A 55753-nucleotide genomic window follows, 5' to 3' on the forward strand; every position below is an offset into this window, starting at 1 on the left:
CGCAGCCGATCGCAGCCACGTCGACCTTGCGGTGCGGCACGGCCTGCGAACCATCGACCACGGTGATGATGCCGCGCTTGCGCGCTTCACGGCAGATCTCGCGCACCGGGTTGACCGTGCCCAGCACGTTGGAGACGTGGGCCACGGCCAGCAGCTTGACCTCGGGGGTCATCGCGCGGCGCAGTGCATCCAGGTCCAGCGCGCCATCGGGGGTGATCTCGGCCACGCGGATGCTTGCACCGGTGCGCTGGGCGACCAGCTGCCACGGCACGATGTTGGCATGGTGTTCCATGCGCGAGACCAGGATGACATCACCGGCTTTCAGCCGCGGCAGCGCCCACGAATACGCCACCAGGTTGATGGCGAAGGTGGTGCCGCTGCACAGCACCAGTTCGCTGCTGCGCACGTTGAGGAAGCGGGCCAGCTTGTTGCGCGCGCCCTCGTAGGCGTCGGTGGCCTCGGTGCCCAGCGCGTGCACGGCACGGCTGACGTTGGCGTTGTAGCGGCGGTAGAACTCGTCCACCGCGCCGATCACCTGCACCGGCTTCTGGCCGGTGTTGGCGTTGTCGAAATACACCAGCGGCTTGCCGTGCACTTCGCGCATCAGCAGCGGGAAGTCGAGGCGGACGCGGTCCCAGTCGGGGGTGCCGGCGGGGGATTCGATCGGGCGCGGCGTGGACAGGTTCATGCCACGCCTGCCTCGGCCAGGGCCTTGTCCAGGCGGCGCGCCAGCTGTTCGCGCAGCGCTTCGGGCAGCACCTTCAGCGGCTCGTGGCAGAACGCGGCGCTCAGCAGCGCCTGTGCCTGCGGCTGCGGCAGGCCGCGCGAGCGCAGGTAGAACAGCGCATTGGCATCGAGCTGGCCGACGGTGGCACCGTGGGCGGCCTTCACTTCGTCGGCGTCGATCACCAGCACCGGCTGGGTGTCGATCTCGGCGTCGGCCGACAGCAGCAGGTTCTTGTTGGACAGGTTCGCATCGGTACCGTCGGCGCCTTCGCGGATCTGGATGCCGCCATGGAACACCACGCGGCTGCGGTTGGCCGCCACGCCGCGCCACAGCAGCTCGCTGCTGGTATCACGGGCGATGTGATCGATGCCCAGGCGGGTATCGACATGGCGGCGGCCATTGCCGAGCAGCACGCCATTGGCGGTCAGCTGGGCGTTGTCGCCTTCCAGGCGCACGTTCAGTTCGTGGCGGCTGAGCGCGGCGCCCAGTTCCAGGTCGACGCGGTGGTACTGCGCATCACGTGCCAGCACCGCATCGGTGCGCAGGAAGCTGGTCTGGCGTGCGCTGCCGGCCTGCACGCGGGCGTGCTTGAGCACAGCGTCGCGGGCCACGTGGGCATGCAGCACGGTGTTGTCCAGGTGCGCCGAATCGCCCACGCTGAAGCGGTGCTCCACCACGCCAAGGCTGGCGCCGGCACGCAGTTCGATCAGGTGGCGGTGGTGCCAGGCCAGGTCGGTATCGCCGGCCACGCTGGCGAACACCAGCTGCAGCGGCACCTCGACCTGCACGCCTTCGTCCACGCGCAGCACCACGCCCTCATCAGCCAGCGCAGCATTGAGGCGGGCGAACACGTCGTCGCTGCGCTCGTAGCGGCGGCCGAGGAAACGCGCGGCATCCTCACCGGCGGCCAGCGCCGAGGACAGCGGCTCCAGCTGCACGCCGGCCGGCAGGCCGTGGGTGTCGCTGAGCGCATCGCTGAGGCGGCCGTTGACGAACACCAGGCGCGGTGCCGGTATGTCTTCCAGCACGGCCACGTCCAGCGCCGGCGGCGACAGCGGCGCGACGGCGAAAGCGCGGCGCTCCAGCTGGCGCAGCGAGGTGTACTTCCAGGCTTCGCTGCGGGCAGCCGGCAGGCCATCGCGCAGCACCGTGTCGAGCACTTCGCGGCGCGCATCGCTGCCGCAGAAGGCCTGGGCCATCGAGTCGAGCAGGGCGCTCATCAGACCGCCGCCTCGCGCACCACGCGATCCTTGAGGAAATCGTAGCCATGCGCTTCCAGTTCCAGGGCCAGTTCCGGGCCACCGGTCTTGACGATGCGGCCATCGGCCAGCACGTGCACCACGTCCGGCTTGATGTAGTCCAGCAGGCGCTGGTAGTGGGTGATGACCAGGAACGAACGGTCGGCCGCGCGCAGCGCGTTGACGCCGTCGGCCACGCTCTTCAGCGCGTCGATGTCCAGGCCCGAATCGGTTTCGTCGAGGATCGCCAGCTTCGGCTCGAGCACGGCCAGCTGGAAGATCTCGTTGCGCTTCTTCTCGCCACCGGAGAAGCCTTCGTTGACGCCACGGTGCAGCAGTTCGTCCTTCAGGTGCAGCACGGCCAGCTTCTGCCGCACCAGCTTGAGGAACTGCATGGAATCGAGTTCTTCCTCGCCACGTGCCTTGCGCTGGGCATTCAGTGCCGCGCGCAGGAAGTAGGTGTTGTTCACGCCCGGGATCTCCACCGGGTACTGGAAGGCGAGGAACAGGCCGGCGGCGGCGCGCGCTTCCGGGTCCTGGTCGAGCAGGTCGCTGCCTTCGAACTGCACGCTGCCTTCGGTCACTTCATAGCCGTCACGGCCGGCCAGGACATTGCCCAGGGTGGACTTGCCGGCGCCGTTGGGGCCCATGATGGCGTGCACCTGGCCGGGCTTCACTTCCAGGGACAGGCCCTTGAGGATTTCCTTGTCGCCGATGCGGGCGTGGAGGTTGTCGATCTTCAGCATGATACGGATCCAGTAGAGCCACGCCATGCGTGGCTGAATAATCAGAACGAGGGCAGCAGGCGGGTCAGCCGACCGAACCTTCCAGCGAGACTTCCAGCAGCTTCTTGGCTTCCACTGCGAATTCCATCGGCAGTTCGCGGAACACCTGCTTGCAGAAGCCGTCGACGATCATCGACACCGCGTCTTCCTGGCTGATGCCACGGGCGCGGCAGTAGAACAGCTGGTCGTCGGAGATCTTGGAGGTGGTGGCCTCGTGCTCGACGGTCGCGCCCGGGTTCTTCACCTCGATGTAGGGGAAGGTGTGGGCACCGCACTGCTTGCCGATCAGCAGCGAATCGCACTGGGTGTAGTTGCGCGCGCCATCGGCGTTGCGGTCGACCTTGACCAGGCCGCGGTAGGTGTTCTGGCCGCGGCCGGCGCTGATGCCCTTGCTGACGATCTTGCTCTTGGTGCGCTTGCCGACGTGGATCATCTTGGTGCCGGTGTCGGCCTGCTGGCGGTGGTGGGTCAGCGCGACCGAGTGGAACTCGCCCACCGAATCGTCGCCCAGCAGCACGCAGGAGGGGTACTTCCAGGTGATGGCCGAACCGGTCTCGACCTGGGTCCAGGTGACCTTGCTGCGCGCACCACGGCATTCGGCACGCTTGGTGACGAAGTTGTAGATGCCGCCGACGCCGTTCTCGTCGCCCGGGTACCAGTTCTGCACGGTGGAGTACTTGATCTCGGCATCTTCCAGCGCGACCAGCTCGACCACCGCGGCGTGCAGCTGGTTCTCATCGCGCATCGGCGCGGTGCAGCCTTCCAGGTAGGACACGTAGGCCTTGTCCTCGCACACGATGAGGGTGCGCTCGAACTGGCCGGTGTGGCCGGCGTTGATGCGGAAGTAGGTGCTCAGTTCCATCGGGCAGCGCACGCCCTTGGGAATGAACACGAAGCTGCCATCGGAGAACACCGCCGAGTTGAGCGCGGCGAAGTAGTTGTCGCCCACCGGCACCACGGTGCCCAGGTACTGGCGCACCAGCTCCGGGTGTTCCTTGATGGCCTCGGACATCGAGCAGAAGATGATGCCCTTCTCGGCCAGCTCCTTGCGGAAGGTGGTACCGACGGACACCGAGTCGAACACCGCGTCCACCGCCACGCCGGCCAGCTTGGCGCGCTCGTGCAGCGGCACGCCCAGCTTGTCGTAGGTATCGAGCAGTTCCTTGGGCACGTCATCCAGCGAGGCGTACTTCGGGCCCTTCGGCGCGGAGTAGTAGCTGAGCGCCTGCAGGTCGATCGGGGCGATCTGCAGCTTGGCCCAGTTCGGCATCGGCATGGTCAGGAAGTGGCGGTAGGCGTCCAGGCGCCACTGCGTCATCCACTCCGGCTCTTCCTTCTTGGCCGACAGGGCGCGGATGGTGTCCTCGTCCAGGCCCGGCGGCAGGGAATCCGATTCGATCTCCGTGATGAAGCCGGCCGAATACTTGCGGCCGAGCTGCTCATGGATCTCGCGGTTGGGGGTGTCGTCGTGGGCGACGGTTTCGATGGTTTCGGTGGCCATGGGGGGCTGCCTACGGATCAGGAGACGACGTCGACAGCGATGGTGCGGCGCTGTTCGTCATCGACAAGGGGAAGGGGGGGCAGGATCTGGGCGAGGGTGACATCGCGCAGGGCCTCGGAGACCACATCGTTGATCAGCCGCCAGCTGCTGCGCGCGCCGCACTTGGGCGCCATGCCGCACTGGTGGTGGTCGTGGCTGCATTCGGTCAGGGCCAGCGGCCCTTCCATCGCTTCGACCACTTCGAACAGCGAGATCTCGATGGACGGGCGGGTCAGCCGGTAGCCGCCGCGGACGCCGCGCAGGCCCTCGACCAGGCCGGCCTGGGCCAGCGGCTTGAGCACCTTGCTGACGGTGGGCGGTTCCAGACCGGTGAATTCGGCCAGCTCGGTCGCGCTCAGCACTTCACCCGGGCGGGCGGCAAGCACGGTCAGCACGACGGTGGCGTAATCGGTAAGTTTGGTGACGCGCAACATGGGGGATGCGAGTGGTTCTTAAAGCGGACTGAAATTGTACGCTTTTCTTCGCCAGCATCCAACCCGGGCATTCAGCCAGCGCTGGGGGCGGTCCTGGGCGGGCCGGGAACAAAACACCGGGCGCCACCGGGGCGTAATGCTGCGGCATGCAGGTTGTTTTCGCAATCACCCGGAATGGGTGAGAATCGGGGTTCCTTTCGCTGCAGACCTCCCTTGCCGATGCCCAAGAAGATCCAAGCCCGCAAGTCCGCCATCCATGGCAACGGCGTGTTCGCCGTGGCCCCGATCAAGCAGGGCGAGCGCGTGATCCAGTACAAGGGCCTGCTGCGCAGCCACGGTGATGTCGATGCCGATGACAGCGGCGACGTCGAAAGCGGCCATACCTTCCTGTTCACCCTCAACGACGACTGGGTGATCGACGCCAACTACAAGGGCAACGACGCACGCTGGATCAACCACAGCTGCGACCCGAACTGCGAAGCGGTGATCGAGGAAGACGAGGACGGCGACAGCCGCGGCGACAAGGTCTTCATCGAGGCCCTGCGCGATATCAAGGCCGGCGAGGAGCTGACCTACAACTACGGCATCACCCTGGCCGAGCGCCACACGGCAAAGCTGAAGAAGATCTGGGAGTGCCGTTGCGGCTCGCCCAAGTGCACCGGCACGATGCTGCAGCCCAAGCGCTGACCGGAATGGGGTAGTGCCGGCCGCTGGCCGGCATGGGCCTGATCGCGATGCCGGCCAGCGGCCGGCACTACCAAGAGCGTCTGCACCTGCCGTGCACGGCCAGGTCACCGCGGTCCAATGGCCATTGGCCGACCCTGTGTGCTCCCTTTCCCGGAGCACACACCATGGCACAGCGTATCGCCGGCAAGCAGGTCGCCATCCTCGCCACCCACGGCTTCGAGCAGTCCGAACTGATCGAACCCAAGCGCCTGCTGGAAGCGGAGGGCGCCATCGTCACCGTGGTGTCGCCGGCAAAAGAGGCCAGCATCAAGGGTTGGAAGGACAAGGACTGGGGCGGCGTGGTGGCGGTGGATCTGCCGCTGTCCGACGCCGATGCCGGCCGCTTCGATGCGCTGGTCCTGCCCGGCGGGGTCATCAACCCGGACACCCTGCGCACCGATGAGGCCGCACTGGGCTTCATCCGCAGCGTGGCGGGGGCGGGCAAGCCGGTGGCGGCCATCTGCCATGGCCCGTGGCTGCTGATCAACAGCGGGCTGGCCGAGGGGCGCGAGGTGACTTCGTGGCCCTCGCTGCAGCAGGACCTGGTCAATGCCGGTGCGCGCTGGCGCGACGCCGAGGTGGTCGTGGACGGCAACCTCATCACCAGCCGCAAGCCGGACGACATCCCGGCCTTCAGCGAGGCCGTGGTGAAGGCACTGGCCGCGTGATGCATTGCTGGTAGTGCCGGCCGCTGGCCGGCAGATAGGGTAACCGGGCTGCCGGCCAGCGGCCGGCACTACCCTTATTTGCCGAGAAGGCCGGCCGGCACCAGGTTGCCCAGGTTCTGGTTGAAGGTGACCACCAGCTTGCCGTTCTTCACCTGCGCCGACTGCACCTGCAGCGCGCCCAGCAGGCCGGCCACGGCCGGATCCAGCTTGTAGATCGGTTCGCGGCGGGCGTAATCGCTCAGCGCGGCATTGAGCAGTGCACGGGTACGCGAATCCAGGCGGCCGCCCTGGCTGGCCGGGCTGAAGTCATCCACGGTCGGGTCCTGCAGGTGGAAACCCTGGGTCTGTGCGTCGTAGCGCAGGCCGCTGCTGAGCTTGACCTTGCCCAGGTTGGTCGGGGTGCCACCGGCGGTGGCCAGGGCCAGGTCCATGCCCAGGTCGAGGCGCTCGCCCGCCGGCAGGCTCAGCTGCGGGTGGCTCATGGTCAGCGCGATCAGGCCGCCCAGTGCATCCTGGGTGCGCGGGAAGCTGCCATCCAGATACTGCTGCACGTCGCTGGCGCCAACCGCCAGTTCACGCCCGGAAATCGAGGGGGCCGCCTGCGCACCGATCGCGGCGGCGATCAGCACGGTGGACGCGGCAAGGCGGGTCATCAGGGAACGCAGGCGCATGGCGGTGGCCGGGGGGATGAATGAGGGCTACAGAGTAGCTTTGCACGCTGAATCGTGCGTGCATGCCGCTGCAACGGTTCAGTCCAGCGTTGGCTGCAGATGCGCCGACTGGATCTGCCAGCCCTGGCCATCGGTGCGCGGCTGCACGCGGTACCAGCCGTGGTAGCGGAACAGGCCCTCGCCGGTCGTGGCGCGGATGCGTACCGGCACCTCCAGCAGGCGTGACGGCTGCTGTTCGTCCCGTGGCACGGGCGGGTCGCTGTCCAGGCGCAGGTTGCGCACGTCCGGCAGCAGGCGCAGCGCAGCATCATCGGCACGGCGTGCATCGGGCGGGGCGATGGCCCACGCCGCTTCGATACCGGCCTTGTTGTGGTTGAGCAGGTCCAGCACGTAGCGGTTGAGCAGTCGCGCCGGCGTTTCGCCACCGGGCGCGACGGCCGCATACAGCGGATCGATGCCGAGCGTCGCCACGGCGGGTGCTTCGCCTGTCGAAGCGGGGTGGCCCGGGCCTGCCGTCGCCGCATCGGCGGAAGGGGCTGCGGCGGCATCACCAGGCGGGGTCGGGCTGGAACAGCCCAGCATGGACAACGACGCGATCAACAACAGGACACTGCGCATGTCTGCCTCCTCCCCGAGGCGACTTGGAGAACGGCAGTGTATCGGCAGCGCCGGGCTCAGCGCGATGCGGGCAGCTGTTCCAGCGCGTCCAGGGCCGGCAGCACCTGGGCTGCGATCGCCGCCAGCGCATGGCCGTCGGTGTCGGCATGGCGCTGCACGATGTCGCGCAGCAGCTGGGTCGCGACCACCAGGGTGGCGCGCTCGTCGCCGCTCAGCCCGGCCGTGCGCGGCGCGGTTTCCAGCAGGCGCATCAGGTCGCGGCTGGCGCGGTGTTCCAGTTCGATGGTGCAGCGCCCGGTGCACTGGTGCCCGTCCTTTTCGATCGGGGTCACCGAGATCCGGTAGCGGGTGGAGGGGCTGGCCATGAGGGTGTGCTCGCCTGGGTGTGGAGGGATGTGCCCACCATAGGCAAGGCGGCGACCGGCGGCGACGGCCGGGGCTGCACGCAGTGTTCCACCCGGTCCGTTCCCGACAGTGAAAAACGAGGTCCCGGCCAATGCTGGTGCGGCTGTCGGCGGGAATGCTGCGGGGCGGAAACGCTGTGTTGCGGTTTGCATGGGGGATGGCGCGGCCCCAAACAAAAACGGGACGGCCTGCGCCGTCCCGTCGGAAGATGCCGTTGGGCGCGCGCTTAGAGCGCGGCGTCCTTCAGCTTCTTCAGCGGGCGCACCTTCAGCTTGGTGGTGGCCGGCTTGGCAGCGAACCACTGCTCTTCCTTGGTGAACGGGTTGATGCCCTTGCGCTTCGGCTTGGCCGGCACGCTGACGGTCGAGATCTTCAGCAGGCCCGGCAGGGTGAAGGAGCCAGCGCCCTTCTTGTGCACCGAGGAAGCAACGGCGGTTTCAAGCGAGGCCAGCACCGCGCGTACGTCCTTGGCAACAACGCCGGACGCTTCCACGATGTGTGCAACCAGGCCCGACTTGGTCAGCACTTCCTTGATCGGCTTCGGAGCGGCCGGCTTGGCGGCAGCCTTCGTCGCGACTTTCTTCACTGCCTTTTTCGGGGCAGCCTTCTTAGCGGTCTTTGCCATGGTTTCCTGTTCCGTGAACGGTTGGTTGTGTGTCGGCGCCGAACCCCGTCGGCAAGCGCAATGTAGGGCAACTCTCGAGCGCCGCCAATAGCCCGGAGCGCTGAAAGTGCATGTTTTTTCATATCCAGGCCGATTCAGTACATGTCCGGAAGCGGGCAAACAGGCGGTGCGCTGCAGTGCGCAATAGGGGGTGCCGCTGCTGCGGAATGCGCGAAACCGCTGAAAACAAGGGAAAAATTCATTTCGCGCTGGCGAGGAAGTGTCCACCGGGCTGGCCCGGGACTGCGGCGTGCCCTGCGGCGGGGCGACGCAGGGCTAACGCGTGCCGTGCGAGGGTAGCCGTTCATCACCGCCACGCAGGAGCAACACATGGGAATCTCGCGACACGCCACCGCGCACTGGGAAGGGGACCTCAAGTCGGGCAAGGGCCAGTTGAACACGCCGCAGAGCGGGCTGCTGGACAAGACCCGCTACGGCTTCAACAGCCGCTTCGGCGATGAGAAAGGCACCAACCCGGAGGAGCTGATCGCCGCCGCGCACGCCGGCTGCTTCACCATGGCGCTGTCGGCCAAGCTGGGTGATGCCGGGTTTACACCGACCTCGCTGGATACCGAAGCCAAGGTCGACCTGTCGATGGAAGGTGGCCCGCAGCTGTCGCAGATCCGGCTGAAGGTGAAGGCGGTGGTGCCGGGCATCGATGCCGCGCAGTTCCGCGCGATCGCCGACGACGCCAAGCAGAACTGCCCGGTGTCCAAGGCGCTGAGCGCGGTGCCGATCAGCCTGGAAGCCGAGTTGGGCTGAGAAATCGCGGGCCGGGATAGCCACGGTAGTGCCGGCCGCTGGCCGGCAACCGCATGATGTCGAGGTCCAGGTAACAGCCGGCCAGCGGCCGGCTCTACCACCCCAGCGCAATCACCAGTCAATCGTTCCGGCAATCACCGTCTGCACCTGGCCGCCGGACCACACCTCGCCGGCCTCGTCCACGCGCAGCGTCAGCCGCGCATCGTGGCCAACCTCGCGACCCTGGCTGACTTCATACGCTTGGCGGCCGCGCGGCAGCACGCCACGCAGGTCCAGCCACGCGGCCAGCACGGCATTCGCCGCACCCGAGGCGGCATCCTCGAAGCGCCGCCCGTTGCCGACAAACGCGCGCACGGCCAGGTCGAAACCTTCGCTGCCCTCGCTGAAGGCGTAGGCGAACACGCCCATGCTGTCGGTGGATTCGGCCAGCGTGGCGATGGCATCCCAGTCCGGCTGCAGCGCACGCAGCGCGGCCTCGCTGGCCACCTGCACCACCCACCAGCTGCGGCCGCCCTGCATGCGTGCCGGCGGCAGTTCGCCCAGCGGCCAGCCCTTCAGCGCTGGCTGCAGGCGCGGATCCCCGGCCTGTGCGGTTTCGGCCAGCTGCGCGCGCGGGGTACGGATGGCGATGCGCTGCTGCGCGCCTTCACCGCTGACCTGCAGGGGCAGCATCCCTGCGATGCCGTCCTGCACCAGGACGCCCTCGACCGGCGCAGCCAGGCCGGCCTGCAGTACGGCATGGGCAGTGCCGACGCTGGGGTGGCCGGCGAACGGAACCTCCTTCTGCGGGCTGAACATGCGCAGCCGGTAGCTGCTGCCGGCGGCCTGAGGGGCGAACACGAAGGTGGTTTCCGGCAGCCGGGTCCAGCGAGCGATGGCCTGCATGGCCGCGTCGTCCAGGCCCTCGGCATCCAGCACCACGGCCAGCGGATTACCGGCGCCGGCGCGCGGCGAGAACACATCGAGCTGCAGGAAACGGCGGGTGGTCATAGGGGGGAACTCCAGAATCAGGCAGCGCGCAGCTTAGCGCGCCGTTGTAGAGCCGAGCCCATGCTCGGCTGTATCGGGGCGTGGGAAGAAGCAGCCGAGCGTGGGCTCGGCTCTACATCCAGCTGACCTGCCCGTCGATCACTGGCTGTACCTGGCCGCCGATCCACACCGTGCCTTCGGCATCGACGCGGACGTGGACGCGGCCGTCGCGGCCGACTTCGCGGCCCTGGCTGGCCACGTACGCACCGCCGCCGCCGGGCAGGGCGCCACGCGCGCGCAGCCAGGCGCCGATGAGCGCGTTGGCGCTGCCGGTCACCGGGTCCTCGGGCACGTTCACCGCATCCCCGGGGCAGAACGCGCGCACCACGCGGCTGTGCCCGGTGGCGGCTTCATCGGCGAACACCGCCACCCCGGTCGCGCCGGTGGCATTGGTCCAGTCGCGCAGGGCGGCCATGTCCGGGGCCAGGCTGCGCAAGGCGGCGGCATCGCGCAACGGCAGCAGCCACCAGCGCGGGCCGTTGTCCCACAGTTCGGGCGCGTGGCCGCTGGCGGCCAGGGCCTGCAGCGGTTCCGGCACCTGCCCGGGCGCTGTGGGCAGGTGGCGTGCCGGCGGGCTGGCCAGTTCGATGCTGGGCGCGTCGGCCGGGCCACTCACCCGCACCGGCAGCAGGCCGGCGGCGCATTGCTGGACCAGGGCGCCGCCGTCGCGCGGCGTGGCCAGGCCGCAGGTCACTGCCGCCCAGGCCGCGCCGACGCTGGGGTGGCCCGCAAACGGCAGCTCGCTGCCGGGGGTGAAGATGCGGATGTGGTAGTCGGCGCCGGGGGCGCTGGGGCGCAGGAAGAACACCGTCTCGGACAGGTTCAGCCAGGCCGCCAGCGCCTGCATGCGCCCGGCGGACAGCCCGTCGGCGCCCAGCACCACGCCCAGCGGGTTGCCGCTGCCGGGCTGGTGGGCGAAGACATCAAGCTGCAGGTAGCGGAAGGCGGCCATCGGCGGGTCCATTGGGCTTAGAATCGAAGGTTCCGCCCCCTCGGGCGGCTCCCCCACATTACACATAGCCTATCCATGTCAGCTTCCCCCCTTGTCGATCGTTGGATCGTACTGAAGTTCGGCGGCACCTCGGTGTCGCGTCGCCACCGCTGGGACACGATCGGGAAGCTGGCGAAAAAACGTGCGGAAGAGACCGGCTCGCGCGTGCTGGTGGTGGTCTCGGCACTGTCCGGGGTCACCAACGAACTGACTGCGATTGCCGATGGCGCGCCGGACAGCCGCGATCGCGTGGCCGCCCTGGTCGAACGCCATGAGGGCTTCCTGGCCGAGCTCGGCCTGGGCCGCGAGGTGCTGGGCGAACGCCTGGCCGCCCTGCAGGGGCTGCTGGATGACCCGCGCGCGGCCACCCGCCCGCTGGAATGGCAGGCTGAAGTGCTGGGTCAGGGCGAACTGCTGTCCTCGACCCTGGGCGCGGCCTACCTGCACGCCTCGGGCCTGGACATGGGCTGGATGGACGCCCGCCAGTGGCTGGACGCGATGCCGCCGCAGCCGAACCAGAGCGACTGGTCGCAGCGCCTGTCGGTGAACTGCCAGTGGCGCGCCGACGCGGAGTGGATGCAGCGCTTCCGCGCGCAGCCGACCCGCCTGCTGATCACCCAGGGCTTCATTTCCCGCCACGCCGACGGTGGCACCGCCATCCTCGGCCGCGGCGGTTCGGATACCTCGGCGGCGTACTTTGGTGCGCTGCTGGGCGCCAGCCGCGTGGAAATCTGGACCGACGTGCCGGGCATGTTCAGCGCCAACCCCAAGGACGTGCCGGACGCGCGCCTGCTGACCCGCCTGGACTATTACGAAGCGCAGGAAATCGCCACCACCGGCGCCAAGGTGCTGCACCCGCGCTCGATCAAGCCGTGCCGCGATGCCGGCGTGCCGATGGCCATCCTCGATACCGAGCGCCCGGAACTGCCGGGCACCAGCATCGACGGCAGCGCCGCACCGGTACCGGGCGTGAAGGCGATCAGCCGCCGCAACGGCATCGTGCTGGTGTCGATGGAAGGCATCGGCATGTGGCAGCAGGTGGGCTTCCTGGCCGATGTGTTCGGCCTGTTCAAGAAGCATGGCCTGTCGGTGGACCTGATCGGTTCGGCCGAGACCAACGTCACCGTGTCGCTGGACCCGTCCGAGAACCTGGTCAACACCGATGTGCTGGCCGCGCTGTCGGCCGACCTGTCGCAGATCTGCAAGGTGAAGGTGATCGTGCCCTGCGCGGCCATCACCCTGGTCGGCCGTGGCATGCGTTCGCTGCTGCACAAGCTGTCGGACGTGTGGGCCACCTTCGGCCGCGAGCGCGTGCACATGATCTCGCAGTCGTCCAACGACCTGAACCTGACCTTCGTCATCGACGAAGCCGATGCCGATGGCCTGCTGCCGATCCTGCATGCCGAGCTGATCGACAGCGGCGCGATGCCGGTGGAAGAGACCGAAGTGTTCGGCCCGCGCTGGCGCGAGATCGCCGGCACCGTGCGCCCGCGCGGCACGCCGTGGTGGCGTGGCCAGCGTGCGCACCTGCTGCAGCTGGCCGACGCCGGTACGCCGCGCTACGTCTACCACCTGCCGACCGTACGAGCCCGCGCCCGCGCGCTGGCCGCGATCAAGCCGATCGACCAGCGCTACTACGCGATCAAGGCCAACAGCCACCCGGCCATCCTTGAGCTGCTGGAAGCCGAAGGCTTCGGCCTGGAATGCGTTTCGCACGGCGAGCTGAAGCACGTGTTCCAACACCTGCCCGAGCTGTCGCCCAAGCGCGTGCTGTTCACCCCCAGCTTCTGCCCGCGCGAAGAGTACGAAGCCGGTTTCGCGCTCGGTGTCACCGTCACCGTGGACAACCTGGAAGCGCTGCAGCGCTGGCCGGACCTGTTCCGCAACCGCGAAATCTGGCTGCGCGTCGACCTGGGCCGTGGCGAAGGCCACCACGCCAAGGTCCGCACCGGCGGCAAGGATTCCAAATTCGGCCTGCCGATGGCGCGCGTGGATGAGTTCGTGCGCACCGCCACGGACCTGGGTACCCGCGTGGTCGGCCTGCACGCGCACCTGGGCAGCGGCGTGGAAACCGCGCAGCACTGGCGCCTGATGTGCGATGAGCTGGCCGGTTTCGCCCGCCGCATCGGCAGCGTGCAGACCATCGACATCGGTGGCGGCCTGCCGATTCCGTATAGCGACGAAGACGAGCCGTTCGACCTGGATGCCTGGGCCGAGGGCCTGGCCGAAGTGAAGGCGCTGCACCCGGCGTTCCGCCTGGCGATCGAGCCGGGCCGCTACCTGGTGGCCGAATCGGGCGTGCTGCTGACCCATGCCACCCAGGTGGTGGAAAAGGACGGCGTGCGCCGCGTCGGCCTGGATGCCGGCATGAACACCCTGATGCGCCCGGCGCTGTATGACGCCTGGCATGACATCGAGAACCTCAGCCGCCAGGGCGGCTATGCCGAGGCGGCGTTCGATGTGGTCGGCCCGATCTGCGAATCCAGCGATGTGTTCGGCAAGCGCCGCAAGCTGCCGGTGTCCACTGCGCCGGACGATGTGATGCTGATCGCCGACGCCGGTGCCTACGGCTATGTGATGTCCAACACCTACAACCAGCGGGCGATGCCGCGCGAAGACGTGATCGAGTGATCACCACCCGCGCCCTGCACCCGCCCACCGACACGCCCCGCGCCCGCGCGCGGGCCCGTGCCTGACCGGAAACACCATGACTGCTTTCGACAAACACCAGGTTTCCCGCTTCCGCTTCGTCCGCTGCGAATTCGCTGCGGATACCGGCGTGGCCAAGCTGGTCTACGCCTTCGATGACGGCCCGGAGATGGTGGAAACCATTACCGTGCCCGGCGCCCCGTTCGTACTGGACGACGCGCGTGCCGCCGCGGTGCAGCGCGCACTGCAGCTGCTGCACCTGATTGCCGGTGTCAGCTACTACAAGGCGGGCGTGCCGGAAACGGTCAGCATCGACAGCTATGCCATCGATGCCGATACCGCAGCGCTGGTGGAGACGGTCTACCTCAACGGCCTGGGCGAGTTCGCCTACCGCAACGGCCTGAACCTGCGCGGGCGCTTCCGCCTGCCGGTACAGGGCGAAGCGGTGCAGGCGCCGGTGCTCGGCCTGCAGCCGCATGCGCTGGTGGCCATCGGCGGCGGCAAGGATTCGCTGGTGAGCATCGAAGCGCTGCGCCGTGCCGGCGTGGACGAGACGGTGACCTGGATCGGTGGTTCGCAGCTGATCCGCGCCTGCGCCGAGCGCACCGGCCTGCCGACCCTCAACCTGGGCCGCGCGCTGGCGCCGGAACTGTTCGAGCTCAACCGCCAGGGCGCCTGGAACGGCCATATCCCGGTCACCGCGGTGAACTCGGCGATCATGGTGCTGGCCGCGCTGCTGCAGGGCGTGGACCAGGTGGTGTTCTCCAACGAGCGTTCGGCCAGCTACGGCAGCCAGATTCCGGGCACCGGCGAAGTGAACCACCAGTGGTCCAAGGGCTGGGCATTCGAGCAGGCGTTCGGCAACCACGTGCAGAAGCAGGTGGCCGCCGATCTGCAGTACTACTCGCTGCTGCGCCCGATGTCCGAGCTGGCGGTGGCCCGCCAGTTCGCCAAGAGCGATTTCTACGACGCGCATTTCTCCAGCTGCAACCGCAATTTCCACATCCTGGGCGAGCGTCCGGTGAACCGCTGGTGCGGTGTCTGCCCGAAGTGCCATTTCGTGTTCCTGGCGCTGGCCCCGTTCATGCCCAAGACCCGCCTGGTGCGCATCTTCGGCCGCAACCTGCTGGACGATGCCGCGCAGGCCGGTGGTTTCGATGCACTGCTGGAGTTCCAGGACCACAAGCCGTTCGAATGCGTGGGCGAAGGCCGTGAATCGCGTGCGGCGATGGCGACCCTGGCGCAGCGCCCGGAATGGAAGGAAGACGTGCTGGTAAAGCGCTTCTGCAACGAGATCCAGCCGCAGCTGGACGCCGCTGAACTGGAACTGGCACCGCTGCTGCAGCTGCAGGGCGAGCACCGCATTCCGGCTGCGCTGTGGGAACGTGTGCGTGAAGATTTCGCAGCTTGAAGGCAAGCGCGTTGCGCTGTGGGGCTGGGGGCGTGAGGGCCGCGCGGCGTTCGCCGTGTTGCGCGCGCGCCTGCCTGCGCTGGCCCTGAGCCTGTTCTGCCCGGCCGCCGAGGCCGAGGCAGCACGTGCGGAAACGCAGGGGCTGCTGGACGTGCGTGGCGAGCCCACTGCCGAGGCGCTGGCCGCCTTCGATGTGGTGATCAAGTCGCCCGGCATCAGTCCTTACCAGCCGATCGCACTGGCGGCGGCGGGGCAGGGCACGGCCTTCATCGGCGGCACCGCGCTGTGGTTTGCCGAACACGCCGGTGCCGATGGCATCGTGCACGACACCGTGTGCGTGACCGGCACCAAGGGCAAGAGCACCACCACCGCACTGGTGGCGCATCTGCTGCGCGCGGCCGGCCACCGCACCGGCCTGGTCGGCAATATCGGCCTGCCGCTGCTGGAGGTGCTGGACCCGCAGCCCGCGCCCGCGTTCTGGGCGGTGGAACTGTCCAGCTACCAGACCGGTGAAGTGGCGCGCAGTGGCGCCCGCCCGCAGGTAGCGGTGGTGCTCAACCTGTTCCCCGAACACCTGGACTGGCACGGCAGCGAACAGCGCTACATCGAAGACAAGCTGCGGCTGGTGACCGAGGCCGCGCCGCGGATTGCCGTGCTCAATGCCGCCGATCCGCATCTGGCCGCGCTCTCGTTGCCGGACAGCGAGGTGATCTGGTTCAACCAGCCGCAGGGCTGGCACATGCGCGGTGACATCGTGCATCGCGGCGAACAGGCCGTGTTCGATACCCGCAACACGCCGCTGCCGGGCCGCCACAACCGTGGCAACCTGTGCGCGGTGCTGGCCGCGCTGGAAGCGCTGGGCCTGGACGCGGTGGCGCTGGCACCGGCGGTGCAGGATTTCCGGCCCCTGCCGAACCGCCTGCAGCGCATCGGCGTGGCCGAAGGCCTGACCTACGTCAACGATTCGATCAGCACCACGCCGCACGCCAGCCTGGCCGCGCTGGAATGCTTTGCCGGCCAGCGCATCGCGCTGCTGGTGGGCGGCCACGACCGTGGCCTGGACTGGACCGGTTTCATGCAGCACATGGCGCACGACGAGCCGCCGGTGGAGATCGTCACGATGAGCAGCAACGGCCCGCGCATCCACGCGATGCTGCAGCCGCTGGCCGATGCCGGACGTTTCGGCCTGCACGCGGCGGGCGATCTGCCCGAGGCGATGGCGCTGGCGTGTACGGCGCTGGGTGCTCAGGGCGGGGTGGTGCTGTTGTCGCCGGGCGCGCCGAGTTTTGGTGCCTACCGCGATTACGTGGCCCGCGGCCGTCACTTTGCCGAACTGGCCGGGTTCGATCCGGACAGCATCAGCGCGATTCCGGGCCTGGGCATCGGGTAGTGCTGGCCGCTGGCCGGCAATCCGCGGCGCCGCATCCACGCATGGCGTGGATCTACTGCAGAAATCAGGGCATCGGGTAGTGCCGGCCGCTGGCCGGCAATCCGCGGCGCCGCATCCACGCATGGCGTGGATCTACTGCAGAAATCAGGGCATCGGGTAGTGCCGGCCGCTGGCCGGCAATCCGCGGCACCGCATCCACGCATGGCGTGGCTCTGCTGAAGGGGCGAGTTACCATCGGCGCATTCCCGGACGGATTCGAGAAGCCTGCATGTGCACCTTCATCACCCTGTTCCTGCCCACCTCGTTTGCGCACGTTGAAGCCGCCGCGATCATGAAGCGCAGCGGCCGGAGCTTGTTCGCCCAGGCATCGCCCAGCCTGCAGGCGGCGGTTGGGCCCGGCTGGCAGCCGTGGCTGAGCGCCGCGCACTGCGATTGCGGCACGGCCCTGGCGTCGGCACGCACGGAGCCGGAATGGAAGGGCGATGCCGAGCGCTGGCGGAAAAAAGGCTGGAGCGAGGCGAAGATCGCCCGCGCCTTGGCCGAGCAGTTGGCGCATTTCGAGCAGGAGCGGCAGGCACGCCAGAGCGAAGGCCTGGGTGATGCCGGCCAGTGGCTGCAGCGCATCGACGCGCTGCTGCAGGCCGGTGCGGCGCGCATCGGCCTGCTGGTGCGTGACTACGACGGTGCGGTGAGTGCCCAGCAGCCGAACCCGCCGGAACATCATTGGTCGCGGGATCAGCTGGCCGCCGCGGATCTGCTGGCGCTCGCGCCGGGCACGTTGCATTGGATCGAGCGCGGGTGAGAGCGCCCTCCACGCATGGCGTGGATCTACTCCTGATCGATGAACGCGTAATCGCCGTCAATGAGCTGCTGCAGGTAGGCATCGAAGCTGGGCGCGATGACCGCATAGCTGTCCGGATCATGCAGGTAGCGCACCACCTGGCCGACGGTACCACCCGGTGCCGGGTCGAAATCCAGGTACAGCATCGAGGTGCCGCCGTTGTTCATGCAGTGCGAGAAACACAGGCGACGGTTCATCGGCAGGTCGCCATCGATGCCATCGCCCAGGATCTCCGGCTCGTCATCCAGCCACTCCTCGTAGATGGAGCGGATGCTGTCGTCCCACTGCTGCTGGTCTTCGAAAATCTGCGCGACCGAGCGCAGGTAGTACGGGTAGCCGCCGTCCTCGACATCCGAACCCAGCACGTAGACCACCACTTCGCCACCGGGATACTCACGGAAGTGCGTGCCATCCACCCGCGACAGCAGGGCCAGCAGGCTGTCGGGCACCTGCGGCCACTGCGTGCGCAGGCGCTGCAGGTCTTCGGCGCTGGCGCCCTGGACATGTGCCCACTGCGCAGCGTCCTCGGCAGGCAGGCGCGGGACAAGGCCGGAAAGAAAGCGATCAACAAGGTTCATGTAAAAGAGGGGCGGAGGGGATCAGGTCGTATCCAACCACACCTGCGTCACGTCGCCAATGCAGAATGCGACGCGGGAGGGTGTTCTGCGACGTGATCCCCTCCATTCCCTTTTCAGTGGAGCAGTCACATGAACCGATGGCGTTGTGGCGTGGCGATGGTGCTGGGGCTGGCGGCGATGCCGGCCTGGGCGGCGATGAAGACCCAGCCGGTGGAATGGAAGCACCAGGGCACGACCTTCAGTGGCGTGCTGGTCTATGACGACGGCGACAACGACAAGCGCCCGGGCCTGGTGATGGTGCCCAACTGGAAGGGCGTGAACGAATCGGCCATCGAGAAGGCCAAGCAGCTGGCCGGCGATGACTACGTGGTGCTGGTGGCCGATGTGTACGGCAAGGGCGTGCGGCCGAAGACCGATGCCGAGGCTGGCCCGGTGGCGACCAAGCTGCGCAATGACCGGCCGCTGCTGCGGGCGCGCGCGCTGGAGGCGGTGAACGTGCTCAAGGCCCAGGCCGGCAAGGCGCCGCTGGATGCCAGCCGGATCGGTGCGGTGGGCTTCTGCTTCGGCGGCACCACGGTGCTGGAACTGGCCCGTGCCGGTGCGCCGCTGGCGGGCGTGGTCAGCCTGCACGGTGGGCTGGGTTCGCCGCTGCCGGCACAGGCCGGTGGCAGCCATCCCTCGGTGCTGGTGCTCAACGGCGCCGACGACAAGAGCGTGACCGCCGAAGACATCGGCAGCTTCCAGAAGGAAATGGACGCGGCCAAGGTCGACTGGGAGTTCACCAACTACAGCGGCGCAGTGCACTGCTTTGCTGAGCGCGATGCCAACAATCCGCCGGGCTGCCAGTACAACGAACGGGCGGCCAAGCGCGCATGGAAGGCGCTGGATGAGTTCTTCGAGGAGCGCTTCCGGTAATCAAAGGCGTGCCGACCAACGGTCGGCACCCACCAATGCTTCTGTGCCGACCAACGGTCGGCACCCACCAATGCTTCTGTGCCGACCAACGGTCGGCACCCACAGGAAGAGGTAGGTGCCGACCGTTGGTCGGCACCCACAGGAAGAGGTAAGTGCCGACCGTTGGTCGGCACACCTTCACCCATCAATGCGAGCGCTGCACCGCGTAACGGGCCAGGCCGCGCAGGGCCGCCACGGCATCGTTGTCGCCCAGGCCGTCAAGCGCGCGCTCGGCGGCTTCGGCGTATTCCTCGGCACGGCGGCGGCTGTAGTCCAGGCCGCCGGTGGCGCGGATGGCGGCCAGCACTTCCGGCATGGCCGAGGCGTCGCCGTCCTGCACGATGCTGCGCAGGCGCTCGCGGGTGGCGTCGTCCGAATGGGCCATGGCGTGGATCAGCGGCAGGGTCGCTTTGCCTTCGGCCAGGTCGTCGCCCAGGTTCTTGCCCAGTTCCTCGGCGTTGGCCGAGTAATCCAGCACGTCGTCGGCAATCTGGAAGGCATAGCCCAGGTGCATGCCGTAGTCGTACAGGGCCTGCTGGGTGGCTTCGTCCACGCCGCTGGCCAGCGCGCCCAGGCGGGTGCCGGCGGCGAACAGCACCGCGGTCTTGCGCTCGATCACGCGCAGGTAGGCGGCTTCGTCGGTGTCCGGGTTGTGCACGTGCAGCAGCTGCAGCACTTCGCCTTCGGCGATGCGGTTGGTGGTATCGGCCAGGATCTGCATGACCGGCATGCGGTCCAGTTCCACCATCAGCTGGAAGCTGCGCGAATACAGGAAGTCACCCACCAGCACGCTCGGCGCGTTGCCCCACAGGGCATTGGCGGTGCTGCGGCCGCGCCGCAGGCTCGATTCGTCCACCACGTCGTCGTGCAGCAGGGTGGAGGTGTGGATGAACTCGATGATCGCCGCCAGCTGGTGGTGCTCCGGGCCGGCCGTGCCGACCGCGTGGCCGGCCAGCATCACCAGCATCGGCCGCAGGCGCTTGCCGCCGGCGGAAATGATGTGGTCGGCGATCTGGTTGATCAGTACGACATCCGAGGACAGCCGGTGCCGGATCAGGGCATCGACGGCGGCCATGTCGGCCGCAGCAAGCGACTGGATCTGGGGCAGGCCCAGGGCGGGACGGGTGTCTTCGGTGATGGTCATGCGATCAGGCTTTCAGGCTCACCGCCAATTATAGGGGCTGGCCGTGAAATCGGGCGGAAACCGGCCCATCCGGCCTTTTCGCAGGGCGTTGGCCGGCCTGGCGGCGTGAATACGTATGCAGGCAGCGCCATGCCCGGGAAGCCGCCGCTAAGCTTGCCGGAGTTGGTTTTCGGCCCGCTTCCGGTGGGTCCCGCATGCCCGGAGGGGGGCTGTCGATGTCGCACAATCCATGGTGGCGCGGAGCCGTCATCTACCAGATCTACCCGCGCAGCTACCTCGACGCCAGCGGCGACGGGGTGGGCGACCTGCCGGGCATCATCGAGCGGCTGGACCACATCGCGGCGCTGGGCGCCGATGCGATCTGGATCTCGCCGTTCTTCAAATCGCCGATGGCCGATTTCGGCTATGACATCGCCGACTACCGCGATGTCGACCCGCTGTTTGGCAGCCTGGAGGACTTCGACCGCCTGCTGGCCAAGGCGCATGGCCTGGGCCTGAAAGTGATGATCGACCAGGTGCTCAGCCACACCTCGCTCGAGCATGCCTGGTTCCGCGAGAGCCGCCAGGACCGGACCAACCCCAAGGCCGGCTGGTACGTGTGGGCCGACCCGCGCGAGGACGGCACCCCGCCCAACAACTGGCTGTCGCTGTTCGGCGGCGGCGCCTGGCAGTGGGAGCCGCGCCGCGAGCAGTACTACCTGCACAACTTCCTGGTCGACCAGCCGGACCTGAACTTCCACAACCCGGACGTGCAGCAGGCCACGCTGGACAACGTGCGGTTCTGGCTCGACCGCGGCGTGGACGGCTTCCGCCTGGACGCCATCAACTTCTGCTTCCACGACGCGCAGCTGCGCGACAACCCGCCCAAGCCGGCGGACAAGCGCGTGGGCCGCGGCTTCAGCCCGGACAATCCGTACGCGTACCAGTACCACTACTACAACAACACCCAGCCGGAGAACCTGCCGTTCCTGGAGCAGCTGCGTGCGCTGCTGGACGAGTACCCGGGCGCGGTGAGCCTGGGCGAGATCTCCTCGGAGGACTCGCTGGCCACCACCGCCGAGTACACCCAGGACGGCCGCCTGCACATGGGCTACAGCTTCGAGCTGCTGGTGGACGACTACAGCGCGGCCTACATCCGCGACACGGTCTCCCGCCTGGAAGCGGTGATGACCGAAGGCTGGCCGTGCTGGGCGGTGTCCAACCATGACGTCGAACGGGCGGTGAGCCGCTGGGGTGGCCGTCCGTCCGACCCGCGCCTGGCCCGCATGCTGGTGGCGATGCTGTGCTCGCTGCGCGGTTCGGTCTGCCTGTACCAGGGGGAAGAGCTGGGCCTGGCCGAGGCGGAAGTCGCCTTCGAGGACCTGCAGGACCCCTACGGCATCACCTTCTGGCCGAACTTCAAGGGCCGTGATGGCTGCCGCACGCCGATGCCGTGGACCGACGCCCCGCTGGCCGGCTTCACCACCGGCAAGCCCTGGCTGCCGATCCCGGCCGAGCACCGGGCGGCGGCGGTGGCCGTGCAGGCGGCCGACCCGGGTTCGGTCCTGGCGGCCTTCCGCGGCTTCCTCGCCTGGCGGCGGACCCAGCCGGCCCTGCAGCACGGCGACATCCGTTTCCTGGACAGTGCCGAGCCAGTGCTGCTGTTCGAGCGTATGCTTGCAGATGAAACCCTCCTGCTGGCCTTCAACCTGTCGGCCGAGGCGGTGAGCCATCCGCTGCCGCCGGGCAACTGGCAGCAGGTGGCGGTGCCGGGCCCGGATGCGGGCACGGTGCAGGGCAATGAACTCCAGCTGCCGCCGCGTGCGGTGTATTGCGCACGACGCAGCTGACCGATTTCTCCGGTGGCGGTACTTGCGGGGACGGGGCCGAAGCGCCCCGTCCCTTTTTTGTGGGTCGCTGTTGGCCGTCACTTTCCAACTATTGGAATGGAAACGGCCGGGGTGGGCGTGGACACTGGTGGCCCCTCTCCGTGGTGGACCTTCGATGCATGGCTTCTCTTCGCTGCTGCGCCTGTTGGCATTGGCGGTGGCGCTGTCCATTGCCCACCCCGCCTGCGCCACTCCCATCGTGATCGTGGGCCCCGCGCTGGAGGATGCCTTTGAGGGTTCTGACGTGGTGCTTGGCCTGAAACAGTTGCTCGGCTCGGAGTACGCGGCGTTCCGGCGCAACTTCGATGAGTCGGCGGTGCCGGTGCCGCTCAAGAGTGGTGGCTTGATGCTGGTCGGGTGGCGGCTGGGCTTTCCTGATTCCTACGGTGCGGTGGTGGTGCTGCATCCAGACGGAAGCCTGGACGCGGCCTACTACAACGCGGGTCAGTGCGCCCCGCGCCGCTTCTCGAACGCAGACCAGCCCCACCATCCGGCGCTGCGGGCCTGGGCGAGGCAATACGTTGGCTGCATCGCACAGACCGCCGGGCTGCTGATCGATTTCTCCGGTGGCAGTACTTGCGGGGACGGGGCCGGCGCGCCCCGTCCCTTTTTTTCCGGTACTGTCGCCTGAACGCGATGCTGGACGCTTCTGCTTCGGCACATGCCGCCTGTTACAGCGGCCGCGTAGCGGCAGAAGGATGGGCGGCAGCGAGGGTCTGCAGCATCGCGAACTTGGCAGGATGCGCCTGCGCGAAGTACTGCGTGGCGGCGGGGTCAAGCTTGCCTTCTTCGTAGGCCCAGCCAAGCAGGTACTCCCGGGCATGCGGGCCAAGCCTGAGTTCTTCCGGCACCAGGAGCTGCACCGATAGGGAGTTCGGCAGCGCATGCCTCAGCAGATACTGGGCACTGAGCCGGGCAAGCCACTCTGTATCCTCTGCAGACAGGTGTTCAAGCGTCCATACGTCCTGCGACCGGGCCAATGCGGAGACTTCAGCCAATGCGATGAGTTCGTTGGACAGCCACTGGTTTGCGAGGGTGGCGCGTAGATCGGCCCGGGGCAGTGACCTGAGCAGTGCACCAAGACCTTCTGCCGTGCCTGCAAAGAAAACCAGTACGTAATTGAGCAGATACGCCGCGCTCTGGCCAAGCGCGGTGCGGCCCGGCTGCCCGGCCTGGATGGCCAGTGCGCATTCCAGCAGCGGTAGCAACCGGGCCTTGTCATGCCACAGCCGGTGTACTTCGCTGGCATCACGATGAAGTGCCATCAGGGTCTTCTGCAGAATCTGGTTCGGGGCATTCATCGGGCTTCTTGTTGTTCTGGACGACACGCTTGAAGATGGTAATGCACGGTGGCCGGCGGTCTTCAAGCCACTGATCCTGATGGCCCTCCCTGCATGGTGGATTTCCGATGCGTTCCTTTGATTCCTGGTTGCGTGTATTGGCACTGGCGGTGGCGCTGTCCATTGCCCACCCCGCCTGCGCCATGCCCATCATGATCGTGGGCCCCGCGCTTGAGGATGCCTTCGAGGGCTCTGACGTGGTGCCTGGCCTGAAGCAGTTGCTCGGACCGGAGTACGCGGCGTTCCGGCGCAACTTCGATGAGTCGGCGGTGCCGGTGCCGCTCAAGGATGGAGGGCTGCTGCTGGACGGGTGGCGCTTGGGTTTCCCTGTACACCATGCCGCGGCGGTCCTGGTCCATCCCGATGGCGCCCTGCATGCGGCGTATTACAACGCGGAAGACCGAGCGGTGCGTTACTTCTCCACGACAGGTGAACTGCAGCACCGCGTCCTGCTGGTCTGGGCCAGGCGATTCGACCTGCCGCGTGTCCATTTGAGTTCCACCAGTGGTTCCCCGGAAGAGGGCGCCTGAGTCCTGACGAGAGAGAGGTTGTGCCATGTGGGAACTGCTGGGGCAGATCATTACCGTGGCCCTGAACAATGTTGGCCATGCCCTTGGCCGATACAGCGGGCGCATCCTGCTGGTGATGATGCTGGTCATCGCGATCAGCTGCGCTGTGCTGATCTCATGATGTTCTGCCGGGTGCATCCACGCATGGCGTGGATCTACTGATCTGGTAGATCCACGCCATGCGTGGATGCATTCAGTAGATCCACGCCATGCGTGGATGCATTCAGTAGTTCCACGCCATGTGTGGATGCATTCAGTAGATCCACGCCATGCGTGGATGCATTCAGTAGATCCACGCCATGCGTGGATGCATTCAGTAGATCCACGCCATGCGTGGACGCATTCAGTAGATCCACGCCATGCGTGGATGCATTCAGTAGATCCACGCCATGCGTGGATGCGATACCGGGCGCGGTGTCCACGCGCAAAAAGAAAACCCGCTGCGTGTGCAGCGGGTTTCCGGTCCTGCTCCCCTTGTGTGTCGCCGGGCATGGCCCGGCGCTACCGGTGGGTTGCCGGCCAGCGGCCGGCACTACCGATCGTGGTCAGAACTTGTAGTTCACGCCCAGCACGTAGGTGCGGCCCCACTCGATGTATTCCAGCGGGCGGTCCGTGGTGCCGGCGTAGGTGCGGTACGGCTCGTTGGTCAGGTTGCTTCCCTGCAGCAGCAGGGTCAGGCCACGCATGGCGCTGCTGTCGCTGAAGGTGTAGCTGATCTGCGCATCGGTCACGTTCTCGCCCACCACGTAACGCAGCGTGCGGTTGCCGTTGAAGTTGCCGATCTCACCGATGAAGTCCGAACGACGGCGCTGGCTCACGCGCGCTTCGAAGCCGTTGCGCTCGAAGTAGGCGGTGAAGTTGTACACGCGCTCGGACAGGCCGGGCAGGCTGATCGGATCCGAACCCACGCTGGAGGCGCTTTCCGGGTCGAGGATCTTGATGTCGCTCTTGTTGAAGGTGGCACTGGCCTGCACGCCGAAGCCACGCAGGCTGTCGGTCAGCATGTCCAGCGGGAACGATGCAGTCAGTTCCAGGCCCTTCAGCGTGCCGCCCTTGCCGTTTTCCGGGGTGGAGAACGTGCCGGTGGTCAGCACCGGTGCGGTCATGCCCGGCGGCGGCACGTAGCTGCCCAGCAGGTCGGTGAAGTCGTAGTCGTCCACCGACTGGGTGTAGACGTAGCTCTTCAGGTCCTTGTAGAAGATCGCGGCGGCCACGTAGGCCTTTTCACCGAAGTACTTCTCGTAGGACAGGTCCAGCGCGGTGGCACGCCACGGATCCAGCAGCGGGTTGCCGCCGCTGCCGCCGGGCTTGCCGGTGGCGGTATCCACGCCGAACTCCAGGCCGGCACGCATCTGGTCCACGCGCGGGCGCGCGACCTGCTTGGCCGCGGCGAAGCGCAGCGTCTGCTGGTGCGGGAACATGAAAGCCAGGTTCAAGCTCGGCAGCCAGTCGTTGTAGGTCTTGCCGTTGGAGTACGGCTGGATGTTGCTGCCGGCCGGCTGCGAGCTGTCCCAGTAGCGCGAATCCGAGCTCTGGTCGGTGTGCTGCATCTGCACGCCGATGTTGCCGCGCACACCCACCTCACCGATGTCGGTGTTGATGTTCAGGCGCGCCCAGGCGGTGGTGATCTTTTCCTGCACCACCCACGACTTCGGGATCAGGTAGTCGAGGTTGTCGACCGGGTTGAAGGTCATGTAGCGGCCCACGGCCGCCGGCACGTTCCAGGCCGGGATGTAGCCGATGCCGGCAAAGCCCAGGTTGACCGGCGAATACTGCAGGTCCGGGGCGATGTTGGCATCGCCCTGCGCACCCAGCAGGATGTTGCCTTCGGACTGGGTCTTGGTCTTGCGGCGGTCGGCGTAGTTCACGCCGATGTCCACGTCCGGTGCCCACGAAGCGATGGCCTCGGGCAGGGCGATGGTCGCGGCCAGCTTGGCACCCTTCAGGCGGTCTTCCACCTGCGGCACCTTGCCGTAGCCGGAGCCATAGATGGTGTTGGTCAGGAACAGCGCATTGGGATCGGAGTAATCCAGGCCCGGGCTGATCTGCGAGAACCCGTTCGGGCGGATCTGCAGGCCGATGGTGTCCAGCTGCGGCATCGGGGTCAGCTGCAGGTTGTTTTCCAGGTTCAGCTCATCGCGCGTGGCCTTGGAGTAGTTCACGTCGGCGACCAGCTTGACGCTGCCGAAGGTGAACTCGTTGTTCCAGCCGAACGCATCGATCTTGTCCTTGCGCTTGTTGTACATGCCGCGCACCAGCGGGTAAACGCCGCTGGCGGTGCCACCGGTGAAGGTGCCATCGGCATTGACCTGCGGGTTGCTGATCAGCAGGCCCGGGGTATAGCCACCATTGAAGTTGCTCAGGTTGAGCTCGAACTGGTTGGCGGTGTCGATCTGCTCGGCTTCGGTGTGGAACGCATCGAAGGTGCTGGTCCAGGCGTTGTTCGGCCGGAACTGGATGGTGGCCATCACGCCGTCGCGCTTGTTGTTGCCGGTACGGCGCAGCGCCTTGATGCCATCGGAGAAGTACGTGCCTGCGGCCACGCCCGGGCGGTTGCCGTTGGTGGTCTGCTCGGTGGTCCACGGCTCGTACAGGCCGACCTGGTTTTCCTGGATCGGGTTGTCGCTGTGCGCGTAGCCGATCGAGATGCCCAGGGTCTTGTCGAAGAACTGGTCGATGTAGCTGGCGCTGAAGCGGTTGCCGAATTCATCGACATTGGCGGCTTCGCCGAGCGAACTCTTCTGCAGGCGGCCGCTGACGGCGATCACGCGGTCGGGGAAGCTGAGCGGGCGCACGGTCTGCATGTCGATGGTGCCCGACAGGCCCTGGCCGACCAGGGCGGCGTCCGGGGTCTTGTAGACGGTCACGCCGTTCACCAGTTCCGAGGGGTACTGGTCGAACTCGACGCTGCGGTTGTCGCCGGTGCTGACCACTTCACGCCCGTTGAGCAGGGTGGTGGCGAAGTCGGGCGACAGGCCGCGCACGCTGATGACCTGGGCACGGCCGGCCACGCGCTGGGCGGCCAGGCCGGGCAGGCGGCCCAGCGATTCGGCGATGCTGACATCCGGCAGCTTGCCGATGTCTTCGGCCGAGATCGCTTCGACCACCGAGGTGGCGTCCTGCTTGATCGCAATGGCGTTTTCGATGCCGCGGCGGATGCCGGTGACCTGTACGGTGTCCAGGTTGGTGGCGGACGTACCGGTGGCGGTTTCGGTGGACTGCGTGGATTGCGCCGACGCCAGCGACGGCACCAGTGCAACGGCCAGCGCCAGACTCAGCGCGGTGCGCGTGTGGTTCAACATTTTCCCCTCCCAGGCAATGTTGTAGAGCATCTTGTGGTCGTCCCGGCGGTGCCGTGGACGTGCGACGCGGTGGCCGCTGTCGTCGCCGCTATGGTAGGCAGCGGCTTCTCCGCGGGAATCACCCTGCATACGTATTCAATGGCTTTCGCAGCGTTGTAATCGATTCCAGTGTCCGTATCCCGGCGCTCCGCGCCGCCGCCCGAGCGTGGGCTCGGGCGCTACCGTGTAGAGCCGAGCCCATGCTTGGCTGCATTTCCATCGGCCCGTCATTCAGAGCGGGGTGAACCGGATCGCCTGGCCACCGCCCGGTGCCAGCACCAGGGTCAGGGCATCGGCGCTGGTCACCTCGCGGGTCTCGCGCTTGAACGCGAACGGATTGCTGCGGAAATCCGCACCGTTGCCGTCGCGGTAGATCTCGGCGCGGTAGCGCACGCCCGGTTCCAGAAAGCCCAGCGACACCGGCAGCACGCGGCCGTGTTCATCGGTGATGCTGCCCAGGAACCAGTCACGGCTGTTGCGGTCGCGGCGCACGATCGTCACGTAGTCGCCCACTTCGCCGTCCAGCACGCGGCTCTGCTCCCAGTCCACCGCCACGTCCTCGATGAAGCGGAACGCTTCGCGGTGCTGCAGGTAGTGCTCGGGCAGGTCGGCGGCCATCTGGATCGGGCTGTACAGCACCACGTACAGCGCCAGCTGGCGGGCCAGCGTGCTGGGAATGGCCTGGCCGTGGCGGCCCTTCAGGCTGAGGATGCCGGGCGTGTAGTCGAACGGGCCGGCCAGCATGCGGGTGAACACCAGGTTGACCTCGTGCTCGGGCGGGTTCGGCGGCTGGCCCCAGGCGTTGTACTCCATGCCGCGCGCGCCTTCGCGCGAGATCCAGTTGGGGTAGGTGCGGCGCAGGCCGGTGTCCTTGATCGGCTCGTGCGGATTCACCGACAGGTGCCGGCGCGCGGCTTCCTGCACCACCTTCAGGTGGTGGCGGGCCATGAACTGGCCGTCATGCCACTCGCGCCAGAGCGGGCCGCCGGCCGGATTGCGGCGGTCGACCTGGCCGTCATCGCAGACGTAGCCGGTCTTGAACTGGTCCACGCCCAGCCGCGCATACAGGTCCAGCGCGGCGCCCAGCTGGTCTTCGTAGTGCTCGATGGCGCAGCCGGTTTCGTGGTGGCCGATCAGGTGCACGCCCTTCTTCAGGCCGTACGCGGACAGCGCCTCGATATCGAAGTCCGGCGTGGCGCGGGTGAAATCGAAGTCGTAACCGTTGCCCACCCACATGCCGTCCCAGCCGGGGTTCCAGCCTTCCACCAGCACGCCGCGGAAGCCATGTGCGGCGGCAAAGTCGATCACCTTCTTCGTCTTCGTGGTGGTGGCGGCGTGCTTCGGGCCGGTCGCCCAGCTTTCGTTGTCCAGGTGCATCGACCACCAGACGCCCAGGTACTTGGCCGGTTTCACCCAGCTCACATCGCCCAGTGCATTGGGTTCGTTGAGGTTGAGGATCAGGTCCGATTCGACCAGGCCACCGGCGCGGTCAGCGATCTGCAGCGTGCGCCACGGCGTGGCGAACGGCAGGGCACGGCGCACCTTCCAGCCTTCGGCCGAGGGCGAAAGCTGCGCGCGCAGGCGCTGGCCCTCGGTGCGGCGCAGCCACATGCCGGCGTAGTCCACCAGCGCGGCCTCGTGGATGGCCACGTGCAGGCCGTCGTGGCTGCGCAGGGTCATCGGCGTGTGCACCAGCGGCACTTCGCGCAGCGGCGTGCGCTGGTACAGGTACTCGTAGTGGATCGGTTCGCCGGCCGGAATCCACCAGGCGGTTGAATCGGGGGCGATGGCGAACTCGGTCAGCTCGTCATCGATGATCGCCTCACGCAGGTTGGGCTGCTCGGGGAACACATAACGGAAGCCAAGGCCGTCGTCGTACACGCGGAACACCACGTCCAGGCGGCGCTTGCTGCCGGTGGTTTCGGCCAGCTGCACGGTCAGTTCGTTGAAGTGGTTGCGGGTGACCCGGCGCTCGCCCCAGGGCTGTTCCCAGGTGTCATCGACGCTGCGCTGCTGCTGGCCGAGCAGGGCGAAATCGCGGTCCAGGCGGCCATCGCGCAGTTCAAAGCCCAGCTTCGAATCGGCCACCACGGGCTCGCCGAAGCGCTCGACGCGGTAGCGCGCGGTGCCACCGTCCAGCACCAGGCTGACCTTGAGCACCTTGCCCGGCGATTCCACGCTGGCCACCTGTGGCGCGGCCTGGGCCAGGGCAGCCAGGCCCAGCAGGGCCAGGCCGAACACGTGCGCGAACATCGCGCGGATTGCAGCAGATGAAGCCGGCATTTCCCCTCCCAAGGCGCCGTTGGCAGACCCGGACCATAAGCCAGCGTGGGCGCCGCTCTTCACGCAACTGCGATGAATACGTATGCAACTGGCCGCAGGTTGCGGCGCCGCGTCTACCATGGGGCCAAGGCACCTTGAGGGAGGCGCCGCGCCCGCGCACCGTCCAAGGTGGCGCGGACCCACAACGGTGCAGAGAGGGAGGGAGGTCGACGGGCGCAAGCCGGTCTGCCGCTTCGATGCTGAAGATCATTTGCCTGACGGCTGCCCTTGGGGCAGCGCTGGGAACGACCGCGCACGCGGCCGACCTGGAATTCAACGGCCGCCATGCGCGTGCCGAAGCCGCTGCCAAGGGCAGCTTTGTCCTGCATGCGCCCACGCTGGAAGGGCACGGCGCCGTGCAGATCGCCGCCGCGCCCATGCGCAGCCAGACCGGCAGCGTGATGTTCGACGCGCTGTTCGCGCTGGCGCAGCAGGAAATGGACCAGGACCGCGTGGACGCGATCCGCGATCCGTCCTTCGACGAAGGACGGCCGGTGCCGTGCGACTGCTTCCAGACCGGCGCGCGCTGGCCCTATGTGTGGACCCGCGATCTCAGCTTCGCCGCCGATCTGGCACTGGCCAAGCTGGACCCGCAGCGTACCCGGCAGTCGCTGCAGTTCAAGCTGTCGGCCGCGCGCGATGGCCGCACTCCCGGTCTGTTCGTTGCCCAGGACACCGGTTCCGGTGGCAGCTGGCCGATCAGCAGCGACCGCGTGGTGTGGTTCCTCGCCGCGCGCCACCTGCTGGATGATCCGGCGTTCGCTGACCAGGTGTGGCAGGCGCTGCAGGGCACCCTCGCGCAGGACCGGGCGATGGTGTTCGACGCGCAGATGGGCCTGTACCGCGGCGAGACATCTTTCCTGGACTGGCGCGAGCAGACCTACCCGGACTGGACGCGCGAGAACGTGCGCTTCATCGGTGATTCCTACGCGCTGTCCACCAACGTGCTGCACTACCAGGCGCTGCGCCTGGGCCAGCAGATGGCCGCGCAGCTGGGCGACGAGCGCAGCGAACAGTACAAGGCCTGGGCCGACGCGCTGGCGCTGCAGATCGATGCACGCTTCTGGCGCGAGGACATGGGCCAGTACATGAGCTACATCGGCGAAGCCGCGCACCCGGTGCCGTACGCCAAGGTCGATCTGCTGGGCCTGTCGCTGGGCATCCTCGCCGACGTGCTGCCCGCCGGGCGTGCGCAGCGTGCGCTGGCCGCCTACCCGATGGGGCCGGCCGGCAGCCCGGTGGTGTGGCCGCAGGAAGCGCAGCAGCCGATCTACCACAACCGCGCCATCTGGCCGTTCGTCAGCGCCTACTCGCTGCGTGCCGCGCGCAAGCTCGATGATGCCCCGCGCATCGCCGCCGAAATCCGTTCGCTGATGCAGGGCGCGGCACTGGCCGGTTCCAACATGGAGAACTACGAGCTGGTCACCCAGGCCGTGCACGTGGACGAAGGCGCGCTCAGTGGCCCGGTGGTCAACTCCGAGCGCCAGCTGTGGTCGGTGGCCGGTTATCTGGCCATGGTCAGCGAAGGCGTGTTCGGCCTGCAGGACGATGGCAGCGTGCAGCCCAAGCTGCCGGCCAGCCTGGTGCCGGACCTGTTCGGAAAGCAGCGCCGCATCAGCCTGGAGGCGAACGGCAAGCGCTATGTGCTGGAGCGGCCGAAGCAGCTGGGCGACGGCCTGCTGGTGGCCGGCAAGGTGAAGACGCGGGGTGCGACCACCACCGTACAGCTGGTGCCGGCCGCTGCCGCGCCGCGTGCCGCCGTGGCCAGTGCCGATGCCAATGCGCGTGCACCGGCCACGCCGGCCGCACCGCAGGCCAGGCGCAGTGGCAAGGGCTGGACCGTGGCCGTGGACGCTGACCAGGTGCTGTGGCAGGACGGCCAGGCACTGCAGCCGGCCAAGGGCGTGGCCCGCGTGGGCGACGATGGGCTGCAGCATTGCCTCAGCCTGACCCGCCGAGACGGTGCGCTGGAATCGCTGCACAGCCCGATGCTGTGTGTGGGCCCGCAGCAGGTGCTGCGCGGTGACCGCCAGTGGCGCTTCAGCAATGCCAAGGCCAGCCATGTGCGCCTGCGCCTGCAGTACAACAACCCGAACGGGCCGATCAACACCGGCGTGACTGCGGCGGTGAAGCAGTTGAACCTGCAGTGCGCAGGCCAGCCGGCGCAGCGGCAGACCGTCACCCTGCCACACAGCGTTGCCGCGCAGGAATCGACCGCGGCCAGCTTCGCCGTGCCGAAGGGCCGCTGCACGGTCACTCTGGAAGAAGGCTTCAACATGAGCGCGCTGGAGCACTTCGCGCACTACACCGGCGGCAAGGGCGGGCGCGAAGGCGTGCTCAACCAGGCCCAGGTGCAGGCGCTGAAGGTGGCGCCCGTCGCTGCGGTCGAGGGTGCACGATGAGTCGTCCCGCCAAGCCGCAGCTGTCGTTCTGGCAGATCTGGAACATGTGTTTCGGCTTCCTCGGCATCCAGTTCGGGTTTGCACTGCAGAACGCCAACGCCAGCCGCATCTTCGAAACGCTGGGGGCATCGCAGGACGCGGTGCCGGGGCTGTGGATCGCCGCACCGCTGACCGGCCTGCTGGTGCAGCCGGTAGTGGGCTATCTGTCCGACCGTACCTGGACGCGCTGGGGGCGACGCCGCCCGTTCTTCATGATCGGCGCGGTGCTGACCACGCTGGCCCTGCTGGTGATGCCCAACTCGCCCACGCTGTGGATCGCGGCCGGCACGCTGTGGGTGCTGGATGCCTCCATCAACGTGTCGATGGAACCGTTCCGCGCGTTCGTCGGCGACCAGCTGGCGCCGCGCCAGCGGCCGACCGGCTATGCGATGCAGAGCTTCTTCATCGGCGTCGGCGCCATCGTCGCCAGCTTCCTGCCCTTCATCCTCACTCACTTCGGCGTCAGCAACACGGCCGTGCCGGGTGAAGTGCCCGACTCGGTGCGCTACGCGTTCTACTTCGGCGCGGTGGTGCTGCTGGCGGCAATCAGCTGGACGGTATTCAGCACGCGCGAGTATTCGCCCACCGAGCTTGCGTCCTTCGACGATGCCGAGCCGCCCGCGCACCACGCCGGCGCCGCCGTCAGCGGGCCCGCACCGTGGGGCCAGGTGGCGCTGTGGCTGGGCCTGGGCGTGCTGCTGGCAGCGCTGATCGCCTGGCGCCAGGGCGACAGGATGCTGTACGTGCTGGCCGGCCTGTGCGCGGGTTACGGCCTGCTGCTGGCGCTGGCCCGCCTGTTGCCCGGCCCGCACATGCTGGCGGCCATCGTCGGCGACCTGCGGGCGATGCCGGTGACCATGCGGCGCCTGGCCTGGGTGCAGTTCTTCTCGTGGTTCGCGCTGTTTGCGATGTGGATCTTCACCACCGCCGCCGTGGCCGGTACCCACTTTGGTTCCACCGATCCGCAGTCGGCGGCCTACAACGAAGGCGCCAACTGGGTGGGCGTGCTGTTTGGTGCCTACAACGGCTTCGCTGCACTGGCCGCGCTGCTGATCCCGCCGATGGTGCGCGCGCTCGGCCTGCGCTGGAGCCACCTGGTCAACCTGTGGCTGGGCGGGGCAGGGCTGATCTCGATGATGTTCATCGATGATCCGCGCTGGCTGCTGCTGTCGATGGTCGGCGTGGGCTTTGCCTGGGCCTCGATCCTGTCCCTGCCGTATGCCCTGCTGTCGGACAGCGTTCCGGCGGCAAAGATGGGCGTGTACATGGGCATCTTCAATTTCTTCATCGTGATCCCGCAGCTGGTCGCGGCCAGTGCGCTCGGCTTTGCCCTGCGCGCGTGGCTGGGTGACCAGCCGATCCACGTGCTGGTGCTGGGTGGCTGCAGCCTGCTCGTGGCCGGTGTGTGCGTACTGCGGGTTCCGTCCCGTCCGGAGGTGGTGTGATGCGTGCTTTGCTGGCTGTTGCTGTTTCCCTTGCCCTGTTCGCCGGCCCGGCCGTGGCTGCGCCGCGCCCGGACTATGTGGGCACCACCGAGCCGTTCGCCAGCGATGCGGTGTACTTCGTGGTCACCGACCGTTTCGTCAACGGCGATCCGTCCAACGACCACCGCGACCAGGGCGGCAAGCGCCGCACGTTCGACATCCCGGTGCCGTGCCCGGACAAGGTCGATGGCAACATCGGCTACCTCGGCGGTGATTTCCGCGGTGTGCTGGACAATGCGCAGTACATCCGCAACCTCGGTTTCGGTGCGGTGTGGATCACGCCCATCGTCGACAACCCGGACGAGGCGTTCACCGGCAGCAAGCCGATCAGCTGCACCAGCACGCTGACCGACCGCGGCAAGACCGGTTACCACGGCTACTGGGGCATCAACTTCTACAAGCTCGACGAACACCTGCCCAGCAGGGACCTGGATTTTGCCGGCCTCAACAAGGGCCTGCACGATGCCGGCCTGAAGGTGGTGCTGGACATCGTCGGCAACCACGGTTCGCCTGCCTGGACCATGCCCAGGCGGCAGCCGCAGTTCGGCCAGATCTTCGACAAGGACGGCACGCTGATTGCCGACCACCAGAACCTGCCGCCGCAGAAGCTGGACCCGAAGCACAACCCGCTGCACGCGTTCTACAACAACATCGGTCCGGTCGACGGCAAGGACGGTTCCATCTTCGACGGCAACCTGGCCGAGCTGTCCGATTTCAACCAGGACAACCCGGCGGTGATGGATTACCTGGTGGGTGCTTACCTGCAGTGGACCGCACAGGGCGTGGATGCGCTGCGCATCGACACCATCGGCTGGCTGCCGCACCCGTGGTGGCATGAGTTCGTCAACCGCATCCGCGCCGAGCACCCGGGCATGTTCATGTTCGGCGAAGCCTTCGACTACAACGCGGCCAGCATCGCCGAGCACACCTGGCCGGCCAATGCGAACGTGAGCGTGCTCGATTTCCCGCTGCGCGGCGCGCTGGAGCAGACTTTCGGCACCACCGGCAAGGGGTTTGAAACGCTGGCCGAGCCGCTGCACCTGACCGGTGGCCCGTACGCCAACCCGTACGAGCTGATGAGCTTCTACGACAACCACGACATGCCGCGGCTGCAGGCCAGCGACACCGGCTTCATCGACGCGCACAACTGGCTGTTCACCGCGCGCGGCATCCCGGTGGTCTATTACGGATCGGAGACCGGCTTCATGCGTGGCCGCGCCGAACACGCCGGCAACCGCGCGTACTTCGGCCAGCAGCGCGTGGACGATGCACCCCAGAGCCCGATCTTCGCGCCGCTGCAGCGTATCGCCAAGCTGCGCGAAGCCACCCCGGCCCTGCAGCGCGGCCTGCAGGTGAACGAGCGCCTGCAGGGCGACGAGGCGGTGTTCTTCCGCGTACTGCAGCACGGTGACGTGGCGCAGACCGCGCTGGTGGTGCTGAACAAGGGTGATACAGTGCGCAGCATCGAGGTGGCGCGGTACCTGCAGGCGGGCACCTGGCGTGATGCGCTGGGTGGCACCGAACTGAAGGTGAAGCGCTCGCTGAAGGTGGAGGTTCCTGCGCACGGCGTGAAGGTGTACGTACTGGATGCACCGGTGCAGCAGCCGGCCCTGCAGGCCGAGCTGGACAAGGCAGTGGCTGACCAGCAGGCGCGGGACCAGCGGTTGAAGCGGTAGGGCCGGCCACTGGCCGGCAGCTCCAGATCATTGGCAGATGCAACTGCCGGCCAGCGGCCGGTACTTCGGCAAGGATGGGCTGAATGATGCGACGTTTACTGATTCCACTCTGTGCTGGCGCGGCCACCGGTGGCCTGATCGCCGCCGTGACCTTTCCGTGGCTGGCGCGGACCGCCGCCATCGCGATGCCGCGCAGCTTCAATGTGTACCTGTGGGACGCGCTTGTGGTGTTCGGCCTCGGCGCCAGCCTGGTGGCGTTCCCGCTGATGCTGCTGGCCCTGCGCCTGGCCAGCGCACGCGGCACGGGTGTGGCAGTAATGCTGGTGGCGGCCATGCTGGCGCTGGTTGCGGGACTGGCCGCGGTGGATGCGCTGCAGGGCGGCGGCAGCGTGCTGATGGCGTGGGCCGCGGGCATGCTGCTGGCTGCACTGGTTCACCGGTACTGGCGGTCGTCGCCCGCGCTGAACGCCCAGCCCCAGTAGAGCCAGGCCATGCCTGGCTGGAATCCGGTAGAGCCGAGCCTATGCTCGGCTGCTTCGGGGGGCAGAGGCAGCCGAGTGTGGGCTCGGCTCTACAATAGGCGTCCCTACCTCCCCGCCGTACCGCCATGACCGACCTCGCCCCGCAGACCCCGATCGAAACCCTGCTGAAGGCCGCCATGGACGGGGCCGTGCCGATCCGCGCCTTCATGGAAGCCTTCGTGGCGTCGGAGGTGGTGCTGTTGACCGGCAGCCTGGTCACCCCTGACGGCAGCGGTTTCGACCCGCTGCTGTTCGACAAGCAGGGCACCCTGCACGTGGCCGTTTTCACCGATCCGGCGCGGGTCGGCCTCCATTCCCAGCAGGCCCCGCACCAGATCCGCTGGCTGATGCTGGACGTGCTGCGCCGTGTGCCGGGTGGCTACGGCGTGGTGGTCAACCCTGGTACGACGCTCGGCTTCGAGATTTCCGCCAGCGGCGTGGGCGAGATCCTGAAGGACTTCGCGCAGGGATGAGCAGGATCTCCGGCATGGACTCGATGGCACGCGCTGCCGCCCACCACGAACGGCGGGCTGCCATCTGGCTGGTGACCGGCGTGGCGCTGTCGATGGTGATCGGGCTGACGCTTGCATTCGGCTTCGATATCGACGACAGCCCCGCACCGCTGCTGGCATGGGTGGGCAGCTGGGGCGCAGCTTGGCATCTGTACCAGCGTGCGCGATTGCAGGGGCGCCGGGCGTGGTTGCTGGGCGGCTTCGCCACGCTGGGGCCAGTGCCAGCATTCCTGGTCCATCTCTGGTTGCGCGGGTCCTAGTGCTGCGCCTCGCCCCGCACCAGGGGGGCGTTTGCCGAGCATGGTGCGGCGTTCCACAATGGTGACATCAGGCCCACAGGGAAGACTGTCCATGGAACTGGAAACTGCACCCGCGCCCCGCCATTCCCGCTCCGCCCTGATCTTCCTGGTCGCGGCCATCGTTGCCGCACTGCTGGCCTTGCCGCTGCTGCGCGCCGTCGGCATGGCGCAGTGGCCGGTGTTCGCCCTTGCGTGGGTGATCAACCTGGGTGCGGCCTGGCATCTTGGACAGTGGGCGCGGCAGCAGGGCCGGGCGGCCTGGGCCTTCGGTGGGCCTGCGCTGCTGGGTACGGTCGCTTCGATCGTGGTCTATGTGCTGCTGGCGTTGCTCGGGCCGCAGCGCGGGACATCGCCGCGAGGGTGATGTGGGGAAGCCCTGCCAGGCATGGCCTGGCACTACTGGAATCAGTTCGGGTAGTAGAGCAGGGCGGAGCCCTTGCTCAGAGCCTCTTCGTAGAACCCGGCGAAGCCACGGTAGGCATCGGTGTCCAGCACATCCACCTGCAAGCGGCCGCAGCGCAGGTCGGTGATCTCATCAAAGCCGAATCGTGCGCATTCGGCCTGGGCCAGGTCGAAGGCATCGCGCTCTTCGTCCTGCCGCAGGAACAGCATGGCTCTATGCAACGCACCTGCTTCCGGCGCATTCCATTCGAGTTCGGACGCGCCTGCATAGCGGCCCGTAAAGCCATAGACCATCACGATCACGTTTCATCTCCAGGCAGGATGGCGGTGGTGCCGGGCATGCGGCCCGGCACCACCGCCAGCATCACATCGAAACCTTCTTGCGGTTGTCGTCGCTGACGCGGTCGATCAGCTTGTTGTATGGATCAAACCCGGCCTCGTCCGGCTTGCTGTCCACCGTCACCGTAATGGTGGGCTCGGCCGTGGTCACGTGGTGGCGTTGCAGGTACAGCACCTTCTGGTCGCGTTCCTTGCCCGACGGCCCGTTGGCGAACACGCCGATCTCGATCCAGTCATCCATGCTGCCGTCGCTCTCCTGGCCCTTGCCGTCGGCGTACTGCTTGGCCGCGTGCAGGACCAGTGTCACGTCGTAGCGACCATCCTCGCGCTTGCGCGCGCTCGCGGACATCACCCGGTTGTCGTAGAAGCTGATCTTCTCGAACAGGTCGGTGACCAGCGCCTGGCGATCTGCCGGCGTTTCGGCGCGGATGTAGTCGAGCAGTTCGCGCGAGGTCGTGTACGGCGGCTGCTGGTAACCCTTGTCCTGCAGGAAGCGCTTCAATGCACGGTTCAGGGCCTGCTCGCCGATCTCCTCGCGCAGCCGGTAGAACACCAGCGATCCCTTCTGGTAGTGGATGTACTGCTGGTTCTCCACGCGCTCCAGCGGCTGTTCCTCGATGGCCTCGCCGCCGCGCCCGGACAGGTAGCCATCCAGCTCGCGCTTGAGGAACTGGCGCATGTGCTGGCGGCCGTATTCCTGCTCCATCACCATCAATGCCGAGTACTGCGACAGCGACTCGGACAGTACCGTGGCGCCCTGCACGTTGGCACCGATCACCTGGTGCGCCCACCACTGGTGGGCAACCTCATGGGCGGTCACGTAGAACACGTAGTCCACCTTGTCCGGATCACGCAGGTCGGCGATGAAGCCGATGGCCTCGGAATAGGGAATGGTGTTGGCGAAGGACTGCGCGAAGCGGGCATAGCCGGGGAATTCGATGATGCGCACCTGGCGATGCTGGTACGGCGTGAAGTTCGCTTCGTAGTAGGCCAGCGACTTCTGCACGGCTTCAATCATCCGGTCCACGTTGTAGCCGTGCGCCGGGTCGAAGTAGACCTCGATCGGGATGTCCCTGTACTTCGCCCTGCGCACTTCCCAGCGTGCCGACAGGTAGGCATAGAAGTTCAGCATCGGCCGGTCCATGGCATAGCTGAAGCAGCGGCGGCCATTGACCGTGGTTTCGTGCTGCAGGTAGCCCGGGGCCAGCGCCACCTGGTCCGGCGCGGTGCAGACCGTGGTGCGGAAGTCGAGCCAGTCGGCATCGTTGGACACATAGTTGTTGGCGCGCGCGGCCTCGTCTTCCAGCTTGGGCATGCGCCGTGGTTCACCCAGACCGCGCTTGCGCCGCTCATTGCGGTCGCTGATCTCGGCACCTTCGTTGTAGCCGAAGGAGGGCAGCACGCGGCTGTTGAAGAACGTGCCGTTGTCCACGATGTTGCTCGGCGCCTGGCCGGCGGTGATGCCGTCGGGCTTCTGCATCACCCGGAAGTGCACGTCGCGGGTTTCACCCGGTTGCAGCGGCGCCTGCAGGCGGTAGATGCGGTAGCCAAGATCGGCGTCATGCATCGCCAGGGTCTGCCCACCCAGATCGACGGCGAGCAGTTGCTTGTCATCCCCCATCGAGACGTGCACGTCCTGGATCGGGACGGCATGGGTGTTGCGCACTTTCCAGTGGGCGTCGATCACCATGGACTGCGATTCGGGGAACAGGTCCACGCGGTTGTCCACCGCCACGATGCGTGGCTGCGGCAGCGTGCGGTACCTGGACAGCTCGCGCTCGTAGCGGGCCTGCAGGTCCAGCTGCTGGTCGGGGGAAATGAACTCGTTGCGGATGTTGGTGCTCCAGTACAACCAGCCACCCACGACGACGAACGCCAGCGCAGCGACCGCGGCGAAGGCACCGGTCGGACCGCGCAGGCGACGGCCGGCCAGGGCCAGGCGCTGGCGCAGGCCCTGGCTGACACCGCGTACCCAGAAGGCCGAGGCCAGGCACATCAACGCAAGCAGGAACAGCGCCCAGTAGCCCTGGAACGCCAGCTGCCCGGCCAGGAAGTGGCCATAGCCGTTCATGTCCGAATAGGGGGCATTGGGCCAGCTGCCGAAGTTGTAGATGTTCTGCGTGTAGTCCAGCATGCCCAGCACGCCCTGGCCGATCATCACGATGATCAGCAGTGCATAGCCGACGAACTTGTTGTTGGTGAGCACCTGCAGCACCAGCGCCAGGCCACCCATGAGGATGTAGACCACCGAATCCAGTGCCAGGCTGCGCAGGTACAGCAGTGGCTCCAGGTGGGTGTAGCCCTTGGCCAGCTGCACGCCCATCGCCGCCAGCGCGCCAGCAGCCTGGAAACAGGCGATCACTGCCAGCAGCGCGGTGAACTTGGCCAGCAGCGGTACCCAGTTCGGCACGGGCATGGCGTCGGTCACTTCATTGATGCGTGCGCCGCGTTCCTTCCAGACCAGCTCGCCGGCGAAGAACAGCACGATGATCACCAGCAGCCAGCTGAAGGCGCCCTGCAGGGCCATGACCATCTGCGAGGTGACCGGCCAGATCGAAGTGCCGTACAGCGTCTGCCGGAACAATGCGCTGGGCAGGAAGTTGGCCAGGCCCAGCACCAGCAGCACGATGAACGGCACGCTGCGCAGCACGCCGCGCGTGTCGAAGCGGACCTGGCGCAGGAACTGCTGCCACGCCGTGCCCGCGGTGAACACCGGTACCACCCGCGGCAGGGGCGCGCGGGTGGGGCGGACGGCACCCGCATCGGCGGCCGGCAGCGCCTGCCTGCGGCCCCAGCGGCGGCGGCCGCTGCCACTGCGTTCGGTACGGAACAGGGCAAACGTGGCGGCGAACAGTGCTGCCGCTACGCCCAGCCACAGGGCGCGGTTGGCCAGCAGGTAGCCGGCCAGTTCGGGGATGCCGCTGTTGCGTTCGGCGGTGGACCAGTAGCGGATGGTACGGCCCAGCGCACGCATGCCCAGCGGCTCGCTCAGCACCGCGATCCAGGTGTTGTCGATGTCGCGCAGCAGGGCCGCGCTGGCGCCGTACAGCACCAGGTAGGCCACCAGGCCGATGTACACCCAGAGGATCGAGCGGGTCAGCGCCGCCAGCAGCGACAGCAGCGCGGTGGTGAACAGCAGGTTCGGAATGACGATGACCGCGAACGCCCAGGCATAGCCCTGCCAGCTGATCGGGCCCATGCGCTCGGGATCGACCCATGGCATGAACGGTGCCAGCCACACGCCGAACGCAATGATGATGTAGACCAGCAGCCCGGCCGCGAGGGCCGCGGCGATGCGACCGGCCAGGTAGTCGCGACGCTTCACCGGGCTGGCGAAGATCAGTTCGGCAGTACCCAGTTCGAAGTCACGCAGCAACGCATTGCTGACGAACAGCGCGTTCACCAGCATCCCCAGCAGGGTGAAGATGCCGAGCATCTGCGCGATCACCGTCGGCGCATTGCTGTGCACGTTGCCGCTGCCACCACCGATCTGCACCGCATCGCTGGAGGCGGCGGCGAAGGCGAGCAGGGCGAACAGCCCGGCCAGCAGCCACAGCAGGGGAGAACGCAGCTGCTCGCGCAGCTCGAAGCGGAAGAAATTGAGGATCATGGCGTGCTCCGCTCAGGCTGCCGCGCGGGCACGCGCCTGCAGGCGCAGGCGCTGGAAGTAGACGTCCTCGAGATCGGGGGCCACGGCACGGAAGCCATCGCCGGGATCGCTGGCACTGTGGATATGGATGACCGGGCGGCCACCGACCAGGCGCGTGGACAGCACCACGTAGCGCGCTTCATGGTCGGCCAGTTCGGACGGGTCCACCTGCTTGCGCCAGACCTGCTGCTGCAGGGCCTCGATGGCATCGGTGGGGCGGCCGGTCAGCAGCACCTGGCCCTTGTTCATGATGGCCATGCTCGGGCACAGGTCGGTCACGTCCTCCACGATGTGGGTGGACAGGATCACCGCGACGTTCTCGCCGATGGCTGCCAGCAGGTTGAGGAAGCGGTTGCGTTCCTCCGGGTCGAGGCCGGCGGTGGGCTCATCGACGATGACCAGGCGCGGATCGCCAAGCAGGGCCTGGGCGATGCCGAAGCGCTGGCGCATGCCGCCGGAATAGGTGCCCAGCTTGCGCTTGCGCGCGTCCCACAGGTTCACCTGCTGCAGCAGGCCGTCCACCACTTCGCGGCGCTGCGCGCGCTGGGTCAGGCCCTTGAGCACGGCGAAGTGCTCCAGCAGGTCGAGCGCGCTGACCTTGGGGTAGACCCCAAAATCCTGCGGCAGGTAGCCCAGGCGGCGGCGCACGGCATCCTTGTCGCGCAGCACGTCGATCGGCGATTCGCCGGGAATGGTCAGCACTGCCGTGCCGCTGTCGGCTTCCTGCAGCGTGGCCAGGGTGCGCATCAGCGACGATTTGCCGGCGCCGTTGGGGCCGAGCAGGCCGAACATGCCGCGCGGGATGTCCAGGGTGACCCCGTTCAACGCGTGCACGCCGTTGGCGTAGGTCTTGGACAGCGAGTCGATCTGCAGCATGCGCGTACACCCCTTCCCTGTATGAATGGCCGTTTATCGCGCTGAATACGGCGGCGGTCAATGCCAATGGTCATGCTTTCCGACGGAAGTGCCGCTGGAGGGAGTGAAATCCACCTTGATGGGGGGCCGGGCCGCCCGCTCGATCACACAATGCCTCTACAGCGGCCTCGCTAGGCTTTGACCATATTCAAAGCCATGCAGGCGCACATGCAGATCGCAACCGGGGTACAGGGGCTGGACACGATTCTGGGCGGTGGCCTGCCGCAGGCCCGCCTGTATCTGCTGGAAGGCCCGCCGGGCTCGGGCAAGACCACCCTGTCGCTGCAGTTCCTGCTGGAGGGCCTCAGCAAGGGCGAGCAATGCCTCTACATCACCCTGTCCGAGACGGCCGAGGAACTGCGCGAGGTCGCCAGCGCGCACGGCTGGTCGCTGGAGGGCCTGCACCTGTTCGAACTCGGCTCGGCCGAAAGCGCGATGGGCAACGGCCGCCTGCAGTCGGTGCTGCACTCCTGGGAAATGGAGCTGGACGAAACGGTCAACATGATCATGTCCAAGGTGGACAGCATCGGGCCGACCCGGGTGGTGTTCGATTCGCTGTCCGAGCTGCGCCTGCTGGCCCAGGATTCGCTGCGCTACCGCCGGCAGATCCTCGCGCTCAAGCAGTTCTTCGGCCCCAAGAGCGCCACCGTCATCCTGGTCGACGACCTGACCTCCACCGGCGAGGAGCGCGACGGCCAGCTGCACAGCCTGTGCCACGGCGTGATCTCGCTGGAGCGGCTGACCCTGGATTTCGGCCCCGCGCGCCGCCGCATGCAGGTGCAGAAGCTTCGTGGCGTCGAGTTCATCGCCGGCTACCACGACATGGTCATCCGCCACGGTGGCCTGGACATCTTCCCGCGCCTGATCGCCTCCGATCACCATGGGCACTTCGTCGGCACGCCGGTCAGCAGTGGCGTGGAGGAGATCGACCGGCTGCTCGGCGGTGGACCGCTGCGTGGCACGTCCACCCTGCTGACCGGCCCGGCCGGCAGCGGCAAGACCAACGTGGCCCTGCAGTACGTGTGGGCGGCCTGCGAGCGCGGTGAGCGCAGCTGCGTCTTCGAGTTTGACGAGCGTGTGGGCACCCTGCTGGCCCGCTCGGCCGAGCTGGGCATCGACCTGCGCAAGCACCTGGACTCGGGCCTGCTGGAGATCATGCAGATGGACCCGGCCGAGATATCGCCCGGCGAATTTGCCTGGAACCTGCGCAAGGCCGTGGAGGAGCGCGACTGCAGCGTGCTGGTGATCGACAGCCTCAACGGCTACGTGGCCGCCATGCCGCAGGAGAAGCAGCTGATGCTGCAGCTCCACGAAATGCTGTCCTACCTCAACCAGGTTGGCGTGGTGACCTTCCTCATCAACCCGCAGCATGGCCTGGTCGGCACCATGTCCGCCGGCAACCTGGATGTGTCCTACATTGCCGATGCCGTGGTGCTGTTCCGGTTCTTCGAAGCCAAGGGCCGCATCCGCAAGGCCATCTCGGTCATCAAGAACCGCGGTGGCGCGCACGAGGACACCATCCGTGAACTGAAGATCGACCGACGCGGCGTCACCGTCAGCGCACCGCTGGCCGACTTCCAGGGCATCCTCACCGGGACCCCGGAATTCGTTGGCGATGATGGGGCGCTGCTCGGCCAGACTGATGGCCGATAAGGGCGAAGGCCGGCAGGTGGTACGCATCGTCGCGCCGTTCGGGCGCGACGCCGAAAGCATCGCGGGCGTGCTGGCTGCTGCAGGCCTGGTCACGCTGATCTGCCCGCACCTGGACGCGCTGGCCGAGGCGCTGGACGATGACACCGGCCTGGTGGTGGTGACCCAGGAAGCGGTGGCGCGCGGTGGCGACGTGCTGCTGCCTGCCCTGCAGCGCCAGCCGGCATGGTCGGACCTTCCCTTCATCCTGCTGCGCTCGGCGCGCTCCTACCGCCACTCCACCCGAGAGCCGCTGCTGCCGGCATCGATCAACGTGGTGGAAATGGATCGGCCGCTGGGCAGTGTCTCCCTGCTCAGCGCGGTGCAGGGCGCACTGCGCGCACGCGGCAAGCAGTTCCTGGTGCGCGACCAGCTGCAGGCGCTGGCGGATGGCCGGGCTGCACTGGCACGCAGCGAATCGGAGCTGCGCGTGATCGCCGACACGATGCCGGTGCTGATCGCTTTCGTCGATACGACGATGTGCTTCCGCTTTGCCAACACCGCCTATGAAGACTGGTTCGGCCTGGCCACCGGCGAAGTGATCGGCCGCCACGTGCGCGAGGTCATCAGTGAATCCGTCTGGCAGCAGCGCCGCCCGGTGATTGAGGCGGCCCTGCAGGGGCAGGGCGCGGTGTTCGAGATCGAATGGCCGCACCGCCTGCGCGGTCGCCGCGACTGCGAAGTGCGTTACGCGCCTCGCCGCGATGCGCAGGGTCATGTCGATGGCTTCCATGTGTTCGTCACCGATATCACCACCGCCAAGCTGGCCCTGGCCAGCAGCCAGCAGCACGCCCAGGCTCTGGAAGCGAAGGTGGCCGAGCGTACCCGCGAGCTGGAAATGCAGATGGCCGCGCGCGAGGCCAGCGAGGCGGCACTGCGCCAGGCGCAGAAGATGGAGGCGATCGGCCAGCTGACCGGTGGCATCGCCCACGACTTCAACAACATGCTGACCGGCATCCTGTCGGCACTGGATATCGTGCGGATGCGCCTGGAAATGGGCCGGGTGGATGACCTGGATCGCTTCCTCGACACGGCGACCGCATCGGGCCAGCGCGCGGCAGCACTGACCCAGCGGCTGCTGGCGTTCTCCCGCCGGCAATCGCTGGACGCACGACCGGTGGAGATCAACGCACTGCTGGAATCGGTGCAGCATCTGCTGCGCAGCACCCTGGGCGAATCGGTGCGGATCGTCGCCGAACCCAGTGCCGGTGAACTGCACGCCACCCTGGACGCCAACCAGTTCGAGAGTGCGATCCTCAACCTGGCCATCAACGCCCGTGATGCGATGCCCCATGGCGGCCAGCTGACCCTGCGCACCGCCTCCGCCAGCGTGCGCGAGGGGCAGTACCCGGCCGTGCCGGCCGGGCGCTACGTGCAGGTGGTGGTGGCCGACACCGGGGCGGGCATGGCGCCGGCGGTGGTCGAACGCGTATTCGAGCCCTTCTTCACCACCAAGCCCATCGGCAAGGGCACCGGCCTGGGCATGTCGATGGTCTACGGCTTCATGCAGCAGTCCGGTGGCCATATCGCCATCGAATCGCAGGTGGGCGAGGGCACGGTGGTGTCGCTGTTCATTCCGATGGACGAGGCGCCCGGGGCCAGCGCGCCGGCAGCGGCCACGCAGGCGATCCGCCGCGGTGCCGGCCAGTCGATCCTGGTAGTGGAGGACGATGCCCAGGTACGCATGCTGGTGACCGTGGTGCTGGAGGACCTCGGCTACCACACCCAGGTGGTGGGCGATGCCGATGCCGCGATTCCGATCCTGGCCTCGGCGCAGGCCATCGACCTGCTGGTGACCGACGTCGGCCTGCCCGGCATGAACGGCCGGCAGCTGGCCGAGATCGCCCGGCAGTCACGCCCGTCGCTGCCGGTGCTGTTCATGACCGGCTACGCGGAAAAAGCCCAGGAGCGCGCATCGTTCCTCGACGAAGGCATGGCGATGATCGCCAAGCCGTTCCTGCTGGATGAATTCAGCGCCGCAGTGCGCACCGCCATGCCGGGAGCGCGGTAGACTCGAGCATGCTCGACTGCCTCGCCTGTCGATTCCCGGCGGTGCACTGATCGGTCATCATCGAGCGCTATCCACGGAAGGTGAGCAGGGCATGGGCGGGTATCTGTTGCTGAAGGACGATTTCGAAGCGCGTATCCGCCTGCTGGCACCTGAAGAAGGCGGCCGCCGCCAACCCGCATACAACGGCATCCGCTGGGACTTCGCCTATGCCGATGCGTCGGGCGAGCTCGAGCTGTTCATGATCTTCCCGGAGTTCCTTGGCGAGGACGGCAAGCCGCTGGCCGATGACATCGCGCTGCCGGTCGGCCCCTGGCTGCGGGCGAGGATGCGGATCGTGAACCGGGAACTGCGGCAGACCCTGCACCGTGACCGGATTGCCGAGGGTGTCCGGTTCCACTGCCATGAGGGTCCGCACGTGTCCGCGGTAGGGGAAGTCACGCGGATTACCGGCCTGCACGAGACCCTGTAAAGCCGAGCCCATGCTCGGCTGCTTTGCGGTTTTTTGTAGAGCCGAGCCCATGCTCGGCTGCTTTTTTTCCAGGCAAAGCAGCCGAGCATGGGCTCGGCTCTACAGAAGATCCGCGGCAGCCGAGCATGGGCTCGGCTCTACATCCGCAGCGACGACTCGCGCACCACCAGCTTCACGGGAATGCTCAGGCTCTCCACCGGCTGCCGGCCGATCAGCGCCAGCAGCTTCTCCACCAGCAGCTGGCCGGCCTGCTTGGTGTCCTGCTGCACCGTGGTCAGCGCCGGCGACACCGAGGCCGCCAGCGGAATATCGTCGAAGCCGGTGACCGCCACGTCCTGCGGCACGCGCAGGCCGGCCTCGCGCAATGCGCGCATCGCACCGATGGCGATCAGGTCGCTGGCCGCGCAGATCGCATCGATGCGCTCGCCGCGCGCGAGCAGCGCCATGCACGCTTCCTGCCCGGAGGCCTCGGTGGTGATCGCATCGTGCTGCAGTGCCGGGTCGGCGGCCAGACCGTGCGTGCGCAGCGCTTCGACATGGCCACGGTAGCGTTCCTCGAACTCCGGGTAATGGCTGGACGCATGGCCGAGGAAGGCGATGCGGCGGCAGCCCTGCTGCAGCAGGTGGGTGGTGATGTCATGCCCGCCCTGGAAGTTGTCGCTGCCGATCGACACGCCCGGCTGGCCGGGCAGGGCTGCACCCCAGCGCACGAAATGCGTACCCTGTTCGACCAGCCGCTGCAGGCGGTCGCGTGACTGGTGGTAGTCGCCGTAGCCGAGCAGGATGATGCCGTCGGCCTTGTTGCTGTCCTCGTAATCGGCCTGCCAGTCGGTGGAGAGCTGCTGGAAGGACACCAGTAGATCCTGCCCATGCAGCGCGCAGGCACGGGTGATCGAGCCCAGCATCGAGTGGAAGAACGGGTTGATCAGCGAATCGTCGTTGGTCGGGTCTTCGAAGAACAGCAGCGCCAGCGTGCCCGCATTGCGCAGGCGCAGGCTGGAGGCGTTCTTGTCGACCTTGTAGTTCAGCTCGCGGGCGATGCGCAGGATGCGCTCGCGGGTCTCGGCATTGACCATGGGGCTGCCGCGCAGGGCACGCGACACCGTGGGCTGGGAGACCCCGGCCAGGTGGGCGATGTCCAGGGACGTGGCTTTGCCTTTGATGGTCATGGGCGGTGCGGAAGGGGGGATTCACGGATGATGCCACGGGTGGCTGCTGCTGGCCCTGCCGATGTCCCGCCGGGGAGACGGATCGGACAGCGCTTGGCTGTGACGCGACCGGACCCGCACGCTGCGGACCGGTCCAGGTCATCCCCGCTGCAGGCTGGATTGAAAGGCCTCCAGAGCCTGACGGGGCAAGGGCTCGGGGCGCATTCCGGCCGCCGCCGGGGGCTTCCCTGACCGGGCGCACGGCGGCGGCGATGATAAGATGGGACATTCTTGAATTCCCCCAAATGCATCGGGGGCGGCCCCGGGCCACTGCCTCCTGCCAGGAGGACGTGCTATCACTGGTGGTCTGCCCCTGTACAACGGACGAACACACCTATGGCGCGTGGCATCAACAAAGTCATCCTGGTCGGCAACCTCGGCAACGACCCGGACGTGAAGTACACCCAGGGCGGCATGGCGATCACCCGTATCAGCCTGGCCACCACCAGCGTCCGCAAGGACAAGGACGGCAACCAGCAGGAGCGCACCGAATGGCACCGCGTGGTGTTCTTCGGCAAGCTCGGCGAAATCGCCGGCGAATACCTGCGCAAGGGCAGCTCGGTCTACGTCGAAGGCAGCCTGCGCTATGACAAGTACACCGGTCAGGATGGCGTGGAGAAGTACTCCACCGACATCATCGCCGACGAAATGCAGATGCTGGGCGGCCGCGGTGAAGGCGGCGGCGGTGGCGGCGGTGGTGGCAACTTCGGCGGCGACCGTCCGCAGCGCCAGCAGGCCCCGCGCCAGGAGTACGGCGGCGGTGGCGGCGGCCAGCGTGGCGGCCAGGGCGGTGGTTATGGCAACCAGGGCGGTGGCCAGGGCGGCTACGGCAACCAGGGCGGCGGCAACCAGGGGGGCGGTTATGGCAACCAGGGTGGCAACCAGCGCCCGCAGCCGCAGCAGGCCCCGCCGATGGACGACTTCGCTGACGACGATATTCCGTTCTGACGCGCGCCTGGCATCAGCCAGCAGAAAACCCCGGCAAGGCCCTGCGCCTGCCGGGGTTTTTTATGAGCAGTGTGCTGGGATCACCCCGCCGCGTTCATCCACTCCACCGCGTCATCCCCACCGGGAATACGCATTGGCGCGTTCTCGTCGGTCACCGCGCGCCACACCGCTTCGGCCACGGCTTCCGGCGTGGTCACCGGGCCGCTGCTGTCGCGGAAACCGGCCAGCACGCCCTGCACCAGCGGCCCATAGGCCGGGTGCTCCATGCCGCCCAGATGCGGGAACGCGTTCTCGCCGAACCGCGTGGTCGGCGAGCGCCCGGGCAACACCAGGCGAACGCGCACGCCCAGCGGCGCGACTTCAATGGCCAGCGATTCGGTGAAGGCGTTCACCGCCGCCTTGCTGGCGGTATAGACGCCCACCAACGGCAGCGCTTTCACCGTCACCGTGGAGGTCACGTTGATGATCACGCCGTTGCCGCGTTCGCGCATCTGCGGCAGCACGGCCTGGGTCATCGCCAGCGTGCCCAGCGTGTTGGTGTCGAACAGGGCGCGGGCGGTTTCCATCGGGGTCAGTTCCACCGGCACCGGTGCGCCGAACCCCGCATTGTTGACCAGCACGTCGATCGGGCCGGCCTCGGCGATGGCCCGCGCGATGCTGGCCGGGTCGGTGATGTCCAGGGCGAGCACGCGCAGGTGCGCGGAGGCGGGCAGCAGATCGGTGCGCGGGGTGCGCATGGTGGCGATGACCTTCCAGCCACGGTCGAGGAACAGGCGGGCGGTTTCCAGCCCGAAGCCGGAGGAACAGCCGGTGATCAGTACGGTTTGCATCGTGTACGCCTTCAGCAGGAACGAGTGACCATGGTCGGCCCCGCTGCATGGACGCGCTACAATGAAACGTCCATATTTCCTCGTCGAGCGTCCAGTGCCATCCGATCCGCTGTCCGACGTCGTGGCCCTGCTGCAGCCCACGGCACGCTTCTCCAAGCGCGTCGAGGCCGCTGGCGAGTGGTGTGTGCGCCGCGAAGGGGAAGGCGAGCCGTTCTACATGGCGGTGCTGCACGGGCAATGCCGGCTGTCGGTGGAGGGGGGCGCGCCGATCACCCTGCAGGCCGGCGATTTCGTGCTGGTGCCGGCCCTGCGCGAGCTGGTCAATACCAGCATGCAGGCGCCGGCGGACATCACGCCGAGCCTGCCAGTGCGTATCGCCGAGGGCCACTTCCGGGTAGGCAGCCTCGATGGCCCCGTGACGCTGTGCGCGCAGATCGGCCACTGCGGGTTCGCCTCGCCCGATTCGGCCCTGCTGGTTTCGCTGCTGCCGCGGCTGCTGCATGTACGCGGTGAGCCGCGCCTGGCTACGTTGGTGCAGATGGTGGGCGAGGAAGCGCGTGCGCAGCGACCGGCGCGCGATGTCGTGTTGGAACGCCTGCTGGAAGTGCTGCTGATCGAGGCGCTGCGCAGCGGCATGGACAGCGTGGGGGGCAGTGGGCTGGTCCGCGGGCTGGGCGATGAGCGGCTCGCTGCCGCATTGCGTGCCCTGCATGCGCGGCCACAGCACGCGTGGACGGTGGAGGCGCTGGCCGGGCAGGCGACGATGTCGCGCTCGGGTTTCGCCGCGCGTTTCATGCAGGTGGTGGGTGTGGCTCCCATGGAATACCTGCTGCACTGGCGCATGGCACTGGCCAAGCGCCTGCTCAACGATCGCTCGCTGAGCCTGGAACAGGTCGCCGAGCAGGTCGGCTATGCCAGCGCGGTCACCTTCGGTGCGGCGTTCGCGCGGTTGGTGGGCATGCCACCGGCGCGTTTCGCGCGCATGCGTGGTTGATCACCTGCGGCTTCACTGTCGTTGTGCCCCGCAGCATCAATTTTCGTGCACCGCGTCTTGCAAAAAAAATAATTCCTCCCTTATGGTGCAATCGATTGCATCGCGGTGAATCATCAATGTTTGCACCGGTTGGGAGGCCGGGAAGTGGATGTCGATCCATTCCATCGAACCGGCACCGGTGCCGGGGCTCACGCGGCGCGAGGCGCTGCGCATGGCGCTCACCGGCAGCCTCGGCCTGGCGGCCGCAGGCATCCTGCCCGCCATCGCCTCTGCTGCGCCCCTGAAGGGCAGGCTGAAGCATTCCGTCGCCCGCTGGACGTTCCCGCAGTTGTCGGTCGCCCAGCTCTGCCAGACCGTGAAGGGCCTCGGCTTTGCCGCCATCGACCTGGTCGGCCCGGAGGACTGGCCGACGCTGAAGGCCCATGGCGTAGACAGCTCGATGTGCAACGGCGCGGAACTGAGCCTGACCAAGGGCTTCGCCGGCCGCGAATTCCACGATGAACTGGTCACCCGCTACACGCGGCACATCGATCGGGTCGCCGATGCCGGCTATCGAAACCTCATCTGCTTCTCCGGCAACCGCAATGGCATGGACCCGCAGCAGGGCATGGCCAATGCCGAAGCCGGGCTCAAGCGCATCCTCGGCCATGCCGAGAAGCGCGGCGTGGTACTGGTGATGGAGCTGCTGAACTCGCGCGTCGACCATCCCGACTATCTGTGCGACCACTCCGCGTGGGGCGTGGAGCTGTGCCAGCGGCTCGGCTCGGACAACTTCGGCCTGCTCTACGACATCTACCACATGCAGATCATGGAGGGCGACATCATCGCCACCATCGGTCGGCACCACGCGTGCTTCAAGCACTACCACACCGCAGGCGTGCCTGGCCGGCACGAGATCGGGGACCAGCAGGAACTGAACTATCCGGCCATCTGTCGCGCGATCCGCGACACCGGTTTTGATGGGTATCTGGCGCAGGAATTCATGCCTGCAGCGCCCGATCCCGTTGGCTCATTGCGCGAGGCGATCCGTCTCTGCGACGTTTGAAACGATATCCACCCAGGTGATAGACCCATGGCAGATAATCATTACGACGCCATCGTTGTTGGCTCGGGAATCAGTGGCGGTTGGGCGGCGAAGGAACTGACCGAAAAAGGTCTCAAGGTCCTGATGCTGGAACGCGGGCGCAACATCGAACACGTGAAGGACTACGTCAATGCGATGAAGGAACCGTGGGACTTCCCGCATCGCAACCGGCCGACCCAGGCGATGAAGGCGGCGTTCCCGGTGCTGATGCGCGACTACGCGCTGGCCGAGAATCTTGAAGGCATGTGGGCCGACGAACAGGACTCGCCCTATATCGAGACCAAACGGTTCGACTGGTTCCGCGGCTACCACGTCGGTGGGCGTTCGCTGATGTGGGGCCGGCAGAGCTACCGTTTCTCCGACCTGGATTTCGAAGCCAACCTCAAGGACGGCATCGCCACCGACTGGCCGATCCGCTATGCCGACATCGCGCCATGGTACGACCACGTGGAGAAATTCGCCGGCATCGCCGGCACGCGCGAAGGGCTGGACGTGCTGCCTGATGGCGAGTTCCTGCCGCCGATCCCGCTGAACATCGTCGAGAAGGACGTCGCTGCGCGGATCCAGAAAGCCTTTGGTGGCACGCGCCACATGATCCACTCGCGCACCGCCAACATCACCAAGCCGATGCCCGAGCAGGGCCGGGTCAACTGCCAGTACCGCAACAAGTGCATCCTCGGCTGCCCGTTCGGTGCGTATTTCTCGACCCAGGCGGCAACCCTGCCAGCGGCGATGAAGACCGGCAACCTGACGCTGCGGCCGTTCTCGATCGTCAAGGAAGTGCTCTACGACAAGGACCGCAAGCGTGCGCGCGGGGTGGAAGTCCTCGACGCCGAGACCGGCCAGACCTACGAGTACACCGCCAAGGTCATCTTCCTCAACGCGTCGTCGTTCAACTCGACCTGGCTGCTGATGAACTCGGCCACCGATATCTGGGACGGCGGGCTGGGCTCGTCGTCCGGCGAGCTGGGGCACAACGTGATGGACCATCACTTCGGCGCGGGCGCGTCCGGCCGGGTGGAAGGCTACGACGACAAGTACTACTTCGGCCGCCGTCCCTGCGGTTTCTATATCCCGCGCTTCCGCAACGTGGCGGCCGACAAGCGCGGCTATCTGCGCGGCTTCGGCTACCAGGGCGGTGCCAGCCGCAACGGCTGGTCACGCGAGATCGCCGAACTGAACATCGGCGCGGACCTGAAGGACGCGCTGAGCCTGCCCGGTGACTGGCGCATCGGCATGACCGGCTTCGGCGAAATGCTGCCCCACCACGACAACACCATCCGCCTGGACCACGAGCGCAAGGACAAGTGGGGGCTGCCGGTGCTGGCCATGGACGTTGCCATGCGCGAGAACGAGAAGGCGATGCGCAAGGACATGGCGGCCGACGCGGCGGAGATGCTGGAAGCCGCCGGCGTCAAGGACGTGGAGATGCACGACAACGACTATGCACCGGGCAAGGGCATCCACGAAATGGGCACCGCGCGCATGGGACGTGACCGCCGGACCTCGGTGCTGAACCAGCACAACCAGGTCTGGGACGCGCCCAACGTCTATGTCACCGACGGTGCGTGCATGACCTCCAGCGCCTGCGTGAATCCGTCGCTGACCTACATGGCGCTGACTGCGCGGGCCGCCGACCATGCCGTGCGCGAACTGAAAGCGGGGAATCTCTGATGGACCGCCGTGAACTGCTGAAGATGATCTTCGCCGCCACCGGCGCGGCCATGATCGGCCTGCCGACGCTGGCCAGCGCCAAGCTGCCGGCACCGGCGGCGAGCGCTGGCTTTTCCGAGGCCGAGATCGCCACGCTTGATGAAATCGCCGAGACCGTCCTGCCGCGCACCCGTACCCCCGGCGCGAAGGACGCGGCCACGGGCGCCTTCATGGCGCGGTTCGTGACCGACTGCTATACCGCCCGGCAGCAGGCGACGTTCCGTGCCGGCCTGGCCGACATCGACACGCGCGCCGGCGGAAGCTTCGTGGCTCTTGCGCCCGAGGCGCGCACCACGCTGCTGCGCACGCTGGATGCCGAGGCCCGCAAGCGTGCGGTGGAGGTGAGCGAGACCGGCACCGGGGAAACCGCGAAAGCGATGCCGCATCCGTTCACCATGATCAAGCAACTGGCCATCTTCGGCTTCTTCACCTCGAAACAGGGCGCGACCGAAGTGCTGAAGTACGTCGCCGTGCCCGGACGGTACGATGGCGACATGGCCTATGCGCCAGGTACGCCGGCCTGGGCCACCAGCTGATGGAGTACGACAGGATGATCAGACCTTTCTTGATGGCCGCGGGCGTGCTGGCGGCAGTGCCGGCGTTCGCGCAGGCCGGTGCGGAGCGTGATCCGGCAAAGACGGAGGTATGGGCGCCGGTGGCGGAAGTCGCCACGCCGACCGGCGCGGCACCGTCCGATGCCATCGTGCTGTTCGATGGCAAGGACGTATCCGCGTGGGAGGCCGAGCAGGGCGGGCGCGTGCCGTGGACGGTGGCCGACGGGGCGATGACCGTGGTGCCGGGCAGCAAGGGCATCCGCACCCGCCAGCGTTTCTGCGACATGCAGCTGCATGTCGAGTGGCGCACGCCCACCGATACCAAGGGCTTCGACGGCCAGAACCGTGGCAACAGTGGCATCTTCCTGCAGGAGCTCTACGAACTGCAGGTACTGGACAGCCACGGCAACCCGACCTACGCCAACGGCCAGGCCGGTTCGATCTACAAGCAGGCCATGCCGCTGGTGAATGCCTCGCGTGCGCCCGGCCAATGGCAGGCCTACGACATCATCTGGAAGGCACCGCGTTTCTCGGCCGGCGGCGGCCTCACCTCGCCGGCGCGCATCACCGTGCTGCACAACGGTGTGCTGGTGCAGGACGACACGGTACTGGCGGGCCGGACCGAGTACATCGGCGCACCGTCGTATTCGCCGCATGGCTGCGCGCCGCTGTATCTGCAGGAGCACGCTTCCAAGGTCAGCTACCGCAACATCTGGGTGCGCGAGCTGTAAGGCTCGCGTCTACTTCGCCAGGAAACTGGCGAGGTCATCGATCTCCTGCTGGGACAGCTGGGAGAAGGGCGGCATCAGCCCGCCGCCCTTGCTGATCTTTTCCTTGATCTGCGCAGGCTGCAGACGCTTGCTGATGTCGGTGAGCGCAGGGAACGCGCCTGGCATGCCCGCACGGTCCGCGCCGTGGCAGGCCACGCAGTTCGTCGCGTACAGCTTGGCGCCGGCAGCAGGATCTTCCTTGCACCACGCCGGCAGCGCATGCGTCGCCGCGCAGAGGGTCAGGGCCAGGGTCAGGACGGTTTTCAAGCAAGGCTCCTTTGCGGGCTAGCGCGATGCGCGGGCGGGCAGGCTGACGGTGAGGTGTTTGCGCAGGTAGTCGGCGCCGGTCTGGATCACCTTGGCCGGATCGCGCGGCTGGTCGTGCTCGACGATGTACCACTTCACGCCTGCACTGGCGGCAGCCGGCAGGATCGCGTTCCAGTCGAGCACGCCCTGGCCGACGGCGGCGAATCCGCCTTCGTCCTCGGCCTCGCCCTTGGGCGCGTTGTCCTTGGCATGCACCGCGAACAGGCGGCCGCGGAACTTGCCCAGCATCACCGCCGGGTCGTGCCCGGAGCGGGCCACCCAGGCCAGGTCCAGCTCGGTCTGCAGGTCGGGGCCGGCGGCTTCGAACAGCAGCTCCAGTGCGGTGCGGCCATCGAAATCGACCAGCTCGAAGTCATGGTTGTGGTAGGCCAGGCGCATGCCCTTGGCGCGCACCCGTTCGGAGATGCGGCCCAGTTCCTTGCCCAGCGCGGCCCAGCCGGCGGCATCGGTCGGCCGGTCCTTGCTGTCCAGGTAGGGCACCACCAGCGTGGTGTTGCCGATGGCGCGGTTGAAGGCCACCACCTTGTCGAGGTCATTGCGCAGGTCGGCCAATGCCGTGTGCGACGAAATCGCCTTGATCCCGTATTTGTCGAGCAGCTGCTTGAGTTCGGCCGCACTGACGTTCTGCGTGCCGACGGTTTCCACCGCGTGCACACCCGCGTTGTGGACGATCTTCAACTGCTGGTCGAGCGTGCCGGCGTTGCGCAGCGTGTACATCTGCACCGCGATGGGCTTTTCTGCACCGCCGGTTTCCGCAGCGAAGGCGGGCAGGGCGGCGAGCAGCAGTGCGAGGGTAGCGATCCTGCGTGTTGGAGCCTTCATCCGTACATCCTCCGGGGATTCATTCGATGGTGGTCCAGGCGCGCGACCTGGCCGATGCGATGACGCGGTCGACGATCCGCGCCGAACGCACGCCGTCCTCGAAGGTGGGCAGGCCCTGCGGCCGCTCGCCGTCGATGGCGTGATAAGTGTCGGCGACGAAGGCCTCGAAGCACTGCGCGTAGCCCTGCGCATGCCCGGGGGGCAGGGCCGACAGCCGGCGCTGTTCAGCACTGCCGGCGCCCGGCCCGCGCACGAAGGTTTCCTCGCGCTGGTCGGGCCGGCCGATCCACAGCCGCTCGGGGTCTTCCTGGTTGAAGGCGGCGCTGGCCTTGGCACCGTCGATCTCGAACCAGAGCCGGTTGTGGCGCCCTGCCGAGACCTGACTGACTGTCAGCGACGCCAGCGTCCCTGCGCCGGTGCGGAACATCGCT

At 67.3% G+C, this 55753-nt stretch carries 53 protein-coding genes (1 of these 53 cut by a window edge); 28 read left to right on the top strand and 25 right to left on the bottom strand.

Annotated elements, in window-relative coordinates:
- The 5 genes from QMZ26_RS15500 to QMZ26_RS15520 all read right to left on the bottom strand — a co-directional run.
- Positions 1-688: aminotransferase class V-fold PLP-dependent enzyme (locus tag QMZ26_RS15500; RefSeq protein WP_283221962.1), on the bottom strand; the 688-nt coding region annotated here is incomplete at its 3' end.
- Complete coding sequence (sufD, locus tag QMZ26_RS15505) at positions 685-1947, bottom strand: Fe-S cluster assembly protein SufD (protein ID WP_283221963.1); 1263 nt, start codon at positions 1945-1947, stop codon at positions 685-687. The genes sufD and QMZ26_RS15500, both read right to left, overlap by 4 nt.
- Positions 1947-2711, bottom strand: coding sequence for a Fe-S cluster assembly ATPase SufC (sufC, locus tag QMZ26_RS15510; RefSeq protein ID WP_108746119.1), 765 nt, complete (start codon positions 2709-2711; stop codon positions 1947-1949). Before sufC ends, sufD begins: the two co-directional genes overlap by 1 nt.
- Before the next feature lie 64 nt (positions 2712-2775).
- Entirely contained in the window at positions 2776-4251 is a 1476-nt protein-coding gene (gene sufB / locus QMZ26_RS15515) for a Fe-S cluster assembly protein SufB (RefSeq protein WP_079220956.1), read from the bottom strand.
- Positions 4252-4268: 17 nt separating this feature from the next.
- Positions 4269-4724, bottom strand: coding sequence for an SUF system Fe-S cluster assembly regulator (locus QMZ26_RS15520; protein ID WP_079220957.1), 456 nt, complete (start codon positions 4722-4724; stop codon positions 4269-4271).
- Between the two features lie 219 nt (positions 4725-4943).
- Between QMZ26_RS15520 and QMZ26_RS15525 the strand changes: the two genes are divergently transcribed.
- Entirely contained in the window at positions 4944-5411 is a 468-nt protein-coding gene (locus QMZ26_RS15525) for an SET domain-containing protein-lysine N-methyltransferase (protein ID WP_012479369.1), read from the top strand.
- A 164-nt stretch (positions 5412-5575) separates the two neighbouring features.
- A complete protein-coding gene (locus QMZ26_RS15530; RefSeq protein WP_283221964.1) occupies positions 5576-6118 on the top strand; it encodes a type 1 glutamine amidotransferase domain-containing protein in 543 nt (180 codons plus the stop codon).
- A 74-nt stretch (positions 6119-6192) separates the two neighbouring features.
- Here QMZ26_RS15530 and QMZ26_RS15535 read toward each other — a convergent pair whose 3' ends face one another.
- The 4 genes from QMZ26_RS15535 to QMZ26_RS15550 all read right to left on the bottom strand — a co-directional run bounded on the left by QMZ26_RS15535 (position 6193) and on the right by QMZ26_RS15550 (position 8437).
- A complete protein-coding gene (locus QMZ26_RS15535) occupies positions 6193-6789 on the bottom strand; it encodes a DUF1439 domain-containing protein (protein WP_079220959.1) in 597 nt (198 codons plus the stop codon).
- Between the two features lie 78 nt (positions 6790-6867).
- A complete protein-coding gene (locus QMZ26_RS15540; RefSeq protein WP_283221965.1) occupies positions 6868-7407 on the bottom strand; it encodes a hypothetical protein in 540 nt (179 codons plus the stop codon).
- 56 nt (positions 7408-7463) lie between these two features.
- Positions 7464-7772: a DUF3861 family protein gene (locus QMZ26_RS15545; protein ID WP_079220962.1), complete on the bottom strand. Its 309-nt coding sequence runs from the start codon at positions 7770-7772 to the stop codon at positions 7464-7466.
- Between the two features lie 266 nt (positions 7773-8038).
- Positions 8039-8437, bottom strand: coding sequence for an HU family DNA-binding protein (locus tag QMZ26_RS15550; protein ID WP_079220963.1), 399 nt, complete (start codon positions 8435-8437; stop codon positions 8039-8041).
- Positions 8438-8806: 369 nt separating this feature from the next.
- On the opposite strand from QMZ26_RS15550, the gene QMZ26_RS15555 reads away from it, so the two are divergent.
- Positions 8807-9238, top strand: a complete 432-nt coding sequence (locus QMZ26_RS15555; RefSeq protein WP_108768081.1) for an OsmC family protein — start codon at positions 8807-8809, stop codon at positions 9236-9238.
- 111 nt (positions 9239-9349) lie between these two features.
- Here QMZ26_RS15555 and QMZ26_RS15560 read toward each other — a convergent pair whose 3' ends face one another.
- Both QMZ26_RS15560 and QMZ26_RS15565 read right to left on the bottom strand, forming a co-directional pair.
- Complete coding sequence (locus QMZ26_RS15560; protein WP_283221966.1) at positions 9350-10228, bottom strand: PhzF family phenazine biosynthesis protein; 879 nt, start codon at positions 10226-10228, stop codon at positions 9350-9352.
- Between the two features lie 112 nt (positions 10229-10340).
- A complete protein-coding gene (locus tag QMZ26_RS15565) occupies positions 10341-11219 on the bottom strand; it encodes a PhzF family phenazine biosynthesis protein (RefSeq protein ID WP_283221967.1) in 879 nt (292 codons plus the stop codon).
- A 75-nt stretch (positions 11220-11294) separates the two neighbouring features.
- On the opposite strand from QMZ26_RS15565, the gene QMZ26_RS15570 reads away from it, so the two are divergent.
- The 4 genes from QMZ26_RS15570 to QMZ26_RS15585 all read left to right on the top strand — a co-directional run bounded on the left by QMZ26_RS15570 (position 11295) and on the right by QMZ26_RS15585 (position 17510).
- The gene (locus QMZ26_RS15570; RefSeq protein ID WP_079220967.1) at positions 11295-13889 is read left to right on the top strand and encodes a bifunctional aspartate kinase/diaminopimelate decarboxylase; all 2595 of its coding nucleotides are present in this window, start codon (positions 11295-11297) and stop codon (positions 13887-13889) included.
- A 76-nt stretch (positions 13890-13965) separates the two neighbouring features.
- Entirely contained in the window at positions 13966-15318 is a 1353-nt protein-coding gene (murL, locus tag QMZ26_RS15575; protein ID WP_283221968.1) for a UDP-N-acetyl-alpha-D-muramoyl-L-alanyl-L-glutamate epimerase, read from the top strand.
- On the top strand, positions 15299-16708 hold the full coding sequence (murD, locus tag QMZ26_RS15580) for a UDP-N-acetylmuramoyl-L-alanine--D-glutamate ligase (RefSeq protein WP_283221969.1): 1410 nt from the start codon (positions 15299-15301) through the stop codon (positions 16706-16708). Before murL ends, murD begins: the two co-directional genes overlap by 20 nt.
- Before the next feature lie 268 nt (positions 16709-16976).
- Positions 16977-17510, top strand: coding sequence for a hypothetical protein (locus tag QMZ26_RS15585; RefSeq protein ID WP_283221970.1), 534 nt, complete (start codon positions 16977-16979; stop codon positions 17508-17510).
- Positions 17511-17536: 26 nt separating this feature from the next.
- Here QMZ26_RS15585 and QMZ26_RS15590 read toward each other — a convergent pair whose 3' ends face one another.
- The gene (locus tag QMZ26_RS15590) at positions 17537-18127 is read right to left on the bottom strand and encodes an SMI1/KNR4 family protein (RefSeq protein WP_108760219.1); all 591 of its coding nucleotides are present in this window, start codon (positions 18125-18127) and stop codon (positions 17537-17539) included.
- Positions 18128-18256: 129 nt separating this feature from the next.
- On the opposite strand from QMZ26_RS15590, the gene QMZ26_RS15595 reads away from it, so the two are divergent.
- On the top strand, positions 18257-19042 hold the full coding sequence (locus QMZ26_RS15595) for a dienelactone hydrolase family protein (protein ID WP_200733168.1): 786 nt from the start codon (positions 18257-18259) through the stop codon (positions 19040-19042).
- Between the two features lie 184 nt (positions 19043-19226).
- Here QMZ26_RS15595 and QMZ26_RS15600 read toward each other — a convergent pair whose 3' ends face one another.
- Positions 19227-20225 (bottom strand): polyprenyl synthetase family protein, encoded by a 999-nt coding sequence (locus QMZ26_RS15600; RefSeq protein WP_079220972.1) that lies wholly within the window; start codon positions 20223-20225, stop codon positions 19227-19229.
- Positions 20226-20440: 215 nt separating this feature from the next.
- Between QMZ26_RS15600 and QMZ26_RS15605 the strand changes: the two genes are divergently transcribed.
- On the top strand, positions 20441-22054 hold the full coding sequence (locus tag QMZ26_RS15605) for an alpha-glucosidase family protein (RefSeq protein WP_283221971.1): 1614 nt from the start codon (positions 20441-20443) through the stop codon (positions 22052-22054).
- 154 nt (positions 22055-22208) lie between these two features.
- Positions 22209-22724 (top strand): hypothetical protein, encoded by a 516-nt coding sequence (locus QMZ26_RS15610; RefSeq protein ID WP_283221972.1) that lies wholly within the window; start codon positions 22209-22211, stop codon positions 22722-22724.
- 40 nt (positions 22725-22764) lie between these two features.
- On the opposite strand, the gene QMZ26_RS15615 is transcribed toward QMZ26_RS15610, so the two are convergent.
- Complete coding sequence (locus QMZ26_RS15615; protein ID WP_283221973.1) at positions 22765-23460, bottom strand: hypothetical protein; 696 nt, start codon at positions 23458-23460, stop codon at positions 22765-22767.
- 41 nt (positions 23461-23501) lie between these two features.
- Here QMZ26_RS15615 and QMZ26_RS15620 point away from each other — a divergent pair, with 41 nt between their 5' ends.
- Entirely contained in the window at positions 23502-23963 is a 462-nt protein-coding gene (locus tag QMZ26_RS15620) for a hypothetical protein (protein ID WP_283221974.1), read from the top strand.
- A 25-nt stretch (positions 23964-23988) separates the two neighbouring features.
- Positions 23989-24123, top strand: a complete 135-nt coding sequence (locus QMZ26_RS15625) for a hypothetical protein (RefSeq protein ID WP_283221975.1) — start codon at positions 23989-23991, stop codon at positions 24121-24123.
- Positions 24124-24547: 424 nt separating this feature from the next.
- Here the strand turns inward: QMZ26_RS15625 and QMZ26_RS15630 are convergent, their stop codons facing one another.
- Together QMZ26_RS15630 and QMZ26_RS15635 are read right to left on the bottom strand one after the other, a co-directional pair.
- Complete coding sequence (locus QMZ26_RS15630) at positions 24548-27304, bottom strand: TonB-dependent receptor (RefSeq protein WP_283221976.1); 2757 nt, start codon at positions 27302-27304, stop codon at positions 24548-24550.
- A gap of 270 nt (positions 27305-27574) precedes the next feature.
- Positions 27575-29626: a glycoside hydrolase family 97 protein gene (locus tag QMZ26_RS15635; RefSeq protein ID WP_283221977.1), complete on the bottom strand. Its 2052-nt coding sequence runs from the start codon at positions 29624-29626 to the stop codon at positions 27575-27577.
- 236 nt (positions 29627-29862) lie between these two features.
- Between QMZ26_RS15635 and QMZ26_RS15640 the strand changes: the two genes are divergently transcribed.
- From QMZ26_RS15640 to QMZ26_RS15670, 7 genes are all read left to right on the top strand, one after another.
- On the top strand, positions 29863-32067 hold the full coding sequence (locus QMZ26_RS15640; RefSeq protein WP_283221978.1) for a Six-hairpin glycosidase-like protein: 2205 nt from the start codon (positions 29863-29865) through the stop codon (positions 32065-32067).
- Positions 32064-33551, top strand: a complete 1488-nt coding sequence (locus QMZ26_RS15645) for an MFS transporter (RefSeq protein WP_200734383.1) — start codon at positions 32064-32066, stop codon at positions 33549-33551. Before QMZ26_RS15640 ends, QMZ26_RS15645 begins: the two co-directional genes overlap by 4 nt.
- On the top strand, positions 33551-35266 hold the full coding sequence (locus QMZ26_RS15650; protein ID WP_283221979.1) for an alpha-amylase family glycosyl hydrolase: 1716 nt from the start codon (positions 33551-33553) through the stop codon (positions 35264-35266). Before QMZ26_RS15645 ends, QMZ26_RS15650 begins: the two co-directional genes overlap by 1 nt.
- Before the next feature lie 83 nt (positions 35267-35349).
- Complete coding sequence (locus QMZ26_RS15655; RefSeq protein ID WP_283221980.1) at positions 35350-35748, top strand: hypothetical protein; 399 nt, start codon at positions 35350-35352, stop codon at positions 35746-35748.
- 125 nt (positions 35749-35873) lie between these two features.
- Positions 35874-36260, top strand: a complete 387-nt coding sequence (locus QMZ26_RS15660) for an SseB family protein (protein WP_200734380.1) — start codon at positions 35874-35876, stop codon at positions 36258-36260.
- On the top strand, positions 36257-36559 hold the full coding sequence (locus QMZ26_RS15665; RefSeq protein WP_283221981.1) for a hypothetical protein: 303 nt from the start codon (positions 36257-36259) through the stop codon (positions 36557-36559). Before QMZ26_RS15660 ends, QMZ26_RS15665 begins: the two co-directional genes overlap by 4 nt.
- 91 nt (positions 36560-36650) lie before the next feature.
- Entirely contained in the window at positions 36651-36962 is a 312-nt protein-coding gene (locus QMZ26_RS15670; protein WP_283221982.1) for a hypothetical protein, read from the top strand.
- Between the two features lie 41 nt (positions 36963-37003).
- Here QMZ26_RS15670 and QMZ26_RS15675 read toward each other — a convergent pair whose 3' ends face one another.
- The 3 genes from QMZ26_RS15675 to QMZ26_RS15685 all read right to left on the bottom strand — a co-directional run bounded on the left by QMZ26_RS15675 (position 37004) and on the right by QMZ26_RS15685 (position 41864).
- Complete coding sequence (locus tag QMZ26_RS15675; protein WP_283221983.1) at positions 37004-37303, bottom strand: hypothetical protein; 300 nt, start codon at positions 37301-37303, stop codon at positions 37004-37006.
- A gap of 61 nt (positions 37304-37364) precedes the next feature.
- Complete coding sequence (locus QMZ26_RS15680; protein ID WP_283221984.1) at positions 37365-40949, bottom strand: M1 family aminopeptidase; 3585 nt, start codon at positions 40947-40949, stop codon at positions 37365-37367.
- Between the two features lie 12 nt (positions 40950-40961).
- A complete protein-coding gene (locus QMZ26_RS15685; RefSeq protein WP_079220987.1) occupies positions 40962-41864 on the bottom strand; it encodes an ABC transporter ATP-binding protein in 903 nt (300 codons plus the stop codon).
- Between the two features lie 195 nt (positions 41865-42059).
- Between QMZ26_RS15685 and QMZ26_RS15690 the strand changes: the two genes are divergently transcribed.
- The 3 genes from QMZ26_RS15690 to QMZ26_RS15700 all read left to right on the top strand — a co-directional run bounded on the left by QMZ26_RS15690 (position 42060) and on the right by QMZ26_RS15700 (position 46072).
- Positions 42060-43556 (top strand): ATPase domain-containing protein, encoded by a 1497-nt coding sequence (locus QMZ26_RS15690; protein WP_283221985.1) that lies wholly within the window; start codon positions 42060-42062, stop codon positions 43554-43556.
- Entirely contained in the window at positions 43546-45603 is a 2058-nt protein-coding gene (locus QMZ26_RS15695; RefSeq protein ID WP_283221986.1) for a PAS domain-containing sensor histidine kinase, read from the top strand. Before QMZ26_RS15690 ends, QMZ26_RS15695 begins: the two co-directional genes overlap by 11 nt.
- A 91-nt stretch (positions 45604-45694) precedes the next feature.
- On the top strand, positions 45695-46072 hold the full coding sequence (locus QMZ26_RS15700; RefSeq protein WP_283221987.1) for a hypothetical protein: 378 nt from the start codon (positions 45695-45697) through the stop codon (positions 46070-46072).
- Positions 46073-46209: 137 nt separating this feature from the next.
- On the opposite strand, the gene QMZ26_RS15705 is transcribed toward QMZ26_RS15700, so the two are convergent.
- Positions 46210-47241 carry a LacI family DNA-binding transcriptional regulator gene (locus tag QMZ26_RS15705; RefSeq protein ID WP_200732898.1) on the bottom strand — a complete coding sequence of 344 codons (1032 nt, stop codon included), beginning with the start codon at positions 47239-47241 and terminating at the stop codon, positions 46210-46212.
- Between the two features lie 375 nt (positions 47242-47616).
- Between QMZ26_RS15705 and ssb the strand changes: the two genes are divergently transcribed.
- A complete protein-coding gene (gene ssb / locus QMZ26_RS15710; protein ID WP_283221988.1) occupies positions 47617-48228 on the top strand; it encodes a single-stranded DNA-binding protein in 612 nt (203 codons plus the stop codon).
- Between the two features lie 80 nt (positions 48229-48308).
- Here the strand turns inward: ssb and QMZ26_RS15715 are convergent, their stop codons facing one another.
- Positions 48309-49058, bottom strand: a complete 750-nt coding sequence (locus tag QMZ26_RS15715; RefSeq protein WP_283221989.1) for an SDR family oxidoreductase — start codon at positions 49056-49058, stop codon at positions 48309-48311.
- Between the two features lie 61 nt (positions 49059-49119).
- On the opposite strand from QMZ26_RS15715, the gene QMZ26_RS15720 reads away from it, so the two are divergent.
- Positions 49120-50052, top strand: coding sequence for an AraC family transcriptional regulator (locus QMZ26_RS15720; RefSeq protein WP_283221990.1), 933 nt, complete (start codon positions 49120-49122; stop codon positions 50050-50052).
- 36 nt (positions 50053-50088) lie between these two features.
- Here the strand turns inward: QMZ26_RS15720 and QMZ26_RS15725 are convergent, their stop codons facing one another.
- The gene (locus tag QMZ26_RS15725) at positions 50089-50265 is read right to left on the bottom strand and encodes a hypothetical protein (protein WP_283222006.1); all 177 of its coding nucleotides are present in this window, start codon (positions 50263-50265) and stop codon (positions 50089-50091) included.
- Between QMZ26_RS15725 and QMZ26_RS15730 the strand changes: the two genes are divergently transcribed.
- The 4 genes from QMZ26_RS15730 to QMZ26_RS15745 are packed head-to-tail and all read left to right on the top strand — an operon-like array spanning position 50201 to position 54134.
- Positions 50201-51097 (top strand): TIM barrel protein, encoded by an 897-nt coding sequence (locus QMZ26_RS15730; RefSeq protein ID WP_283221991.1) that lies wholly within the window; start codon positions 50201-50203, stop codon positions 51095-51097. The genes QMZ26_RS15725 and QMZ26_RS15730 overlap by 65 nt on opposite strands.
- A gap of 27 nt (positions 51098-51124) precedes the next feature.
- Positions 51125-52810 (top strand): GMC family oxidoreductase, encoded by a 1686-nt coding sequence (locus QMZ26_RS15735; protein WP_283221992.1) that lies wholly within the window; start codon positions 51125-51127, stop codon positions 52808-52810.
- Positions 52810-53385 (top strand): gluconate 2-dehydrogenase subunit 3 family protein, encoded by a 576-nt coding sequence (locus QMZ26_RS15740; RefSeq protein WP_345782682.1) that lies wholly within the window; start codon positions 52810-52812, stop codon positions 53383-53385. Before QMZ26_RS15735 ends, QMZ26_RS15740 begins: the two co-directional genes overlap by 1 nt.
- Positions 53385-54134, top strand: coding sequence for a DUF1080 domain-containing protein (locus tag QMZ26_RS15745; RefSeq protein WP_200732891.1), 750 nt, complete (start codon positions 53385-53387; stop codon positions 54132-54134). The genes QMZ26_RS15740 and QMZ26_RS15745 overlap by 1 nt, the downstream gene beginning before the upstream one ends.
- Positions 54135-54143: 9 nt before the next feature.
- Here QMZ26_RS15745 and QMZ26_RS15750 read toward each other — a convergent pair whose 3' ends face one another.
- The 3 genes in view from QMZ26_RS15750 to QMZ26_RS15760 are tightly spaced (at most 19 nt apart) and all read right to left on the bottom strand, a layout consistent with a single transcriptional unit that may run on beyond the window.
- The gene (locus tag QMZ26_RS15750; RefSeq protein ID WP_174214105.1) at positions 54144-54440 is read right to left on the bottom strand and encodes a cytochrome c; all 297 of its coding nucleotides are present in this window, start codon (positions 54438-54440) and stop codon (positions 54144-54146) included.
- 18 nt (positions 54441-54458) lie between these two features.
- Positions 54459-55322: a sugar phosphate isomerase/epimerase gene (locus QMZ26_RS15755; protein ID WP_283221994.1), complete on the bottom strand. Its 864-nt coding sequence runs from the start codon at positions 55320-55322 to the stop codon at positions 54459-54461.
- Positions 55323-55341: 19 nt separating this feature from the next.
- Positions 55342-55753 carry the 3' portion of a Gfo/Idh/MocA family oxidoreductase gene (locus QMZ26_RS15760; protein ID WP_283221995.1) on the bottom strand. It continues 713 nt past the right edge of the window, so 412 of the gene's 1125 nt are visible here — the last part of the coding sequence; its start codon lies off the right edge, out of view; its stop codon occupies positions 55342-55344.

Origin of the sequence: Stenotrophomonas sp. PFBMAA-4, assembly GCF_030053215.1 — a bacterium.
Taxonomy (GTDB): domain Bacteria; phylum Pseudomonadota; class Gammaproteobacteria; order Xanthomonadales; family Xanthomonadaceae; genus Stenotrophomonas.

What these genes read in the sequence shown, in the direction of transcription:
- QMZ26_RS15565 (WP_283221967.1), bottom strand. Translation starts at nt 11,219, where the DNA reads ATGGCCGCCTTCCGCTACCTGCAGCTTGATGTCTTCGCCCACCAGCCC.
- QMZ26_RS15690 (WP_283221985.1), top strand. Translation starts at nt 42,060, where the DNA reads ATGCAGGCGCACATGCAGATCGCAACCGGGGTACAGGGGCTGGACACG.
- QMZ26_RS15630 (WP_283221976.1), bottom strand. Translation starts at nt 27,304, where the DNA reads ATGTTGAACCACACGCGCACCGCGCTGAGTCTGGCGCTGGCCGTTGCA.
- QMZ26_RS15685 (WP_079220987.1), bottom strand. Translation starts at nt 41,864, where the DNA reads ATGCTGCAGATCGACTCGCTGTCCAAGACCTACGCCAACGGCGTGCAC.
- sufC (WP_108746119.1), bottom strand. Translation starts at nt 2,711, where the DNA reads ATGCTGAAGATCGACAACCTCCACGCCCGCATCGGCGACAAGGAAATC.
- QMZ26_RS15730 (WP_283221991.1), top strand. Translation starts at nt 50,201, where the DNA reads ATGTCGATCCATTCCATCGAACCGGCACCGGTGCCGGGGCTCACGCGG.
- QMZ26_RS15620 (WP_283221974.1), top strand. Translation starts at nt 23,502, where the DNA reads ATGCGTTCCTTTGATTCCTGGTTGCGTGTATTGGCACTGGCGGTGGCG.
- QMZ26_RS15635 (WP_283221977.1), bottom strand. Translation starts at nt 29,626, where the DNA reads ATGCCGGCTTCATCTGCTGCAATCCGCGCGATGTTCGCGCACGTGTTC.
- QMZ26_RS15530 (WP_283221964.1), top strand. Translation starts at nt 5,576, where the DNA reads ATGGCACAGCGTATCGCCGGCAAGCAGGTCGCCATCCTCGCCACCCAC.
- QMZ26_RS15640 (WP_283221978.1), top strand. Translation starts at nt 29,863, where the DNA reads ATGCTGAAGATCATTTGCCTGACGGCTGCCCTTGGGGCAGCGCTGGGA.
- QMZ26_RS15535 (WP_079220959.1), bottom strand. Translation starts at nt 6,789, where the DNA reads ATGCGCCTGCGTTCCCTGATGACCCGCCTTGCCGCGTCCACCGTGCTG.
- QMZ26_RS15605 (WP_283221971.1), top strand. Translation starts at nt 20,441, where the DNA reads ATGTCGCACAATCCATGGTGGCGCGGAGCCGTCATCTACCAGATCTAC.
- QMZ26_RS15655 (WP_283221980.1), top strand. Translation starts at nt 35,350, where the DNA reads ATGATGCGACGTTTACTGATTCCACTCTGTGCTGGCGCGGCCACCGGT.
- QMZ26_RS15560 (WP_283221966.1), bottom strand. Translation starts at nt 10,228, where the DNA reads ATGACCACCCGCCGTTTCCTGCAGCTCGATGTGTTCTCGCCGCGCGCC.
- QMZ26_RS15525 (WP_012479369.1), top strand. Translation starts at nt 4,944, where the DNA reads ATGCCCAAGAAGATCCAAGCCCGCAAGTCCGCCATCCATGGCAACGGC.
- sufD (WP_283221963.1), bottom strand. Translation starts at nt 1,947, where the DNA reads ATGAGCGCCCTGCTCGACTCGATGGCCCAGGCCTTCTGCGGCAGCGAT.
- QMZ26_RS15550 (WP_079220963.1), bottom strand. Translation starts at nt 8,437, where the DNA reads ATGGCAAAGACCGCTAAGAAGGCTGCCCCGAAAAAGGCAGTGAAGAAA.
- QMZ26_RS15545 (WP_079220962.1), bottom strand. Translation starts at nt 7,772, where the DNA reads ATGGCCAGCCCCTCCACCCGCTACCGGATCTCGGTGACCCCGATCGAA.
- QMZ26_RS15660 (WP_200734380.1), top strand. Translation starts at nt 35,874, where the DNA reads ATGACCGACCTCGCCCCGCAGACCCCGATCGAAACCCTGCTGAAGGCC.
- QMZ26_RS15590 (WP_108760219.1), bottom strand. Translation starts at nt 18,127, where the DNA reads ATGAACCTTGTTGATCGCTTTCTTTCCGGCCTTGTCCCGCGCCTGCCT.
- QMZ26_RS15715 (WP_283221989.1), bottom strand. Translation starts at nt 49,058, where the DNA reads ATGCAAACCGTACTGATCACCGGCTGTTCCTCCGGCTTCGGGCTGGAA.
- QMZ26_RS15700 (WP_283221987.1), top strand. Translation starts at nt 45,695, where the DNA reads ATGGGCGGGTATCTGTTGCTGAAGGACGATTTCGAAGCGCGTATCCGC.
- QMZ26_RS15600 (WP_079220972.1), bottom strand. Translation starts at nt 20,225, where the DNA reads ATGACCATCACCGAAGACACCCGTCCCGCCCTGGGCCTGCCCCAGATC.
- QMZ26_RS15705 (WP_200732898.1), bottom strand. Translation starts at nt 47,241, where the DNA reads ATGACCATCAAAGGCAAAGCCACGTCCCTGGACATCGCCCACCTGGCC.
- QMZ26_RS15520 (WP_079220957.1), bottom strand. Translation starts at nt 4,724, where the DNA reads ATGTTGCGCGTCACCAAACTTACCGATTACGCCACCGTCGTGCTGACC.
- QMZ26_RS15745 (WP_200732891.1), top strand. Translation starts at nt 53,385, where the DNA reads ATGGAGTACGACAGGATGATCAGACCTTTCTTGATGGCCGCGGGCGTG.
- QMZ26_RS15595 (WP_200733168.1), top strand. Translation starts at nt 18,257, where the DNA reads ATGAACCGATGGCGTTGTGGCGTGGCGATGGTGCTGGGGCTGGCGGCG.
- QMZ26_RS15725 (WP_283222006.1), bottom strand. Translation starts at nt 50,265, where the DNA reads ATGCGCAGCGCCTCGCGCCGCGTGAGCCCCGGCACCGGTGCCGGTTCG.
- QMZ26_RS15680 (WP_283221984.1), bottom strand. Translation starts at nt 40,949, where the DNA reads ATGATCCTCAATTTCTTCCGCTTCGAGCTGCGCGAGCAGCTGCGTTCT.
- QMZ26_RS15665 (WP_283221981.1), top strand. Translation starts at nt 36,257, where the DNA reads ATGAGCAGGATCTCCGGCATGGACTCGATGGCACGCGCTGCCGCCCAC.
- QMZ26_RS15735 (WP_283221992.1), top strand. Translation starts at nt 51,125, where the DNA reads ATGGCAGATAATCATTACGACGCCATCGTTGTTGGCTCGGGAATCAGT.
- QMZ26_RS15720 (WP_283221990.1), top strand. Translation starts at nt 49,120, where the DNA reads ATGAAACGTCCATATTTCCTCGTCGAGCGTCCAGTGCCATCCGATCCG.
- QMZ26_RS15555 (WP_108768081.1), top strand. Translation starts at nt 8,807, where the DNA reads ATGGGAATCTCGCGACACGCCACCGCGCACTGGGAAGGGGACCTCAAG.
- QMZ26_RS15740 (WP_345782682.1), top strand. Translation starts at nt 52,810, where the DNA reads ATGGACCGCCGTGAACTGCTGAAGATGATCTTCGCCGCCACCGGCGCG.
- QMZ26_RS15755 (WP_283221994.1), bottom strand. Translation starts at nt 55,322, where the DNA reads ATGAAGGCTCCAACACGCAGGATCGCTACCCTCGCACTGCTGCTCGCC.
- QMZ26_RS15645 (WP_200734383.1), top strand. Translation starts at nt 32,064, where the DNA reads ATGAGTCGTCCCGCCAAGCCGCAGCTGTCGTTCTGGCAGATCTGGAAC.
- QMZ26_RS15540 (WP_283221965.1), bottom strand. Translation starts at nt 7,407, where the DNA reads ATGCGCAGTGTCCTGTTGTTGATCGCGTCGTTGTCCATGCTGGGCTGT.
- QMZ26_RS15570 (WP_079220967.1), top strand. Translation starts at nt 11,295, where the DNA reads ATGTCAGCTTCCCCCCTTGTCGATCGTTGGATCGTACTGAAGTTCGGC.
- QMZ26_RS15610 (WP_283221972.1), top strand. Translation starts at nt 22,209, where the DNA reads ATGCATGGCTTCTCTTCGCTGCTGCGCCTGTTGGCATTGGCGGTGGCG.
- sufB (WP_079220956.1), bottom strand. Translation starts at nt 4,251, where the DNA reads ATGGCCACCGAAACCATCGAAACCGTCGCCCACGACGACACCCCCAAC.
- QMZ26_RS15650 (WP_283221979.1), top strand. Translation starts at nt 33,551, where the DNA reads ATGCGTGCTTTGCTGGCTGTTGCTGTTTCCCTTGCCCTGTTCGCCGGC.
- ssb (WP_283221988.1), top strand. Translation starts at nt 47,617, where the DNA reads ATGGCGCGTGGCATCAACAAAGTCATCCTGGTCGGCAACCTCGGCAAC.
- QMZ26_RS15670 (WP_283221982.1), top strand. Translation starts at nt 36,651, where the DNA reads ATGGAACTGGAAACTGCACCCGCGCCCCGCCATTCCCGCTCCGCCCTG.
- QMZ26_RS15585 (WP_283221970.1), top strand. Translation starts at nt 16,977, where the DNA reads ATGTGCACCTTCATCACCCTGTTCCTGCCCACCTCGTTTGCGCACGTT.
- QMZ26_RS15625 (WP_283221975.1), top strand. Translation starts at nt 23,989, where the DNA reads ATGTGGGAACTGCTGGGGCAGATCATTACCGTGGCCCTGAACAATGTT.
- murL (WP_283221968.1), top strand. Translation starts at nt 13,966, where the DNA reads ATGACTGCTTTCGACAAACACCAGGTTTCCCGCTTCCGCTTCGTCCGC.
- QMZ26_RS15695 (WP_283221986.1), top strand. Translation starts at nt 43,546, where the DNA reads ATGGCCGATAAGGGCGAAGGCCGGCAGGTGGTACGCATCGTCGCGCCG.